General features: G+C 65.1%; 51 protein-coding genes and 1 tRNA gene. 30 read left to right on the top strand and 22 right to left on the bottom strand.

The annotated features are described in order from the left end of the window. Positions 1-52: 52 nt before the first annotated feature. Together JQ627_RS15625 and JQ627_RS15620 are read left to right on the top strand one after the other, a co-directional pair. Positions 53-898 carry a hypothetical protein gene (locus tag JQ627_RS15625; protein WP_212485052.1) on the top strand — a complete coding sequence of 282 codons (846 nt, stop codon included), beginning with the start codon at positions 53-55 and terminating at the stop codon, positions 896-898. Between the two features lie 198 nt (positions 899-1,096). Beyond that, the gene (locus JQ627_RS15620) at positions 1,097-1,693 is read left to right on the top strand and encodes a glutathione S-transferase family protein (protein ID WP_212485051.1); all 597 of its coding nucleotides are present in this window, start codon (positions 1,097-1,099) and stop codon (positions 1,691-1,693) included. A gap of 72 nt (positions 1,694-1,765) precedes the next feature. Here the strand turns inward: JQ627_RS15620 and fabI are convergent, their stop codons facing one another. The 3 genes from fabI to fabA all read right to left on the bottom strand — a co-directional run bounded on the left by fabI (position 1,766) and on the right by fabA (position 4,487). Then, on the bottom strand, positions 1,766-2,563 hold the full coding sequence (gene fabI, locus JQ627_RS15615) for an enoyl-ACP reductase FabI (RefSeq protein ID WP_212485050.1): 798 nt from the start codon (positions 2,561-2,563) through the stop codon (positions 1,766-1,768). A 138-nt stretch (positions 2,564-2,701) separates the two neighbouring features. Further along, the gene (fabB, locus tag JQ627_RS15610; RefSeq protein WP_212485049.1) at positions 2,702-3,925 is read right to left on the bottom strand and encodes a beta-ketoacyl-ACP synthase I; all 1,224 of its coding nucleotides are present in this window, start codon (positions 3,923-3,925) and stop codon (positions 2,702-2,704) included. 40 nt (positions 3,926-3,965) lie between these two features. Continuing rightward, positions 3,966-4,487 (bottom strand): 3-hydroxyacyl-[acyl-carrier-protein] dehydratase FabA, encoded by a 522-nt coding sequence (gene fabA, locus JQ627_RS15605; RefSeq protein ID WP_212485048.1) that lies wholly within the window; start codon positions 4,485-4,487, stop codon positions 3,966-3,968. Positions 4,488-4,834: 347 nt separating this feature from the next. On the opposite strand from fabA, the gene irrA reads away from it, so the two are divergent. Next, complete coding sequence (irrA, locus tag JQ627_RS15600; RefSeq protein WP_014490952.1) at positions 4,835-5,326, top strand: iron response transcriptional regulator IrrA; 492 nt, start codon at positions 4,835-4,837, stop codon at positions 5,324-5,326. A gap of 183 nt (positions 5,327-5,509) precedes the next feature. On the opposite strand, the gene JQ627_RS15595 is transcribed toward irrA, so the two are convergent. Beyond that, complete coding sequence (locus JQ627_RS15595; RefSeq protein ID WP_071908916.1) at positions 5,510-6,040, bottom strand: SH3 domain-containing protein; 531 nt, start codon at positions 6,038-6,040, stop codon at positions 5,510-5,512. Positions 6,041-6,352: 312 nt separating this feature from the next. Here JQ627_RS15595 and JQ627_RS15590 point away from each other — a divergent pair, with 312 nt between their 5' ends. Further along, a complete protein-coding gene (locus JQ627_RS15590; protein WP_028149823.1) occupies positions 6,353-7,354 on the top strand; it encodes a D-glycerate dehydrogenase in 1,002 nt (333 codons plus the stop codon). A gap of 3 nt (positions 7,355-7,357) precedes the next feature. On the opposite strand, the gene JQ627_RS15585 is transcribed toward JQ627_RS15590, so the two are convergent. Then, positions 7,358-8,269, bottom strand: a complete 912-nt coding sequence (locus JQ627_RS15585; protein ID WP_212485047.1) for a LysR family transcriptional regulator — start codon at positions 8,267-8,269, stop codon at positions 7,358-7,360. Positions 8,270-8,388: 119 nt separating this feature from the next. Here JQ627_RS15585 and JQ627_RS15580 point away from each other — a divergent pair, with 119 nt between their 5' ends. Continuing rightward, the gene (locus tag JQ627_RS15580; protein WP_212485046.1) at positions 8,389-9,396 is read left to right on the top strand and encodes an aldo/keto reductase; all 1,008 of its coding nucleotides are present in this window, start codon (positions 8,389-8,391) and stop codon (positions 9,394-9,396) included. Positions 9,397-9,405: 9 nt separating this feature from the next. On the opposite strand, the gene JQ627_RS15575 is transcribed toward JQ627_RS15580, so the two are convergent. After that, positions 9,406-10,209: a molybdopterin-synthase adenylyltransferase MoeB gene (locus JQ627_RS15575; RefSeq protein ID WP_014490947.1), complete on the bottom strand. Its 804-nt coding sequence runs from the start codon at positions 10,207-10,209 to the stop codon at positions 9,406-9,408. Positions 10,210-10,335: 126 nt separating this feature from the next. On the opposite strand from JQ627_RS15575, the gene JQ627_RS15570 reads away from it, so the two are divergent. Next, positions 10,336-11,694 (top strand): serine protease, encoded by a 1,359-nt coding sequence (locus JQ627_RS15570; protein ID WP_212485045.1) that lies wholly within the window; start codon positions 10,336-10,338, stop codon positions 11,692-11,694. A 117-nt stretch (positions 11,695-11,811) separates the two neighbouring features. Continuing rightward, positions 11,812-13,293, top strand: coding sequence for an aldehyde dehydrogenase (locus JQ627_RS15565; RefSeq protein ID WP_212485044.1), 1,482 nt, complete (start codon positions 11,812-11,814; stop codon positions 13,291-13,293). A gap of 66 nt (positions 13,294-13,359) precedes the next feature. Here the strand turns inward: JQ627_RS15565 and ggt are convergent, their stop codons facing one another. Further along, positions 13,360-15,039: a gamma-glutamyltransferase gene (gene ggt / locus JQ627_RS15560; RefSeq protein ID WP_212485043.1), complete on the bottom strand. Its 1,680-nt coding sequence runs from the start codon at positions 15,037-15,039 to the stop codon at positions 13,360-13,362. 244 nt (positions 15,040-15,283) lie between these two features. Between ggt and JQ627_RS15555 the strand changes: the two genes are divergently transcribed. Beyond that, complete coding sequence (locus JQ627_RS15555) at positions 15,284-16,027, top strand: ParA family protein (RefSeq protein ID WP_212485042.1); 744 nt, start codon at positions 15,284-15,286, stop codon at positions 16,025-16,027. Positions 16,028-16,299: 272 nt separating this feature from the next. Here JQ627_RS15555 and mutM read toward each other — a convergent pair whose 3' ends face one another. Then, on the bottom strand, positions 16,300-17,181 hold the full coding sequence (gene mutM, locus JQ627_RS15550; RefSeq protein ID WP_212485041.1) for a bifunctional DNA-formamidopyrimidine glycosylase/DNA-(apurinic or apyrimidinic site) lyase: 882 nt from the start codon (positions 17,179-17,181) through the stop codon (positions 16,300-16,302). An 81-nt stretch (positions 17,182-17,262) separates the two neighbouring features. Here mutM and ubiE point away from each other — a divergent pair, with 81 nt between their 5' ends. The 11 genes from ubiE (at position 17,263) to trxA (ending at position 34,386) form a co-directional block, all read left to right on the top strand. Continuing rightward, positions 17,263-18,024, top strand: a complete 762-nt coding sequence (gene ubiE / locus JQ627_RS15545; protein ID WP_212485040.1) for a bifunctional demethylmenaquinone methyltransferase/2-methoxy-6-polyprenyl-1,4-benzoquinol methylase UbiE — start codon at positions 17,263-17,265, stop codon at positions 18,022-18,024. Further along, positions 18,021-19,595 (top strand): 2-polyprenylphenol 6-hydroxylase, encoded by a 1,575-nt coding sequence (gene ubiB, locus JQ627_RS15540; protein ID WP_212485038.1) that lies wholly within the window; start codon positions 18,021-18,023, stop codon positions 19,593-19,595. Before ubiE ends, ubiB begins: the two co-directional genes overlap by 4 nt. 56 nt (positions 19,596-19,651) lie before the next feature. Beyond that, complete coding sequence (gene coaBC, locus JQ627_RS15535) at positions 19,652-21,103, top strand: bifunctional phosphopantothenoylcysteine decarboxylase/phosphopantothenate--cysteine ligase CoaBC (protein ID WP_212485037.1); 1,452 nt, start codon at positions 19,652-19,654, stop codon at positions 21,101-21,103. After that, entirely contained in the window at positions 21,100-21,558 is a 459-nt protein-coding gene (dut, locus tag JQ627_RS15530) for a dUTP diphosphatase (RefSeq protein ID WP_212485036.1), read from the top strand. Before coaBC ends, dut begins: the two co-directional genes overlap by 4 nt. 189 nt (positions 21,559-21,747) lie before the next feature. Beyond that, entirely contained in the window at positions 21,748-24,252 is a 2,505-nt protein-coding gene (locus JQ627_RS15525; RefSeq protein WP_212485035.1) for a PAS domain-containing sensor histidine kinase, read from the top strand. Next, positions 24,249-25,805 (top strand): tRNA (adenosine(37)-N6)-threonylcarbamoyltransferase complex ATPase subunit type 1 TsaE, encoded by a 1,557-nt coding sequence (tsaE, locus tag JQ627_RS15520; RefSeq protein ID WP_212485034.1) that lies wholly within the window; start codon positions 24,249-24,251, stop codon positions 25,803-25,805. Before JQ627_RS15525 ends, tsaE begins: the two co-directional genes overlap by 4 nt. A gap of 89 nt (positions 25,806-25,894) precedes the next feature. After that, positions 25,895-26,212 carry a PilZ domain-containing protein gene (locus JQ627_RS15515; protein ID WP_212485033.1) on the top strand — a complete coding sequence of 106 codons (318 nt, stop codon included), beginning with the start codon at positions 25,895-25,897 and terminating at the stop codon, positions 26,210-26,212. A gap of 155 nt (positions 26,213-26,367) precedes the next feature. Continuing rightward, on the top strand, positions 26,368-27,090 hold the full coding sequence (locus tag JQ627_RS15510) for a nucleotidyltransferase family protein (protein WP_212485032.1): 723 nt from the start codon (positions 26,368-26,370) through the stop codon (positions 27,088-27,090). A gap of 258 nt (positions 27,091-27,348) precedes the next feature. Further along, positions 27,349-30,495 carry a double-strand break repair protein AddB gene (gene addB, locus JQ627_RS15505; RefSeq protein ID WP_212485031.1) on the top strand — a complete coding sequence of 1,049 codons (3,147 nt, stop codon included), beginning with the start codon at positions 27,349-27,351 and terminating at the stop codon, positions 30,493-30,495. Next, positions 30,489-33,998, top strand: coding sequence for a double-strand break repair helicase AddA (addA, locus tag JQ627_RS15500; RefSeq protein ID WP_212485030.1), 3,510 nt, complete (start codon positions 30,489-30,491; stop codon positions 33,996-33,998). Before addB ends, addA begins: the two co-directional genes overlap by 7 nt. 67 nt (positions 33,999-34,065) lie before the next feature. Next, positions 34,066-34,386, top strand: a complete 321-nt coding sequence (gene trxA / locus JQ627_RS15495) for a thioredoxin (RefSeq protein ID WP_008540017.1) — start codon at positions 34,066-34,068, stop codon at positions 34,384-34,386. 67 nt (positions 34,387-34,453) lie between these two features. Here the strand turns inward: trxA and JQ627_RS15490 are convergent, their stop codons facing one another. The 12 genes from JQ627_RS15490 to aroA all read right to left on the bottom strand — a co-directional run bounded on the left by JQ627_RS15490 (position 34,454) and on the right by aroA (position 46,686). Next, positions 34,454-35,194, bottom strand: coding sequence for a metallophosphoesterase (locus tag JQ627_RS15490; RefSeq protein WP_212485114.1), 741 nt, complete (start codon positions 35,192-35,194; stop codon positions 34,454-34,456). 37 nt (positions 35,195-35,231) lie between these two features. Continuing rightward, positions 35,232-36,575, bottom strand: coding sequence for a folylpolyglutamate synthase/dihydrofolate synthase family protein (locus JQ627_RS15485; protein ID WP_212485029.1), 1,344 nt, complete (start codon positions 36,573-36,575; stop codon positions 35,232-35,234). Then, positions 36,572-37,513, bottom strand: a complete 942-nt coding sequence (gene accD / locus JQ627_RS15480; protein ID WP_212485028.1) for an acetyl-CoA carboxylase, carboxyltransferase subunit beta — start codon at positions 37,511-37,513, stop codon at positions 36,572-36,574. The genes JQ627_RS15485 and accD overlap by 4 nt, the downstream gene beginning before the upstream one ends. Positions 37,514-37,624: 111 nt before the next feature. Continuing rightward, the gene (trpA, locus tag JQ627_RS15475) at positions 37,625-38,461 is read right to left on the bottom strand and encodes a tryptophan synthase subunit alpha (protein ID WP_212485027.1); all 837 of its coding nucleotides are present in this window, start codon (positions 38,459-38,461) and stop codon (positions 37,625-37,627) included. After that, positions 38,458-39,675, bottom strand: a complete 1,218-nt coding sequence (gene trpB / locus JQ627_RS15470) for a tryptophan synthase subunit beta (protein ID WP_212485026.1) — start codon at positions 39,673-39,675, stop codon at positions 38,458-38,460. Before trpB ends, trpA begins: the two co-directional genes overlap by 4 nt. Further along, positions 39,672-40,343 (bottom strand): phosphoribosylanthranilate isomerase, encoded by a 672-nt coding sequence (locus JQ627_RS15465; RefSeq protein WP_212485025.1) that lies wholly within the window; start codon positions 40,341-40,343, stop codon positions 39,672-39,674. Before JQ627_RS15465 ends, trpB begins: the two co-directional genes overlap by 4 nt. A 66-nt stretch (positions 40,344-40,409) precedes the next feature. Then, positions 40,410-40,802, bottom strand: coding sequence for a lipopolysaccharide assembly protein LapA domain-containing protein (locus JQ627_RS15460; RefSeq protein ID WP_212485023.1), 393 nt, complete (start codon positions 40,800-40,802; stop codon positions 40,410-40,412). A 71-nt stretch (positions 40,803-40,873) separates the two neighbouring features. Then, complete coding sequence (locus tag JQ627_RS15455) at positions 40,874-41,179, bottom strand: integration host factor subunit beta (RefSeq protein ID WP_007598410.1); 306 nt, start codon at positions 41,177-41,179, stop codon at positions 40,874-40,876. 171 nt (positions 41,180-41,350) lie between these two features. Continuing rightward, positions 41,351-42,331, bottom strand: coding sequence for a signal peptide peptidase SppA (gene sppA, locus JQ627_RS15450; RefSeq protein ID WP_212485021.1), 981 nt, complete (start codon positions 42,329-42,331; stop codon positions 41,351-41,353). Positions 42,332-42,677: 346 nt separating this feature from the next. Beyond that, the gene (rpsA, locus tag JQ627_RS15445) at positions 42,678-44,387 is read right to left on the bottom strand and encodes a 30S ribosomal protein S1 (RefSeq protein WP_212485019.1); all 1,710 of its coding nucleotides are present in this window, start codon (positions 44,385-44,387) and stop codon (positions 42,678-42,680) included. Between the two features lie 266 nt (positions 44,388-44,653). Continuing rightward, on the bottom strand, positions 44,654-45,292 hold the full coding sequence (cmk, locus tag JQ627_RS15440; protein WP_212485018.1) for a (d)CMP kinase: 639 nt from the start codon (positions 45,290-45,292) through the stop codon (positions 44,654-44,656). After that, complete coding sequence (gene aroA / locus JQ627_RS15435; protein WP_409363808.1) at positions 45,289-46,686, bottom strand: 3-phosphoshikimate 1-carboxyvinyltransferase; 1,398 nt, start codon at positions 46,684-46,686, stop codon at positions 45,289-45,291. Before aroA ends, cmk begins: the two co-directional genes overlap by 4 nt. A gap of 110 nt (positions 46,687-46,796) precedes the next feature. Here aroA and JQ627_RS15430 point away from each other — a divergent pair, with 110 nt between their 5' ends. From JQ627_RS15430 to JQ627_RS39630, 3 genes are all read left to right on the top strand, one after another. Next, on the top strand, positions 46,797-47,204 hold the full coding sequence (locus tag JQ627_RS15430) for a TIGR02300 family protein (protein ID WP_212485016.1): 408 nt from the start codon (positions 46,797-46,799) through the stop codon (positions 47,202-47,204). A gap of 96 nt (positions 47,205-47,300) precedes the next feature. Next, positions 47,301-47,376 (top strand) — tRNA-Ala (locus JQ627_RS15425). Between the two features lie 140 nt (positions 47,377-47,516). Continuing rightward, entirely contained in the window at positions 47,517-47,753 is a 237-nt protein-coding gene (locus tag JQ627_RS39630) for a GIY-YIG nuclease family protein (protein WP_212485012.1), read from the top strand. Positions 47,754-47,757: 4 nt separating this feature from the next. Here JQ627_RS39630 and JQ627_RS15415 read toward each other — a convergent pair whose 3' ends face one another. Continuing rightward, complete coding sequence (locus tag JQ627_RS15415) at positions 47,758-48,216, bottom strand: MarR family winged helix-turn-helix transcriptional regulator (protein WP_212485011.1); 459 nt, start codon at positions 48,214-48,216, stop codon at positions 47,758-47,760. 154 nt (positions 48,217-48,370) lie between these two features. On the opposite strand from JQ627_RS15415, the gene JQ627_RS15410 reads away from it, so the two are divergent. The 8 genes from JQ627_RS15410 (at position 48,371) to JQ627_RS15375 (ending at position 55,652) form a co-directional block, all read left to right on the top strand. Then, positions 48,371-48,796, top strand: a complete 426-nt coding sequence (locus JQ627_RS15410) for an organic hydroperoxide resistance protein (protein ID WP_014490914.1) — start codon at positions 48,371-48,373, stop codon at positions 48,794-48,796. 176 nt (positions 48,797-48,972) lie between these two features. Further along, complete coding sequence (locus JQ627_RS15405; RefSeq protein WP_212485010.1) at positions 48,973-50,175, top strand: CaiB/BaiF CoA-transferase family protein; 1,203 nt, start codon at positions 48,973-48,975, stop codon at positions 50,173-50,175. Positions 50,176-50,394: 219 nt separating this feature from the next. After that, entirely contained in the window at positions 50,395-51,711 is a 1,317-nt protein-coding gene (gene ugpB, locus JQ627_RS15400; protein WP_212485009.1) for a sn-glycerol-3-phosphate ABC transporter substrate-binding protein UgpB, read from the top strand. A 48-nt stretch (positions 51,712-51,759) separates the two neighbouring features. Further along, complete coding sequence (ugpA, locus tag JQ627_RS15395) at positions 51,760-52,641, top strand: sn-glycerol-3-phosphate ABC transporter permease UgpA (protein ID WP_212485008.1); 882 nt, start codon at positions 51,760-51,762, stop codon at positions 52,639-52,641. Further along, positions 52,641-53,489 (top strand): sn-glycerol-3-phosphate ABC transporter permease UgpE, encoded by an 849-nt coding sequence (gene ugpE, locus JQ627_RS15390; RefSeq protein ID WP_014490910.1) that lies wholly within the window; start codon positions 52,641-52,643, stop codon positions 53,487-53,489. The genes ugpA and ugpE overlap by 1 nt, the downstream gene beginning before the upstream one ends. A 6-nt stretch (positions 53,490-53,495) precedes the next feature. After that, positions 53,496-54,581, top strand: a complete 1,086-nt coding sequence (locus JQ627_RS15385) for a sn-glycerol-3-phosphate import ATP-binding protein UgpC (protein WP_212485006.1) — start codon at positions 53,496-53,498, stop codon at positions 54,579-54,581. Between the two features lie 321 nt (positions 54,582-54,902). After that, positions 54,903-55,328 carry an Hsp20 family protein gene (locus JQ627_RS15380; RefSeq protein ID WP_014438749.1) on the top strand — a complete coding sequence of 142 codons (426 nt, stop codon included), beginning with the start codon at positions 54,903-54,905 and terminating at the stop codon, positions 55,326-55,328. Positions 55,329-55,379: 51 nt separating this feature from the next. Next, positions 55,380-55,652 (top strand): DUF1150 domain-containing protein, encoded by a 273-nt coding sequence (locus JQ627_RS15375; RefSeq protein ID WP_007598581.1) that lies wholly within the window; start codon positions 55,380-55,382, stop codon positions 55,650-55,652. 246 nt (positions 55,653-55,898) lie between these two features. Here the strand turns inward: JQ627_RS15375 and JQ627_RS15370 are convergent, their stop codons facing one another. Further along, the gene (locus JQ627_RS15370) at positions 55,899-56,750 is read right to left on the bottom strand and encodes a DUF1194 domain-containing protein (protein WP_212485005.1); all 852 of its coding nucleotides are present in this window, start codon (positions 56,748-56,750) and stop codon (positions 55,899-55,901) included. Positions 56,751-56,818: the final 68 nt, after the last annotated feature.

The raw sequence follows: 56,818 nt of genomic DNA, 5'->3' as shown, positions 1-56,818 counted from the left end.
CCACCCTAGTGTGGCGCGGCCGATATCCTCCTGCCGTCGATCCCCGGAATCCATGTTTCGATTTGCTGCCTCGGTGCTCGTCCTGCTGTCCGTTCTGGCCCCAGCAGCGGCGCAAACGCCTCCCGCAACAACCCCGCCCGCCGCTCAGACCACTCAGCAGGCAAAACCGGTTGCCAGGAAAGCAGCGCCGAAACCACAGGCTCCAGCCAAGCCTGCGGAGCCCGCAAGCACCGGGCCTTGCGGCATCGGCGTGATTGCGGCGACGCAGGACCTCTTCGTCGTCCAGAAGATCGGGCTGACCGTGTTCGGCAACGATTATGCGGAAGTACCGGTATCCTGGGGCCTCGACGACCTCACCTTTGCGCGGGTGCGCGCGGCTGCCGGAACGATTCCGGTGCGACGGATTCCCTACGCCAAGGGCGCCTTCGATTCCTATTACCATCCGAAGGGCGGCCTGTTTCGCAATCGGCGCGATGAGCTCTCGAACCTGGTCCGTCAGGTCGCGGGCAATGCCGGCTGCGAGCGCTATGTCGTCGTCATGCGCAATGAAGGACAGCTAGACGGGACCAATCAGACGCTCAGCGGCGTCGGCATCTTCAGCCGGGGTGTCGGTCTCATCTCCTACGCGTATGTCTTCGTCTATGTCGGCGTGATCGTCGTCGACGGCCAGACATTCGAGATCAGGAAGGGGCCTGCTGTCACATTCGAAGGCGTCATGAAGCATCTGGCCGACAATTTCGTCGACAACGAATTCCTGCGGAAGGTGGACAAATCCATGTTCCCGGAAACGGCGGCGGACGCCGCCAACAGCACCGCCTTGCGCGACACCACCCGCGAATTTCTGACAAAGCGACTGGACAAGATTCTGCCGGCTTATTTCGCACGTGAAGCGAGGTGAACAGCTGCGACGACCCGCATATCCGGCGATGCTCTGATTGAAGGCGTTCGCCGTCAACCCGCAGACGGATTTCGCATTGACCAAGATGTCGGCTACCGAGAGCCGCATCTCTCCCAGACGTAGTGCGTTGCGAATTCGGAGCAGACACGCAATGAATGGGCTCTCGCCGCGCCTCCCGCCGATAGAAGGTTCCGCACCATGATCAAGCTCTATTGGTCGCCCCGCTCGCGCTCGTTTTCGACGCTCTGGCTGATGGAGGAGAGCGGCCTTCCCTATGAGCGCGTGCTGACCGACATTTCGACCGGCGCGCAGAAGGCGCCGGATTATTTGAAGGTCAATCCGATGGGCAAGGTCCCGGCGCTCGCCGACGGCGAGGCCGCGCTCGGCGAAGCCGCGGCGATCTGCGCCTACATCGCCGATCGCTATCCCGAGACGAAGCTGGCGCCCGCCATGACCGACCCGCGCCGCGCGCGCTATCTGCAATGGCTGTTCTTCTCGCCGGGCTGCATCGAGCCCGCCATCATCCAGATCTTCACCAAGATCGAGGTGCCGACCTCGACCGCGGCCTGGGGCAGCGCGACGCAGGTCTTCGACGTGCTGGAAGCTGCGCTCGCGAAGGGACCGTGGATCCTGGGCGACGAATTTTCGGCCGCCGACATCACGATCGGCTCAGGACTGAATTTCGCAGTGCGACTGTTCAAGATGGTGCCGTCGCGTCCGGCCTTCGATGCCTATATCGCACGCTGCATGGCGCGGCCGGCGTTCCAGCGCGCCGAGAAGATCGCGGCGGGTTAGAGCAACTCGGTCGCTGTCATCGTGCGCTCTTGCGCACTAGGCGGGGCATGACAACGTTGCCGGTGAACGTATCTATTCCGGCTTCAGATCGTCCGGCCTCGGCATCAGGACGATGTTGTAGCCGGAATCGACATAGTGGATCTCGCCGGTCACGCCGCCGGAGAGGTCCGACAACAGATACAGCGCGGAGCCGCCGAGCTCGTCGAGCGTGACGCCGCGGCGGAGCGGCGAGTGCTTCTGCATGTAGGCGAACATCGCGCGCGCCTCGCCGATGCCGGAGCCGGCGAGCGTGCGGATGGGGCCCGCGGAGATCGCGTTGACGCGAATGCCGCGAGGGCCGAAATCGGAGGCAAGGTAGCGCACGGAAGCTTCCAGAGCCGCCTTGGCCACGCCCATCACGTTATAGTTCGGCATCGCGCGCTCCGAGGCGCCGAACGTCAGCGTGATCATGCTGCCGCCCTCCGTCATCAGCTCGGCAGCGCGTTTTGCTATTTCCGTGAAGGAGAAGCAGGAGATCACCATGGTGCGCGAAAAATTCTCGCGGCTGGTGTCGGCGTAGCGGCCCTTGAGCTCGTTCTTGTCGGCAAAGCCGATTGCGTGGATGACGAAATCGAGCTTGCCCCATTTTTCGCGGAGCACATCGAAGGTCGCATCGACGCTGGCGATGTCCTCGACGTCGCAGGGCAGAACCAGATCCACACCAAGCGATTCCGCCAGCGGCTTGACGCGCTTGCCCAGGGCCTCGCCCTGGAAGGTGAAGGCAAGCTCGGCGCCATGGGCATGCAGCGTCTTCGCCATGCCCCAGGCGATCGAATGATCATTGGCGATGCCCATGATCAGACCGCGCTTGCCTTTCATCAGTCCTTCCATCTCGCAATTACTCTCCGCTCTCCATCATGCCCGGCTTGTCCCGGGCATCCACGTTCTTTCGCAACTGGTGGCAAAGACGTGGATGGCCGGGACGAGCCCGGCCATGACGAAAAAACTACCAGTGCGTCCGCAATGACGTCACACATCCAGCCGGCTGAACACCAGCGTGGCGTTGGTGCCGCCGAAGCCAAAGGAGTTCGACAGCACGGTGCCGATCTTGGCGTTGTCGATGCGCTTGCGCACGATCGGCATGTCGGCGAACACGGGATCGAGCTCCTGGATGTGCGCGCTCTCGCAGATGAAGCCGTTGTTCATCATCAGCAGCGAATAGATCGCTTCCTGCACGCCGGTCGCACCGAGCGAGTGACCGGTCAGCGCCTTGGTCGCCGAGATCGGCGGGCACTTTTCACCGGCGCCGAACACGCGGCGGAGCGCATCGATTTCCGGCGGATCGCCGGCCGGGGTCGAGGTCGCGTGCGGATTGATGTAGTCGACCTTGGTCTTCACGGTGGACATCGCCATGCGCATGCAGCGCTCGGCGCCCTCACCCGACGGCGCGACCATGTCGTAGCCGTCCGACGTCGCGCCGTAGCCGACGATCTCGCCGTAAATGCGCGCACCGCGCGCCTTGGCATGTTCGAGCTCTTCCAGCACCAGCACGCCGGCGCCGCCGGCGATGACGAAGCCGTCGCGGTTGACGTCGTAGGGACGCGAGGCGGTGGCGGGCGTATCATTGTACTTTGACGACATCGCACCCATGGCGTCGAACAGCACCGAGAGCGACCAGTCCAGTTCCTCGCAGCCGCCGGCGAAGATGACGTCCTGCTTGCCGATCTGGATCGTCTCATAGGCGTTGCCGACGCAGTGGTTCGACGTCGCGCAGGCCGAAGAGATCGAATAATTCACGCCCTTGATCTTGAACCAGGTCGCGAGCGTCGCGGAGGCCGTGGACGACATCGCCTTCGGCACTGCAAACGGTCCGACGCGCTTCGGTCCCTTGGTACGGGTGATGTCGGCAGATTCGACGATGGTGCGGGCGGACGGGCCGCCGGAGCCCATGATGATGCCGGTGCGGACGTTGGAGACTTCTTCGGGCGACAGACCGGAGTCCTGGATCGCCTGCTCCATCGCGATGTGATTCCAGCCCGCGCCCTGGCCGAGGAAGCGCATTGCACGCCGGTCGACAACCGTCGCAGGATCGATCGTCGGCGCACCTTGCACCTGCGAACGGAAGCCGAGTTCGGCATATTTCTCAGCCCGCGAAATGCCCGACTTCGCCTCGTGGAGGCTCGCAAGCACTTCCTGGGTGTTGTTTCCGATCGACGAGACAATGCCCATCCCGGTGACCACAACCCGCCTCATGTCAGCCTCGCCTAAATCGTTGTCTTCCTGGATGATGCGCTCAGCCCAGGCTCGTTCCCTGCTTGAACAAGCCGACCTTCAGGTCCTTCGCGCGATAGATAATCTGGTCATCGACCGAAAGCCATCCGTCGGCGATGCCGAGCACCAGCTTTGAACGCATCACACGCTTGATGTCGATGTTGTACACAACCTTGCGGGCCTCAGGCAGCACCTGACCGCTGAACTTCAGCTCGTTCAGGCCAAGCGCGCGGCCACGACCTTCACCGCCGCTCCAGCCCAGGAAAAAGCCGACCATTTGCCACAGCGCATCGAGACCGAGGCAGCCGGGCATAACGGGATCGTTCTTGAAGTGGCAGCCGTAGAACCAGAGGTCGGGCTTCACGTCGAGCTCGGCGCGCACCACGCCCTTGCCGAACTCGCCACCATTGTCGTTGATTTCCGTGATACGGTCGAACATCAGCATCGGCGGCAGCGGCAGCTGGGCATTGCCCGGACCGAACATCTCGCCGCGGGCACATGCCAGCAGATCTTCGTATTCGTAACCATTGCGCCTGTTCAGCATGCGGAAGCCTCTGTTCTAACCCCGATTGAGCGGCGTTTCTGGCAAAAATGGGTCCCGTTTCGTTCGGAAAGCAGCGCCAATTGCCGTCGTCAGGCGACTGCCACGAGCCCCGATGGACTGCGGGACGGGCCTCAACGCCCGGCTGCGCCATATCGGCCAAGCGGAACCGCGCGCTCTCTAACACAGGCACTTCGGGTGGCAAAGCGATCTCATGAAGGTAAAATGACCGCGTGCTCGCCCGGTTCCACTTCGGATTAGAACCTCTCTAGTTGCGAGAAACTTGCATCTGCATCTATCTGTCCATATATTGCAGAGTGATAGTGTCCACGTGTGCCCGAAATCTGGAAATGAGCGAGAATACCGCGCCCCATCACGACGACGACGTCCATTCCGCGGCCCTCCTGTCCGGCCGCCAGCCGGCCTTGACCGGCTGCCCGTGGCACGACGTCAACGAAATGCTCCAGTCCGCGGGGCTTCGTCCGACGCGCCAGCGTATGGCGCTCGGCTGGCTCCTGTTCGGCAAGGGTGCTCGCCACCTCACGGCTGAAATGCTCTACGAGGAGGCGACGCTGGCCAAGGTGCCGGTGTCGCTCGCGACCGTCTACAACACGCTGAACCAGTTGACCGATGCCGGCCTGCTGCGCCAGGTCAGTGTCGACGGCACCAAGACCTATTTCGACACCAACGTCACCACCCACCACCATTATTACCTCGAGAACAGCCACGAGCTGGTCGACATCGAGGACCCGCATCTGGCGCTGTCCAAGATGCCGGAGGTACCGGAGGGTTACGAGATCGCGCGCATCGACATGGTCGTGCGCCTGCGCAAGAAGCGCTGAGATCGATCTAAGACTGCTGAATTCGTCGTCATGGCCGGGCTTGTCCCGGCCATCCACGTTTTTGGACCAGGCCAGAAACGCGTGGATGCCCGGGTCATAGGCACGCGGAACCGACGCCGGCCTTCGGACGGCTACGCCCGGGCACGATGCTGGAGCGGCAGCTCGCCCTTTCTGCCTACGGTATCAGTTGACCTGCTCGTCCGAGTAGACGCCCCAGAGGCGCTCCTGCTGGATCCAGCCGTCAAAGCCGTTGCCGGTGACGCGGCACCAGTTTGCAGTGCACTTCTTGACCTGCGTGACGACGCCGGCCTGGAGTTTGGCCGCAACTGCACTGTCGAGATCGGCGCGGTCGTAGATCGGCGCCAGGTCGTCCTTGTGTTTCATGGTGACGACCGCAGTGCGGCGGCCCGACAGCAGTGAATGATAGACCCAGCCCTCGGCGCCTTCGGAATCGCGCACCCGGCGCCAGTTCTCGAACTCGGCAGTGATTTCAACCGGCAGACCGGCGCGGGTGTAGACCCAGGCGACGTCATTGTCCTTGGTCGGGCCGGCGCGGACGTTCACATGATCCGATTTGAGGCTGACATAGCGTGGCACCGGCAGGCCGCTCGCGGTCTGGGGGGTGCTGTCCTTCGCCGAATGCCCGGGGCTGACCGAGGCGCTCAACCAGGTGCAAACGAGCGCCATCACCGAACAAAAACGCCCCAACGCCATCAACCCGTCTCCTGTCGAGGACCCCGCCGAGCCGCGCCCTCACCCCAAATTCCAAACCTGCCGCGCAAGCCCCTTCCCCGTGTTCCCGAAGCCTTAACCCGTGGTTCTTGTCTTGGCCCGGCCTTCTGCTAGAGAGGACGGACATCTGAACAACCAGTTTGCCCCGATTTTCCGGCCGGAAATGTCGGGAGAGCTTGAAGGAAACGCCGGGGACGACACGGCAAAGGCAGTGTCGAACAACCGGGTTAATGAGGCCTCAACGGCCGGCCTTTGGCGACAGAGGCGGCCTGCAACGCCTCATGAGGGCAGGACATGTCGGTGAAGAAAAAGCCCCTCGTCGTGGTGACGCGCAAACTGCCGGACTCGATCGAGACCCGGATGCGCGAGCTGTTCGACGCGCGGATCAATCTCGAGGACACACCGATGTCGGCCGAGCAGATCGCGGAAGCCGCGCGCACCGCCGACGTGCTGGTTCCAACCGTCACCGACCACATCACCGCCGACATCGTTAACCAGCCCGACTGCAAGCTCCGCCTGATCGCGAATTTCGGCAACGGCGTCGACAATATCGACGTCGAGGCCGCGCATGCCCGTGGCATCACCGTCACCAACACGCCAAAAGTTCTGACCGAAGACACCGCCGACATGACCATGGCGCTGATCCTGGCCGTGCCGCGCCGGATGATCGAAGGCGCCTCGATCCTGACAGAAGGAAAGCCCTGGCCCGGCTGGTCGCCGACCTGGATGCTCGGCCACCGTATCGGGGGAAAGCGTCTCGGCATCATCGGCATGGGCCGCATCGGCCAGGCGGTCGCGCGCCGCGCCCGCGCCTTCGGCCTCCAGATCCACTACCACAATCGCCGCCCCGTCGCGCCGAAGATCGCCGAAGAGCTTGGCGCGACCTATTGGGAAAGCCTCGACCAGATGCTGGCCCGGATGGACATCATCTCGGTGAACTGCCCGCACACGCCGGCGACCTATCACCTGCTGTCGGCGCGGCGGCTGAAGCTGATCCGCAAGGACGCCTACATCGTCAACACCGCGCGCGGCGAGGTGACCGACGAGGACACGTTGATCAAGCTGATCGAAGGCGGCGAGATCGGCGGCGCCGGCCTCGACGTCTACGAGCACGAGCCCGCGGTCAATCCGAAGCTGGTGCGGCTCGCCAAGGCCGGCAAGGTGACGCTGCTGCCGCATATGGGCTCGGCCACGATCGAGGGCCGCGTCGAGATGGGCGAGAAGGTGATCATCAACATCCGCACCTTCCTCGACGCGCACAAGCCGCCGGATCGCGTGCTGCCGAGCATGCTCTGAGGTTTATTTGCCGCGCGTTTCGCGCTTGCGCCAATCCGCGGCGAAATCGATGAAAGCGCGTAGCGCGGGCGGCGTCTGGCGCCGGCTCGGATAGTACAGGAACGGGCCGGGAAATGGCTCGCACCAGTCTTCCATCAGGCTGACCAGCGCGCCGGATTTCAGGGCATCGCCGACATAGCCATCGAGCGTTGCCCAGATACCGGCGCCGTCGAGCGCAGCGCGCATGGCAAGGCCCATATTGGTCGAGATCAGCTTTGCCGGCGGATCCACCTTCACGAGCTGGCCAGCCTTCTCGAACTCCAGATCGTGCATGACGCCGCTCGAGTAACGCGCGCGGATGCAGTCATGGTCGAGCAGATCCTTCGGATGCTTCGGCTTGCCGCGACGCGCGATGTAAGCCGGCGACGCGACGACGACATAACTCTGGGGGCCGCTCAGCGGGATCGCGACCATGTCCTGCGCGAGGTGCTCGCCATAGCGCACGCCGGCATCGTAGCCCCCACTCACGATATCGACGAAACCGCTTTCGGAAACGATGTCGAGATCGACCTGCGGATGGGCCTGAAGAAACGGCCCGACCATCGGCGCCAGCACGAGGTCCACCGCCGGCGGCGGCGCGTTGATGCGCAGGCGGCCCGAGGCCACCTCGCGCAGGCCCCGGACCTGATCCAGGGCATCGCCGACATCGCGCAGCGCCGGGGCCACGCGCGACAACAGCAGCTCACCCGCCTCGGTCAGGGCGACGCTGCGGGTGGTGCGGTTCATCAGGCGGACGCCGAGGCGCTCCTCCAGGTCCCGGAGTCGCTGGCTAAGGCTCGACACGGACACACGAATTTCGACCGCCGCACGCCGGAAGTTGCGGGTGCGGGCGACCGCCACGAAGACGTCGAGATCACGCAGATCGGGCTCGGTCATTGTTCGCTATGGTGAACAAGCTATTCTTGATTGTCCAGCTTATCGGCCTAATCGGTCGGGCGCATATCTGGCCTCGTCACGCGGCTCCATCAGCCGCGCTTTTTTTGAGGAGAGCCATCATGGAACAGCGCAAACTCGGTTCAACCGGCCCCACCGTCTCCGTCCTCGGCCTCGGCTGCATGGGCATGTCCGAGGTCTACGGCCCCGCCGATCGCGGCGAGGCCATCGCCACGGTGCACGCGGCGCTCGATGCCGGCATCACGCTGCTCGATACCGGCGATTTCTACGCCATGGGCCACAACGAGATGCTGGTGCGGGAGGCGCTGAAGGATGCGCCGCGCGAAAAAGTGCAGATCAGCGTCAAGTTCGGCGCGCTGCGTGGTCCCGCCGGTGAGTTCGCCGGAATGGACACCAGGCCGGCTGCGACCAAAAACTTCCTCGCTTACTCGCTGCAGCGCCTCGGCACCGACTATATCGACGTCTACCGTCCGGCCCGGCTCGATCCCAACGTTCCCATCGAAGAGACGATTGGCGGCCTCGCCGATCTCGTGAAGGCGGGCTACGTCCGGCATATCGGCCTCTCCGAGGTCGGCTCCGACACCATCCGCCGCGCGCACGCCGTGCATCCGATCGCCGATCTCCAGATCGAATATTCGCTGATCGAGCGCGGCATCGAACGCGACATCCTCAAGACCTGCCGCGAGCTCGGTATTTCCATCACCGCCTATGGCGTGCTGGCGCGCGGCCTGATCAGCGGCCATTGGTCGAAGGACTCCGGCAAGACCGGCAAGGATTACCGGCTGATGACGCCGCGCTTCCAGGGCGCAAATCTCGACGCCAATCTCGCGCTGGTGGAATCCCTGCGGGCGATCGCGACAGAGATCGGCGCGACGCCGGCGCAGGTCGCGATCGCCTGGGTGGCGGCGCAAGGCAAGGAGATCGTGCCGCTGGTCGGTGCGCGCACCCGCAACCGTCTCACCGAGGCGCTCGGCGCGACCAAGGTGACGCTGACGCAAGCTTATCTCGCTGCGCTGGCCAAGGCATTTCCGCCCGACGTCGCTTCCGGCACGCGCTATGCCGCCGAGCAAATGGCGCATCTCGACAGCGAGAAGCCGGCCACGACGTAACGGCCGCGATCAGGTGCGATGGGCGCTGAGATCGGTGATCACGGGCCCGTCGCCATTGAGCGGATTGGCCGGATCGCGGGCGTAGCGCAGTGTCTCGAAGCGCATCGCGCGCGCATCGATCATCAGGAGGCGGCCGACGAGGCCGTCGCCGAAACCGACGATCTCGCGGATCGCCTCCAGCGCCATCATCGAGCCCATGACGCCCGCGAGCGCACCCATGACGCCAGCCTCCGCGCAGGCCGGCACGGTGCCGGGCGGCGGCGCCTCCGGAAACAGGCAGCGATAGGTCGGATTGAACACGCCCTGCTCGTTCTTCTCATGCGCGCGGATGGTGGTGAGCGAGCCGTCGAAGGTGCCGAGCGCCGCCGTGATCAGCGGCCGCTTCGCGAAGAAGCAAGCGTCCGAGACCAGATAACGCGTCGAGAAATTGTCGGAGCCGTCGAGCACGAGATCGTAGTCTCCGATCATGCTCAGCGCATTGTCGGCGTTGAGCCAGGTGGCATGGCCGACGAAGCGGACATGCGGATTGAGCGCGGAGATCCGCTCGGCCGCACTCTCGACCTTGTGCCGTCCGATATCGGGCGTCGTATGGATCACCTGGCGCTGGAGGTTCGACAGCGAGACCACGTCGTCATCGACCACGCCGAGCGTGCCGATGCCGGCGGCCGCCAGATACATCAGCGCGGGCGCGCCGAGCCCGCCGGCGCCGACCACCAGCACGGAGGCCCGCTTCAGCGCAGCCTGGCCCGGCCCGCCGACATCGCGCAGCACGATATGCCGGGCATAGCGTTCGAGTTCGTCCGGGCTCAGCATCGTCGTCCTTCGTTCTCTCAAGCCCTCATGGTGAGGAGGCGCACCACCTGAACCACCCCAACATTGTTCGCGACCAACGAGATGTGCTTCAATGGCGGCACGTTCAATGGGCTCGCTGGATTTGTCATGAGATCGATGCTTGCGGCAACACTGATGTTGACGGCTGCCACAGGCGCGAGCGCCCAGATGACGACGCCAGAGGTCCCCGGCACCAAGCCGAAGCCGGTCCAGACCGTGCCGATCCGGCCTCCCGCAATGCAGACACCGTCGGCGACGGCTGATGCGATGGGGCAGGCGGAACGGCTGTCGCTCCAGTCCGACCTCGCCTGGGTCGGCCAATATAACGGCGCCATCACCGGCGACGTCAGCGCGCGCATGGTCGAGGCGATCAAGGAGTATCAAAAGGCCAAGGGAGCCAAGCCGACCGGCGTGCTCAATCCGCAGGAGCGCGCTGCGCTCGCCGAGACTGCGCGGCGGAAGCAGGAGAGCGTCGGCTGGAAGATCGTGATGGAGCCGACCAGCGGCGCCCGGCTCGGTATCCCCGGCAAATTGGTGCCGCAGCAGGCGACCGATGCGAACGGCTCGAAATGGACTTCGCCGACCGGCACGGTGCAGGTGCTGCTGAGCCGCCGCAAGGAGGCGAACCCGACCACGGCGAAACTCGCCGAGTTGGAGAAGGAGCCGTCCGGGCGCAAGGTCGACTACACGGTGGTGAAGCCCGACTTCTTCGTGCTGTCGGGATTGCAGGGCCTCAAGAAATTCTACGTGCGAGGCACCTTTAAAGGCGACGAAGTCCGCACCATGACGATCCTCTACGACCAGGCCACCGAGAACACGGTCGAGCCGGTCGTGATCGCGATGTCGAGCGCGTTCAATGCATTTCCGACGGGACCGCAGGCCGGACCGCCGCCGCGCAAGACCGTCGAGTACGGCACCGGCATCGTCGTCAGCGACGACGGTGCGATTGTCACGGACCGCCTCGTCACCGATAGCTGTCTCGCGATCACCATTGCCGGCTACGGCAGCGCCGACCGTCTCGCCGAGGACAAGGAGCACGATCTCGCGCTCCTGCACATCTATGGCGCGCGCGGCCTGAAGCCGCTCAGCCTCACCGGCGGCGCGGCGAAGACGAGCGTCGATGTCGTCGGCATCGCCGATCCGCAGAGCCAGGGCGGCGCTGCGGGCGTGTCGAGCCTCAAGGGCGCGCTGGCTCCGGTCACATCAAGCGATTCCGCGCTGTCGCCTCCACCGGCGGTCGGCTTCTCCGGCAGCCCGGCCATCGACAGCGACGGCAAGTTCGTCGGCGTCGCGCTGTTGAAGCCGGCGATGGTCGCGGGGCCCGCGACATCGGTGCCGGCGTCACAGGCGGTGATGGTGTCCGCAGAAACGGTGCGCGATTTCCTGAAAGCGAACGCCGTCACTGCGAATGGCACGTCGACGGATGCGAAGGCCGCTGTTGTGCGCGTGATCTGCGTGCGGAAGTAGGCGCGGCAAGCACGGAGCAGCCGCGACTTTGTGATTGGCTTCGCCGCAACGAAGCCACGGAAGCCGTGATAGCCTCCCTTCCAGCCGCAATCATAATGCGTCCGTCCGGAGGACTTCATGAAGACGTATCAGCTCTACATCAATGGTGCCTATGTCGATCCCGCCAATGGCGAGTGGTTCGATTCGGTCGATCCCTATCAGGGCAAGCCCTGGGCAAAGATTCCGCGCGGATCGGCTGCCGACGCCGACAAGGCCGTGAAAGCCGCCAACGAGGCGATGTGGCGCGGCCCGTGGGCGAAGATGACGGCATCCGCCCGCGGCAAGGTGATGCGCAAGCTCGGCGATCTCGTCGCCGCGAACGCCGAGCGTCTCGCCGAGATCGAGGTGCGCGACAACGGCAAGCTGATGGCGGAGATGCTCGGCCAGCTCCGCTACCATCCCGAATGGTGGTGGTACTATGGCGGGCTGGTCGACAAGCTCGAAGGCGGCCTCGTGCCGATCGACAAGGCCGACACCTTTGCTTACACGACGCACGAGCCGGTCGGCGTCGTCGCCGCACTCACCGCCTGGAACTCGCCGCTGCTCTTTGTCGCGTGGAAGTGCGCGGCGGCGCTCGCCGCGGGCTGCGCCGTGGTCGTCAAGCCGTCGGAATTCACTTCGGCGAGCACGCTCGAATTCGCCGCGCTGACGAAGGAGGCCGGCATTCCCGACGGCATCTTCAACGTCGTCACCGGCTTCGGCCCCGAGATCGGCAGCGAGCTGATCGCGCATCCCGGCGTGGCCAAAATCACCTTCACGGGTTCAGACACAACGGGCGCGCGGGTCTACGAGACCGCGGCGCGCAGCCTGAAGCGGGTCTCGCTCGAGCTCGGTGGCAAGTCGCCCAACATCGTGTTCGAGGATGCCGATCTCGCCACGGCCGCCGCCGGTGCCGTCTCCGGCATCTTCGCTGCCACAGGACAGACCTGCATTGCGGGATCGCGCCTGCTGGTGCAGCGCTCGATCAAGGACAAGTTCGTGGATCGCCTGCTCGACATCGCACGCTCCGCCAAGATCGGCAATCCGATGCAGGCCGACACCAACATCGGTCCCGTCACGACGCCGGCGCAGTACAAGAAGATCCTCGACTATATCGACATCGCCAAAGCGGAAGGCGCGCGCTGCCTGCTTGGCGGCAAGCCGGCCTCCGGCGAAGGCATCATCGGCGGCCAGTTCGTCGAGCCGACGATCTTCACCGACGTCGACAACACCATGCGGATCGCGCGCGAGGAGGTGTTCGGCCCGGTGCTCTCGATCATCGCCTTCGATACCGAGGAAGACGCCATCCGTATCGCCAATGACACGATCTACGGCCTCGCCGCCGGCATCTGGACTCGCGACCTCGCACGCGCTATCCGCGTGCCGAAACAGCTGCGCGCGGGCACCGTGTGGGTGAACACCTATCGCGCCATCAGCTACATGATGCCGTTCGGCGGCATGAAGCATTCCGGCGTCGGCCGCGAGAACGGCATCGACGCGGTACGCGAATATCAGGAGACCAAGAGCGTCTGGATCTCGACCGCCACGGGCGTGCCGGCTAATCCGTTCGTGATGCGCTAGGGAGGCGCGTTGCCACGGTCATCACCTCTCCCGCGAGCGGGAGAGGTGCGCACCGCCTGTGTGTCGCTAACTCAGCCTGAACCTGATCCCGGGCTTCGCAAGCCCGCCGGAGATCCCGACCGGCGTGCCGTCCGCGCGCCAGCAGGCAGCGCCGGTCATGGTGCCGTCGTCGTGGAAGGCGATGCCGTTCATGCCACCCGCCACGGTCGCGACGGGCTGGACCTTGTGACCGAGCCCCGCGAGCTTCGCGCGCACGGTCTCCGGCATCGTCTGCTCGACCTCGAGCGCGTTGCCTTCAGTCCAGACCCGCGGCGCCTCGACCGCTTCCTGCAGGCTCATGCCGTGGTCGATCAGATTGACTAGCGCCTGCATCGCGCTGGGGAAGATGCGTTTTCCGCCCGGTAGCCCGAGCGCATAGCGCAGCTTGCCGCCATTGAGCGCCATCATCGGCGACATCGAGGTGGTGACGCGCTTGCCCGGCGCCAGCGACAGCGCATGGCCGGGGCGCGGATCGAACAGGTTCATGTAATTGTTGGCGATGGCGCCCAGGCCCGGAATCATGATCTTGGCGCCGAACAGATTGTTGATGGTCTGCGTGGTCGCGACCACGTTGCCGAAGGCATCCGCCGCCGTCATGTGCGTGGTGTGCGCGCCTTCGAGCTGCGAGACGCCGGCGCCCCAGGCCTGCGCCCGCGCCGGATCGATGGCGCGGCGGCGTTGCTCGGCATAGGCCTTCGACGTCAGCCGCTCGACGGGCACGCCGACATAATCTGGATCGCCGCTGGCCGCGGCGCGATCGGCGAAGGCGATCTTCAGGACTTCGGCGAGATAGTGGATGGTCTCTGAGGTGCCGAAGCCGAGGCCACCGATGTCGTAGCCCTCCAGAATGTTCAGCATCTGCGCGATGTGCACGCCGGAGGCCGCGGGCGGCGGGGGGCCAAAGATGGTCCAGCCACGATAGTCGGCGCGGATCGGCTGCCGCTCGACGGTCTTGTAACTGGTGAGATCGTTGCGGCGGATGAAGCCGCCGGCCTTTTCCATGTAGTCGGCGAGGATGTCGCCGAGCGGACCCTCATAAAGCGCCTTCTCGCCGTGGTCGGCGATGTACCGCAAGGTCTCGGCATATTCGGCCTGCACCACGCGCTCGCCGACCTTGAGCGGCTCGCCATCAGGCAGATAGATCGCCGCGATCGGCTTGTCCTTGCGCATCTCGGCGGCGCTCTCGCTGATGCATTCGTGCAAGTACGGCGTCGCCGCATAGCCGCGCGCGGCGTGCTTGATCGCGGGCTGCATGACGTCGGCGAGCGACATGGTGCCGAACCGGCGCAGCGTCTCGCACCAGGCTTTCAGCGAGCCCGGCGTGGCGACCGCCTTCGCCCCGTTGAGGTTCTCGTTGCCGACGGTGTCGAACACGTCATGGGCCGAACCCGGCTTCGACGTGTAGGTGGTGTCGCGCACCGCCGCTGGCACGGTGCTCTGGCCGTCGATGAAGCGGTGGCTGCCGTCAGCCAGACGTATATGCGCCATACCACCGCCGATGATCCCGACCATCATCGGCTCGACCACGGTCAGCGTGAACAGGGTTGCTATCGCGGCGTCGATGGCGTTGCCGCCCGCGGCCAGCATCTCGGCGCCGGCGCTGGAGGCCAGCGGATGGTTGCTGACCACCATGCCGCGGCTCGAGACCGCCGGCATCTTCTGGCAGTCAAAGATCGTCGCCGTCCGGTCGCGCCAGTTTCCACCCATGCCGCCTGCCCCTTTTATTCACGGCGGCAAGCACATCATACGCGCGATGACAGGTCCAGTATTGGTACGGATTAGCTGGCATTCCCGATTCTGCCATCATCGTCAGCGTTGATTCGGACATCCGCGGTCCCCTTTGGATCGGGCAGGGCACGTCCTGAGCGAGAAGAGCTCAGCATCGAGAAGCGATGCACGTTCGCGTGGCGTTACCCCAAAGACCCAGGCACTCCAAAGGATTCCACTTTCCATGCACACGATCGTACTGGCCACCCAAAAGGGCGGCAGTGGCAAGAGCACGCTCGCCATCGGCCTCGCGCTGGCAGCCAGGCAGGCCGGCTTCACCGTCCGCCTGATCGAAACCGACCCGCAGGGCACCCTGTCCAACTGGCAACGCCGCCGCAACAATGACGATCCCGTCGTCGAACCGATCTATCACGCCGCCGATATCGAGCCGCGCCTGAAGATGCTGGCCGACAGCGGCCTCCAGCTCGCGATCGTCGACACCGCGGCCGGCCTCAGCGCCGCAACCACCGCCGCGATCCGCCATTCCGACCTCTGCCTGATCCCGGCCCGCCCGAGCGTCGCCGACATCGAGGCGACCATCTCGACGCTCAGCGTCGCGCGCGCCTGGAAGCGGCCCTACAGCTTCGTGCTGAACCAGACGCCGATCCGCGGCCAGCGCATCGACAACGCCGCCAACACCCTCGCCGAGGAAGCAGCCCTCGATCTCGCTGAGGTGCTCGCACGCCCGCTGATCGTGATGCGCAACGATCATCAGGACGCGCTCTTGAGCGGCCTTGCCGTCAGCGAGCTCGCCCCGGACGGCAAGTCGGCGGACGAGATCTGCGGCCTCTGGCGCTGGATCGAGACCCGGCTCGAGCTCGAAGCCACCACCAATGTGCTGATCGACCAGGTCATCTCGGCCGCCGACGGGATGCTGCACATCGCCGCCGCGCTTTCGGCGGATGAGACCACGGCACTGGCGTCCTGAGCGGGGCGATCGCTCAGGCGTCAGACGGGGTCTTCACCTATCCGGTTGAAGAGCCCAAGCGACGAAGCAATCCGGCCACCAGCCCGGCCGGATTGCTTCGTTTCGCGTTTTTTAGGCGAGCAACCATCGTCCTCGACATTGCGAGCGCAGCGAAGCAATCCAGGGTCTTTACGCGGAGGGATTCTGGATTGCTTCGCTGCGCTCGCAATGACGGCGTGGTCGCGTCGTCGCCCTCGCCGAGACTCACGGCCTATCGGCGGCAGGCCCGATCTTCACTTCTGACATTTCGGGCACCAGAAGGTGGAGCGCCCGTTCTGGGTGAAGCGCTTGATCGTGCCGCCGCAGCGCGGTGTCTTGCAGATCTCGCCCTCGCGGTCGTAGACCTTGAACGAGTGCTGAAAATAGCCGAGCTCGCCCGAGGTCTGGCGATGGTCGCGCAGGCTGGAGCCGCCGGCCTTGATGGCGTCGTTCAGCACGGTGTGAATCGCACCGACCAGCCTCTTCGCATGGTCCGTCGGCTCGCCCTTCCTGGTCGCGAGCGTGGCGGCGATCCGGCGTGGCGACAGATGCGAGCGATGCAAGGCTTCGCAGACATAGATGTTGCCGAGCCCCGCGACCACGCGCTGATCGAGCAGCGCGGCCTTCAGGCTCGTGGTCTTGCCTTCGCAGGACCGCGCCAGCATGGCGTCGTCGAATTCGTTGCCGAGCGGCTCGGGGCCGAGCCCGCGGAGCAGCGGCTCCTCGTCGAGCGCGCTGCGCGCGATCACTTTCATGTAACCGAAACGGCGCGGGTCGTTGAACACGATGTCGGCGCCCGAGGACATCCGAAACAGTACGTGGTCGTGCGTGGAATCCTTTCCGCGCGGGTAGTGAAACTCGCCAGGCTGAGCGTCGTTGTCCGGCTTGATGACGCGGAACGAGCCCGACATGCCCAGATGCATCAGGAGCACGTCGCCGGAGGCGAGATCGGCCATGAGATATTTTGCACGGCGGCCGAGCCCCGTGACGACCTGTCCCTTCAGCCGGGCCACGAAGTCCGGCTGGAAGGGGAAGCGCAAATCGGGCCGGCGGGCCTCCGCGACCAGGATTTTCGCACCCTCCATGACGGGCTGAAGGCCGCGGCGGACGGTCTCGACTTCGGGCAATTCGGGCATGGTCAGGCATTCACCTTATGAGGGCGGTGTGATAGCGCCATTGCGGCGGGCAGGCTATGGTCCGCCCTGTGGAGTAGAGTAATGGATCGGCCGGGCGAAACCACGCATTTTGGCTTCAGGGACGTCCCCCTGGGGGACAAGCAGACGCTGGTGAACGATGTGTTTCACAGCGTGGCTTCGCGCTATGACCTGATGAACGACCTGATGTCCGGTGGCCTGCACCGGGTCTGGAAGGACATCATGATCAACGCGCTCAACCCGCCGCGGGGCGACCGGCCGTTCGCGCTGCTCGACGTCGCCGGCGGCACCGGCGACATCTCGTTCCGCGCTGCCAAGGCGGCAGGTCCCGGCTTCCATGCCACGGTCTGCGACATCAACACCGAGATGCTGGCCGTGGGCCGCGAGCGTGCCGCGAAGCGGCATCTCGAGACCCAGGTCGATTTCGTCGAGGGCAATGCCGAAGCGCTCGCCTTCGCCGACCGCAGCTTTGACGCATATACGATCGCTTTCGGCATTCGCAATGTGCCGCGGATAGACCTGGCGCTGCGCGAGGCCTATCGCGTGCTGAGGCCCGGCAGCCGCTTCCTGTGCCTGGAATTCTCCACCGTCGAGATGCCCGGGCTCGACCGGATCTATGATTTGTTCTCGTTCAAGGTGATCCCGCCGCTCGGCCGCATGGTCACGGGCGACGCCGAGTCCTACCAGTATCTCGTCGAATCGATCCGCAAGTTTCCAAAACCCAACGCCTTTGCCGACATGATCCGCGACGCCGGCTTCGCCCGCGTCAGCTGGCAGACATTGTCCGGCGGCATCGTCGCACTGCATTCGGGCTGGCGTTTGTGATCTCTGCCTTCACCCACATTGCGCGCCTGATCCGCGCCGCGCTCGTCTTTGCGCGCGAAGGCGTCTTCGGCTCGGTCGATCCGAGCCTGGTGCCGCCGCCCGGACAGCTCGCGCTGAAGCTTGCGCGCATCATCGAGCGGCGCGGCCCGAAGCATGGACCGCGGATATCGCGCGCGCTGACCCGGATGGGTCCAGCCTACCTCAAGCTCGGACAATTTTTGGCAACGCGCCCCGACGTCGTCGGCGTCGCCATCGCGCGCGACCTCGAAAGCCTCCAGGACCGCCTGCCACCGTTCTCGCAGGCCGAAGCGGAAGCCGCGATCGCGACCTCGCTGGAGCGGCCGCTCAAGGACGTGTTCGCGAGCCTCGGCCCGCCGGTCGCGGCCGCCTCGATCGCGCAAGTCCATCGCGGCGAGGTATCGCGCGACGGAATCCGCAAGCCCGTTGCGGTCAAGGTGCTGCGGCCCAACGTTTCCGCGCGCTTCCGCCGCGACCTCTCCGACTTCTTCTTCGTCGCGCACAAGGCCGAGGCCTATTCGGCCGAAGCGCGGCGCCTGCGCCTGATCGAGGTCATCAACACCATGTCGCGCTCGGTCGCGATGGAGATGGACCTGCGGCTCGAGGCTGCGGCGATGTCGGAGATGGCGGAGAACACGCGCGACGATCCTGATTTTCGCGTGCCGGCCGTCGACTGGGACCGCACCACGCACAACGTGCTGACGATGGAGTGGATCGACGGCATCGCGCTGAACGATCACAAACGCCTGGCAGAGACGCAGGTCGACTTGCCCGATCTCGGCCGGAAGGTAATCCAGAGCTTTCTGCGCCACGCGCTGCGCGACGGCTTTTTCCACGCCGACATGCATCCGGGCAATTTATTCCTGGATGACACCGGCCGTCTCGTCGCGGTCGATTTCGGCATCATGGGCCGGCTCGGGATGAAGGAGCGGCGCTTCCTTGCAGAGATTCTGCTCGGCTTCATCACGCGCGATTATCGCCGCGTCGCCGAAGTGCATTTCGAGGCGGGCTATGTGCCGGCGCATCACTCGGTCGAGAATTTCGCGCAAGCCATCCGCGCCATCGGCGAGCCGATCCACAACCGCACGGCCGAAGAGATCTCGATGGCGCGGCTGCTGACGCTGCTGCTCGAGGTCACCGGCCTGTTCGACATGACCACGCGGCCCGAGCTGATCCTGTTGCAGAAGACCATGGTGGTGGTCGAGGGCGTGGCGCGCGGCTTCGATCCCAGGCTCGACATCTGGAAGGTCGCCGATCCCGTGGTGCGCGAATGGATCGAGCGCAATCTCGGTCCGATCGGCCGGGTGCAGGGTGCGCTTGCCGGCGGCGGCGACCTCGCCCGCGTGCTGATGCGCCTGCCGGACATTGCGCAACGCTCGGTCGCGGTGCTCGAGCAGCTCGAGACCATGACGCGGGAGGGCATCGGGCTGTCGCCGGAGAGCATCGCCGCGATGGGGCGCAGCGAAGGCCGCAAGAACCGCTGGCGCACCGTGGCGCTCTGGATCATCGCCGCTACCTTCATCGGGATCCTGATCGCCGTCCGGAATTTGTGATTGCACTGCAATCACACAAATGATAGCATCGCTATCATTCCGTGCTGGAGGGCGTCATGGCAAGCCTGACCATCCGCAAGCTCGACGACGGCGTCAAAACCTATCTTCGATTACGCTCGGCCAAGAACCGCAGGTCGGTCGAGGAAGAGGTCCGGGTCATCCTGCGGGAGTTGATCGAGGGCCGTCAGGAGCCGCTGACGCCGTTTGCGGTGCCGCCGGCCCAATCCACCGCCCCCACGCCCCAACGGAGCGGCGCCCTCCCCGAGGCCAGCGTCACCCTGATCATCAGCGGCGGGATTGCGGCCTACAAGTCGCTCGACCTGATCCGCCGGCTGAAAGAGCGTCGTATCGAGGTCCGCTGCGTCCTGACCAAGGCGGCGCAGCAATTCGTCACGCCGCTGGCCGTGAGCGCGCTGTCGCATGAGCGCGTCTACACGGACCTGTTCGACCCCCAGAGCGAGTTCGACGCCGGGCACATTCGCCTGGCGCGCGACTGCGACCTGATCGTCGTCGCGCCCGCGACCGCCGACCTCTTGGCGAAGATGGCCAATGGCCATGCCGACGATCTCGCCAGCGCCATCCTGCTCGCGACCAACCGCAAGGTGCTGCTGGCGCCGGCGATGAATCCGCTGATGTGGAACAATGCGGCGACGCGGCGCAACATCGCGCAGCTTCAGCGCGACGGCGTGGTGCTGATCGGCCCGAATTCCGGCGAGATGGCCGAGGCGGGCGAAGCCGGAATCGGCCGCATGTCCGAGGCGATCGAGATCGCCACCGCCGCCGAGCGGCTGCTGCGGCCGCCGGTGCCGCGCCCGCTCGCCGGCAAGCGCGTGCTGATCACCGCAGGTCCCACGCACGAGCCAATCGATCCGGTGCGCTATATCGCGAACCGCTCCTCCGGCAAGCAGGGCTTTGCCATCGCCGCCGCCGCGCAAGCCGCGGGCGCCGACGTGATCCTGGTCAGCGGCCCGGTCGATCTCAGCGATCCCCAGGGCGTGACCGTGAAGCGCGTGGAGTCGGCGCGGCAGATGCTGGACCAGGTGCAGGCGGCGCTTCCGGTCGACATCGCGATCTTCGCTGCCGCGGTCGCCGACTGGCGGGTTGCCAGTGAGGGCGAGCAGAAGCTGAAGAAGACCTCGGCCGGCATGCCACCGCTTCAGCTGATCGAGAATCCCGACATCCTCGCGACGATCTCGAAGCTGACGGACAGGCGCCCGCCACTGGTGATCGGCTTTGCCGCCGAGACCGAGCACCTCATCGACAACGCCAAGTCCAAGCTGGCCCGCAAGGGCTGCGACTGGATCGTCGCCAACGATGTCTCGCCCGCCACCGGCGTGATGGGCGGCGACCGCAACACCGTGCATCTGATCAGTCGCAAGAATGGTGAGGAGGGCGGCGAGATCGCTGTTGATTCCTGGCCGGTGATGACCAAGGAACAGGTCGCCATCGAGCTGGTCGCGCATGTCGTCAAGAGCGTGACCGACAAATCCCGGGAGCCGGCATCTTGAGCACGAAAGTCACGGTCGAACTGCAACGCCTGCCGCATGCCGATGGCCTGCCGCAGCCAGCCTACCAGACCAATGATGCCGCCGGTCTCGACCTGATGGCCGCGATGCCCGACAGCGAGCCGATGACGCTCGCCCCCGGCCAATATGCGCTGGTGCCGACGGGCCTTGCGATCGCGCTGCCGCCTGGCCACGAGGCGCAGGTGCGGCCGCGCTCGGGACTTGCCGCCAAGCACGGCGTGACCGTGCTGAACTCGCCCGGCACGATCGACGCGGACTATCGCGGCGAGATCAAGGTGATCCTGATCAATCACGGCGCGGCGCCCTTCGTGGTCAAGCGCGGCGAGCGCATCGCGCAGATGGTGATTGCGCCGGTGGTCCAGGCCGCGCTGGTTCCCGTGGCGACATTGTCCGCGACCGATCGCGGCGCCGGCGGCTTCGGCTCGACCGGCCGCTAACGCACGGCAGTTCCAGCCGAATCACCGAAGAATTACGTGAATTGGAACCGCGCGCCCGGCATTTTTGTGGGACCGCCTTTGCGTTCACGATCTGGACTCTTACCGGTTGAGTCGCGGTGGGGGTATTGTCGTTTGATTCGCGCGCGACGGGGGTCGCCGCGCGCAAATCTGTGCGATCTTGGGGCAACTATGTCAGGCGTGATCGTGTCGATGCGTCGGACGCTGCTGTCGTGCACATCGTTGGCGCGCAACGGCTTGTTGGGAGGCGCTCTTGCGGCGCTGCTGCCGGCTGCGCCGGCCGAGGCTGCCGATCTCGTCGACACACTTTCCATATTGTTGGACTTCAACCGGCAGGAGCTCGCGGTGCTGGCCACTGCGCTCGCGCTGCTCGGCTTCTCGGTCGTGGCGGCGATCCTGTTGATGCGCACGCGGGTGCGCACGGCGAACAACGAGGCGCGGCTGCGCGCGCGAATCGGGGAACTGCAGCTCCAGTCCGATCGCTTCGGCGCACTGCTGTTTGCCGAGCCGCAGATCCTGATCTCCTGGCCGGCCGGCGACAACCGCGCGCAGATTTCCGGCGACCTCTCCATGGTGCTGCCGCGCGATTCCTCCCCCCAGCGCATCCTCGCGTTCGGAACATGGTTGCCGCCGGAACCGGCGCTCCAGATGGATCACGCAGTCGATGCGCTGCGCGACCGCGGCGACGGGTTCCAGCTGACCCTGACCACCGCTTACGGCCATACGCTGGAGGCGATCGGCCGCGCCATCGGCGGCCAGGCCATTGTCAGGATTCGTGAACTGTCCGGACTCCGGCGCGATCTGGCCGAGACCAATCTGCGTTACAAGGCGCTCTCCGACGAGACCGAGATGCTGCGCGGCTTTGCCGCCGCCGCACCTTGGCCGATCTGGGCCAAGGCCGAGAACGGCGCGCTGACCTACGCCAATCCGGCCTATGTGCGCGCGACCGAGGCGAACAGCGCCACCGACGCCCAGCAGCGCAAGCTCGAGCTGCTCGACAGCGCCGACCGGACCGCGATGGAGCGGAGCCTGAAGGACGCGGCCAACTTCACCTCGCGGCTGCCGATCGTGATCGGTGGCGAGCGGCGCATCTACGACGTCCGCGCGGTCAATGTCGGCAGCGGCAATGTCGGCGTCGCCATCGATGCCAGCGAGGCGGATGCGCTGAGCTCGGCGCTGGTGCGGATGGCGGAGGCGCATCGTCGCACGCTGGACCAGCTCTCCTCTGGCGTTGCCGTGTTCGACGGCCACCGCCGGCTCGCCTTCTACAACGATTCCTACCGTCGGCTGTGGGACCTCGACCGCACCTTCCTCGACACCGATCCTGATGATTCCAGCGTGCTCGACCAGCTCCGCGCCGCGCGCAAATTGCCGGAGCAGCCGGACTTCCGCGCCTGGAAGGCCAAGCTGCACGAAGCCTATCGCGCGGTCGAGACCGCCAAGGACACCTGGTATCTGCCCGACGGCCGCGCGCTCTCCGTCGTCACCACGCCGAATCCGGAAGGCGGCGTCACCTATCTGTTCGACGACGTCACCGAAAGCCTCGAGCTCGCCCGCCGCTTCGACGGCATGATCCGCGTCCAGCGCGAGACGCTGGACAGCCTCGCCGAGGGCGTCGCGGTGTTCGGCAGCAACGGCAAGGCGCAGCTGTTCAACCCGGCCTTCGTCCGGATGTGGAAGCTGTCGAGCGACGCCATGCGCGACGAGCCGCACATCCAGACGGTCGAAGGCTGGTGCCATCAGCTGTTCGACGACCCCGTGGTCTGGCGGCAGATCCGCGAGGCCGTCACCTCGATCGAGAGCCGCGCCGACGTGCCGCTGAAGCTCGAACGCAAGGACGGCAGCGTGCTCGACGGCATGATCCGTCCGCTGCATGACGGCGCGACCATGCTGACGTTCCAGGACATCACCGACACCGAGAATGTCGAGCGTGCGCTGCGCGAGCGTAACGAGGCGCTGGAGGCCGCCGACCAGATGAAGGTGGATTTCGTCCACCACGTCTCCTACGAGCTGCGCTCGCCGCTCACCACCATCATCGGCTTCGCGCATTTCCTCAGCGATCCCTCGACCGGGCCGCTGACGCCGAAACAGGCCGAATATCTCGACTACGTCACCAAATCCACCAACGCCCTGCTGGCGCTGACCAACAACATCCTGGATCTCGCCACGATCGACGCCGGCGCCATGAAGCTGGAACTCGGCCCGGTCGACGTCAGCAAGACCATCGAGCTCGCCGCCGAGGGCATCCAGGACCGGCTCGCCACCGACCGCATCCGCCTCAAGGTCGAGATCGCGCCCGATATCGGCAGCTTCATCGGCGACGAGAAGCGCGTGGTGCAGGTGCTCTATAACCTCCTCGCCAACGCCGTCGGGTTTTCTCCACAGGATTCCACCGTCGGCATCAGCGCACGCCGCACCGAACGCAGCGTGGTCTTCACTGTGACAGATTCCGGGCCTGGAATACCCGCCGACATGAAGGACAAGGTGTTCAACTGGTTCGAAAGCCGCTCGCAGGGGTCGCGTCACCGCGGCGCCGGGCTCGGCTTGTCGCTGGTGCGCTCCTTCGTCGAGCTGCATGGCGGCAAGGTGCGGGTGGATTCGATCGTGGGCAGGGGCACGGTCGTGATCTGCGACTTCCCGACCGACCAGGCGGCGCATCGCGACGCCGCCGAATGACAGAACCAACCAAACTATCCGTTGCGCTTCACAACGAGACTGCCACTGCGCAATTGATGGCCGATCTCGCGCTGCTGGTCGGCCCTGGTGACGTCATCACCCTCACAGGCGATCTCGGCGCCGGCAAGACCGCAGCCGCCCGGGCCATGATCCGCTACCTCGCCGACGACGAGGCGCTGGAAGTGCCGAGCCCGACCTTCACGCTGGTGCAGGGCTACGAGCTGCCGCCATTCCCTGTGATGCATGCCGACCTCTACCGCGTCGAGGATGAGAGCGAGCTCGAGGAGATCGGGCTGTCGCCGCTTCCCGATGCCACGCTTGTCCTGATCGAATGGCCGGAGCGTGCGCCCTCGGCGATGCCGCAAGACCGCATCGACATCGCGCTGGCGCACCGGCCGGCGCTGGGCTCGAATGCGCGCGCCGCCGACATCACCGGATACGGCAAGAGCGCGGCGACCGTTGCGCGGCTGAAGGCGCTGCGCGAATTCCTCGACGCCTCAGGCTATATCGACGCGACGCGCAAGCGCATGGCCGGCGATGCCTCGACCCGCTCCTATGCACGACTTCGGCGTGACGACGAGATCGTCATCCTCATGAACTTTCCGCAGCGGCCTGACGGCGCTGCGATGTACAACGGAAAATCCTACAGCGCGGCGGTGCATCTCGCCGAGAACGTAAAGCCCTTCGTCGCCATCGACGAAGGCCTGCGCACGCAAGGCATCTCCGCGCCGGCGATCCATCATTCCGATCTCGACTACGGCTTCCTGATCACCGAAGATTTTGGCAGCGAAGGCGTGATCGAGGGCAATCCGCCGCGCCCGATTCCCGAGCGCTACGAGGCTGCAACCGACGTGCTGGCCGCGCTGCACAGCAAGATATTGCCGGAGACATTGCCGCTGGCGGATCAGACCTACGCGATTCCAGTCTTCGATACCGAGGCGCTGCTGATCGAGATCGGGTTGATGCCGGAATGGTATCTGCCCGATCGCAACGCGCCACTGAGCGACGAGAAGCGCGCGGAATTCTTCGCGATGTGGCGCGAGCTGCTGAAGAAGCCGCTGGCCGCACCAAAAACCTGGATCATCCGCGACTACCACTCGCCCAATCTGATCTGGCTTGCCGATCGAACTGGCATGGCGCGCGTCGGCGCGATCGACTTCCAGGACACCGTGCTCGGGCCGCACTCCTATGACGTGGTGTCGCTGCTGCAGGACGCGCGTATCGACGTCCCTGAGACCCTCGAGCTGACACTGCTGTCGCGCTACATCAAGACGCGGCGCGCGGACGACGCGAGCTTCGATGCGGCCGGCTTCGCCGAGCTCTATGCGATCATGTCGGCACAGCGGAACACACGCCTGCTCGGCACGTTCGCCCGGCTCAACCGCCGCGACGGTAAGCCGCATTATCTGCGCCACCAGCCGCGGATCTGGACCTATCTCCAGCGCTCGCTGGCACATCCCGCGCTGGCTCACCTGCGCGACTGGTATCTCGCCAACGTCCCGCCGCCCCAAGGGGCGTCCCAAGAGCGGTCCGAAGAGCAACCGCAAGGCTGATTCGCGGCCCGATTTACTGCCTGTTAGCCATCGCATCGGTATCATCGCCCGCAGGCAGCCGGACAAAGACGGGGCTGGAGCAGGGGCAGATGGCGGTCAAGACGGACCAGCGTGGCAACAACCGGGTTGTTTTCGAGCGCGGGATACCGGCCCAGATGATGGGAATCGACGGCACCTGGCGTCGCGACTGCATCATGGAAGACGTTTCCGAGAGCGGCGCCAAGCTGACCATCGACGGCTCGGTCGAGGGCCTGCATCTGAAGGAATTTTTTCTCCTGCTGTCGTCGACCGGACTTGCGTACCGGCGCTGCGAGTTGGCCTGGGTCAATGGCGACCAGATCGGCGTCAATTTTCTCAAGCTCGGCGACAAGAAGAAAAAGGCGCGTTCCACACCCGTCGGGGCGTGAGGGCAACACCCGTCGTACAACCGTCACGGCAGGTGGCTAAGGCGGTTAAGACGCGGTGCGGCTGATTGCGGTCCGTGCTAGGATTGCTGCGTACGCGAACTCCTGAAGTTCTCAAGTCCAAGATTCCGGGAAAGACGAGTCCGAGAAAGCGAACGATGTCCGTCAAACCGACCAAAGCCATGGTGCTCGCCGCAGGGTTCGGCCTGCGCATGCGTCCGTTGACGGAGAAGATGCCAAAGCCGCTGGTGCCCGTGGCTGGCCAGCCGCTGCTCGACCATGTGCTCGACAAGCTCGGCCAGGCGGGCGTCGCCGACGCGATCGTCAATGTGCACTATCTGCCCGACCAGATCATCAATCACACCGCCTCCCGCCAGCATCCGCGCGTGACCATCTCGGACGAGCGCGACCAGGTGCTCGGCACCGGCGGTGGCGTGGTCAAGGCGCTGCCGCTGCTCGGCGATGCGCCGTTCTTCCATGTCAATTCCGACACGCTGTGGATCGACGGCGTGCGCTCGAACCTGGCGCGGCTTGCCGAAAACTTCGACCCCGCGCGCATGGACATCCTGCTGCTGATGGCGCCGACCGCGACCAGCATCGGCTATAGCGGCCGCGGCGATTACGGCATGCTGCCCGACGGCGCCCTGCGCAAGCGCAAGGAAAAAGAGGTCGTTCCGTTCGTCTATGCCGGCGCGGCGATCCTGTCGCCCTCGATCTTCGAAGGCGCACCGCAGGGCGAGTTCTCGCTGACCAAGATGTTCGACCGTGCCAACGAGCAGGAGCGGCTGTTCGGCCTCCGCCTCGACGGCGTCTGGATGCATGTCGGCACGCCTGATGCCGTGCATGCGGCGGAAGAGGCGTTTCTGGAGAGCGTGGCGTAGGGCCAGCCTCGAAGACGGTGCCGTAGGGTGGGCAAAGCGACTTGTCCGCCGTAGCTCGAAGAGCGAAGGCGGAAGCGTGCCCACCACTCAAGCCAAAACTCGGATGCAAAGCATGGTGGGCACGGCGCTATCGCGCCTTTGCCCACCCTACGGCACCTGTTCTGGCCCGGCGAACAACGGGGAAAGCCCTCCCCTCTGCCCATGACCATTTGAGTCCGTCTCCCTATATTGGCGCCTGATTCCCGAATCAGGCAGCCCATGCGCGTTTTCAGCGTTCCCATCTCAGTTCCGTTCCTGCGCACGGTCGTCTCGCGCCTGCTCGACGGCCGGCTGGTCGACGGATTCGAGGCGCGCAAGGAACCGGCGCGGCTTGCGGATGCCACGCTGTACCTGCCGACAAGGCGTGCGATGCGCGTCGTGCGCGAGATCTTCCTCGACGAGATGAAGGCGGATGCGGTGGTGCTGCCGCGCATCGTCGCGCTCGGCGACATCGACGAGGACGAGCTCGCTTTCGCCGACGAGGGCGAGCAGTTCTCCGGCGCCGCGCCGCTCGACATTCCGCCACGGCTTGGCGAGCTCGAACGGCGGCTGACGCTGGCGCAGCTCGTCGCCGCCTGGGCCAAGGGCCCGGTGCTGTCCCCGCTGGTGGTCGGCGGCCCCGCTTCGACACTGGCGCTGGCTTCCGATCTCGCCCGCCTGATCGACGACATGGTCACGCGCGGCGTCGACTGGAGCGCGCTCGACGGCCTCGTTCCTGATATGCTCGACCGCTACTGGCAGCACTCGCTCGAATTCCTGCGCATCGCCCGCATCGCCTGGCCCGCTCATCTCGCCGAAATCAAACGGATCGAGCCTGCGGCACGGCGCGACCAGTTGATCGCAGCGGAGGCAAAACGGCTGACCGCGCATCCCCATGGTCCCGTGATCGCCGCCGGCTCCACCGGCTCGATGCCGGCCACCGCGAAATTCCTGCATGCGGTCGCATCGCTGCCGCATGGCGCCGTGGTGCTGCCGGGCCTCGACACCGATTTGGACGACGACGCCTGGCGGACCATTGGTGGCGTGCGCGACCCGCTCGGCAAGTTCGCGGAGCATCCGGCATCGAACCATCCGCAATACGCCATGCATGCGCTGCTGGAGCGTTTTGGCATCAAGCGCAGCGACGTCGAGATCCTCCAGCCGCCGACGGAGGGCGGTCGCGATCTTCTTGCATCCGAATCGATGCGGCCATCGGCCAAGACGGAAGTTTGGCACGACCGGCTGAAGCAGCCGGTTGTCGCCGCGAAGATCGCGGGTGGCATGAGGAACCTCGCGGTCGTCGAGGCTCCCAACCCTGAAATGGAGGCGCTCGCGATCGCCATTGCGATGCGCGAGGCGCGGCATCTCGACAAATCGGCGGCACTTGTGACGCCGGACCGCGCGCTGGCGCGGCGGGTGATGGCCGCGCTCACGCGATGGGATCTCGCGTTCGACGATTCCGGCGGCGATGTGCTGATGGAAACACCCGCCGGTGTCTTTGCGCGCCTCGCGGCAGAAGCGGCGACCAAGGGATTGGAGCCGCCGACGCTGTTGGCGATGCTCAAACATCCGCTGTGCCGGCTCGGCCGACTGCCCGGCGCATGGAAGGCGGCGATCGAGGGGCTGGAGCTCGCTGTCCTGCGCGGGACGCGCCCGCCCGCGGGCACGGGCGGCTTGTTGCGCGAATTCAACCGTTTCCGCGAGGAGCTGGCAAAGCTGTGGCGCGGCGAGGTCTCCGCGCTGCATAAGGCAGAGCCGCGCGCGCGACTGAAGGCGGAGGACCTCGATCGCATCCAGGCGCTGATCGATATTTTGCAGAAGGCGTTGGTGCCTATCGAGAATCTCGCGTCATCAAAGCCGTACGACTTCGCCGAGCTCGCGCACCGGCATCGCGAGATCATGATCGAGCTGTCGCGCGACGAGCAGGGCGTCCCGCTTGCCTTCGAGGAGCGCGAAGGCCTCGCACTGGCTAATGCCTTCGACGACCTCCTGCGCGGCGGCACCACCAGCGGATTGATGGTGCCGCTGCCCGACTACCCGGACGTTTTTCAGACCGCATTCGGCGATCGCGCCGTGCGGCGGCGGGACAGACCGGGCGCGCGGCTCCAGATCTACGGCCCGCTGGAATCACGCCTGATGCAGGCCGACCGCATCATCGTCGGCGGATTGATCGAGGGCGTCTGGCCGCCGGCGCCGCGCATCGATCCCTGGCTCAGCCGGCCGATGCGACACGAGCTCGGCCTCGATCTGCCAGAGCGCCGTATCGGCCTTTCCGCCCATGACTTTGCGCAGCTGCTCGGCGGAGATGAAGTGATCCTCACCCATTCCGCCAAGGCCGGCGGCGCACCGGCGGTGGCCTCGCGCTTCCTGCACCGTATCGAAGCGGTCGCTGGCGATGATCTCTGGAAAGCAGCGATTCGCGCCGGTGAAAAATACGTGCGGTTCGCGGGCGCGCTGGATCAACCCGCCGAGGTCAAACCGATCAAGCAGCCCGAACCACGCCCACCGCGCGCGACGCGGCCGACAAGTATGTCAGTCACCGCGATCGAGGACTGGCTGCGCGATCCCTATACGATCTACGCAAAGTTCATCTTGCGTCTCGCTGCGCTCGATCCCGTCGACATGCCGCTCTCGGCCGCGGACCGCGGCTCGGCGATCCATGATGCACTCGGCGAGTTCACCGAGGCCTATGCTGCACATCTCCCTCCCGATCCCGCCCGCGTGCTGCGCGCGATCGGCGAAAAGTATTTTGAGCCGCTGATGGAGCGGCCCGAGGCGCGCGCACTGTGGTGGCCGCGCTTCCAGCGCATCGCGCGCTGGTTCGGTGAATGGGAGACGGCGCGCCGCGATACGATCGAGACGATCACGGCGGAGACGCGCGGCGAGATCTCGATCAGGCTCGACAACGAGCGCAGCTTCGCTCTCTCCGCGCGCGCCGACCGCATCGAACGTCGCCAGGGCGGCAACTACGCCATCCTGGACTACAAGACCGGGCAGCCGCCGACCGGCAAGCAGGTCCGCATGGGGCTGTCGCCGCAGCTCACGCTTGAAGCTGCGATCCTCCGCGAGGGCGGCTTTCCCGGCATCGACGCGGGCGCATCCGTCAGCCAGCTCGTCTATGTGCGCCTCAGCGGCAACAATCCGCCGGGCGAAGAACGCATCCTCGAGCTCAAGTACAGGCAAGGCGACGAGCCGCAGCCGCCTGATACGGCTGCGGCCGAAGCACGGGCCAAGCTCGAAGCTCTGATCCGCGCCTTCGAGGACGAGAATCAGGCGTACACCTCGTTGAACCTGCCGATGTGGACCAACCGCTACGGCACCTATGACGACCTTGCCCGCATCAAGGAATGGTCCGCGGCCGGCGGTTTGGGGATCGAGGAATGGTGAAGCTGCCGCGCCCCATCCCCGACGAGGTGCGCGCACGGCAGGCGCGCGCGTCCGATCCGACCGCGTCGGCCTTCGTGTCGGCGAATGCCGGCTCGGGCAAGACCCATGTTCTGGTGCAGCGCGTGATCCGGCTGCTGCTGTCGGGCGTGCCGCCGGAAAAGATCCTCTGCATCACCTTCACCAAGGCCGCCGCCGCCAACATGGCCGAGCGCGTGTTCACCACGCTTGGCCATTGGGTGACGCTGGATGATACCGGGCTCGATGCAGCGATCCGCGCCGTCGGCATCCCACATCCAAGCGCAAAGCTGCGGCGCGACGCGCGAAAGCTGTTCGCCTGCGCGCTGGAGACGCCGGGCGGCTTGAAGGTGCAGACCATCCACGCGCTCTGCACGCGGCTGCTCCAGCAGTTCCCGTTCGAGGCCAATGTGCCGGCGCGCTTCGCCGTGATCGACGAGCGCGACCAGACCGACATGATGGAGCGCGCCAATCTGAAGGTGCTGCTCGAGGCCGCGCGCGATCCGGAGAGCGTCACCGGCCGCGCACTGCTCACCGCGATGGCGAGCGCCGCCGACGTCACCTTCAAGGAGGTCGTGCGCGAGGCCTGCCTGAGCCGCGATCATTTCATGGCCTGGACCGACGAGGCCGGCAACGCCGAAGCTGCCGCCGCGCAAATGGCGTCGGTGCTGGGCGTTGATGCGAGCGATCGCATCGAAGACCTCGAAACGGAGATTCTCGACGGTCCGTTCCTGTCGCGATCGCGCTGGGACGACATCGCCCTTGCGCTGGAGGACGGCAGCAAGTCCGACAACGACCAGGCCAGCCGGCTCCGCGAGGCAAAGGCCTTTTCAGGCGCCGCGCAGGTCGACGCCTATCTCTGCGTCTTCCTCACGGATGAAAAGCTGCCGCGCAAGTCGGTGCTGACCAAGAAGTTCTGCGATCACAATCCGTCCGTCGCCCGGCTGTTCGAGAACGAGGTGCAGCGCCTCAGCGGATTGATCGAAAAGCGCCGCGCGGTCACTATGCGCGACCGCACCGCGGCCCTGCTGCACATCGCGACCGCGGCCGCGGCGAACTACCGCCGCGAGAAGCAGGAGCGCGGGCTGCTCGACTACGACGATTTGATCGACAAGACGCTGGCGATGCTGAACCGCGTCTCTTCGGGCTGGGTGCATTACAAGCTCGACCGAGGCGTCGATCACGTCCTGATCGACGAAGCCCAGGACACCAGCCCGCGGCAATGGGACATCGTCGCGCACATCATTTCCGAGTTCACCGCGGGCGAAGGCGCACGCGAAGGGCTGAACCGCACGGTCTTCGCCGTCGGCGACGAGAAGCAGTCGATCTTCTCGTTCCAGGGCGCCGACCCGCGCGAATTCGACGCGCGCAAGCGGGAGCTGCATCGCAAGTTCACCGCTGCCGGGCTGAAGTTCGATCCAGTCGCCTTCACCTATTCGTTCCGGTCCGGCGCGGAAATCCTGCATTCCGTCGACCATGTGTTTCGCGAACCGACGATCTACAAAAGCATCCATTCGATCGACATCGGCCACCCCCTGCACAATGCGCTCAGTGACGCCGGTCCGAGCGTCGTCGAACTCTGGGACCTCGCGGTGGCCGACGACAGGCAGGAGATCGAGGGCTGGCGCGCGCCGTTCGACGGCGTTGCGGCCACCAGCCCCGAGGTCAAGCTCGCCCGCCGCATCCAGACCGAGATCAAGCGGCTGGTCGAGAGCGGCACGCTGACCGGGCACGAAGGTGAGCGCCGGCCGCTGCGTTACGGCGACATGCTGATCCTGGTGCGCCGGCGCGGCAATGCGTTCGACGCCGTGATCCAGGCGTTGAAGCACGCCAATGTTCCGGTCGCCGGCGCCGACCGGCTGAAGCTGACCGAGCACATCGCGATCATCGATCTGATGAATCTTGCGGACGCGCTGCTGCTGCCGCAGGACGATCTCGCGCTCGCGGTTGCGCTGAAGAGCCCTCTGTTCGGGCTCGATGACGACGACCTGTTTCAGCTCGCCTGGGGCCGCAAGGGCTCGCTGCGCCGCGCGCTTGCCGAACATGCCGCCACAAGCGAGACGTTCGCCACGGCACTGCGGCGGCTTGAAGTCTGCGAGGCGCGGTCGCGCGACGAGACTCCGTTCGCCTTCTACGCCTGGCTGCTCGGCGGCGACGGCGGACGCGCGCGCATCCTGCGCCGGCTCGGCCATGAGGCCAACGACGCGCTCGACGAATTCCTGGAGCTGGCGCTGAACTACGAGCGCAAGGCGCCGGCGTCGCTGCAGGGCTTCATGGCCTGGCTGCGTTCGGCCGACACCGAGGTGAAGCGCGACATGGAGATCTCGCGCGACGAGGTGCGGGTCATGACCGTGCACGGCGCCAAGGGCCTCGAGGCCTCGGTCGTGTTCATGGTCGACACCACGACGTCGCCCGCAGACTCGCAGCGGGTCCGGCTGATCCACGTGCCCCGCGGCAATGGCGGCGAAGTCGTGGTCTGGGCCGGGCGCAAGGCCGATGATCCCAAGCCCGTCGCCGACGCACGCAAGGCCATGATCGAGGAAACCGAGGACGAGTATCGCCGCCTGCTCTATGTCGCGATGACGCGCGCGGCCGATCGGCTGATCGTTGGCGGCTGCATGCCCGGCAACATGAAGACGGTCCGCAAGCTGAGCTGGTACGACCTGATCGACACCGGGCTCACCGGCTCGGGCCTGGACAAGCAGGTGATCGAGACGCCGCTCGGCAAGGTGACCCGATTCGCCCGGCCGGAGGATGTCGCGGCGCTGGGCACGCCTGCGATGCCGGTGGACCCCAGGGTCGCATTGCCGGACTGGCTGCGGACGCCGTTACCACGCGAGACCGTCGATGACGATCCCGTGCGCCCTTCCGGCCAGTCGAGCGAGGAAGGCCGCAGCGTGCGGACCGGCGAATCGGTACAGTCGCGCGCATTGGCGCTGCAACGGGGCACGCTGGTGCACCGGCTGCTGCAATCGCTCCCGGACCTCGCCGCGGAACGCCGCCGCGAGGCCGCGCTCGGTTTCATGGCGCGCAACGCGTCGGACTGGACGGAGCCCGACCGGGCCGCGTTGGCCGACAAGGTGCTCGCCCTGATCTCCGAACCGCGCTTTGCGCCGGTCTTTGCCGCCGGCAGCCGGGCGGAGGTCGCGATCGTCGGCAGGCTGGAGCGGCCGGGCCGCACCCCGGCGCTGGTGTCGGGGCAGATCGACCGGCTGGTCGTCCGTCCGGACGAGGTTTTGATCGTCGATTTCAAGACCAACCAGGCGGCGCCCAAGAGCGCCGCGGAGGCGCCCGCCGCCTACGTCCGGCAGCTCGCGCTGTACCGGGCGGTGCTGGGGAGGCTTTATCCTCAAAAGCCAATCCGCGCCGTCCTGCTCTGGACCGAGGCCCTTGAATATATGGAGATTTCGGCCCCCGCGCTGGACGCGGCGCTGGCATCCCTTCATCTCGGTGCGAGCGTCCTTGACCCGGCAAGGGGCCGTTCATAGGTTGACGCCATGATCCCAAGCGCGATTCCCATGCGCGCCGATTCTTTCAACCGAGTGAGGTACTCCAATGGCCGTTAGCAAGGTTTCCGACGCCGATTTCGAAGCCGAAGTGCTCAAGGCGAACGGCCCCGTGGTCGTCGATTTCTGGGCCGAATGGTGCGGCCCCTGCCGCATGATCGCACCCGCGCTCGACGAGATCGCCGGCGCGATGGGCGACAAGGTCAAGATCGTGAAGCTCAATGTCGACGAGAGCCCGAAGACCGCGTCGAAGTATGGCGTGATGTCGATCCCGACGCTCATGATCTTCAAGGGCGGCGAGATGGCCTCCCGCCAGGTCGGCGCCGCGCCGAAGGCAAAGCTTCAGCAGTGGATCACCTCCGCGGTCTGATCCGCAGTCGCGTGTAACCGAGAATTCTTCAACGGCCGGCGTCACGCCGGCCGTTTTGTTTTGACAGCTACTTGATCCAACCCGTCGCGAGCGCGTTCGCCAGCTCCGGCTGGCCATTGCGGCGCGCGAGCGCGGCCATCGCCTCGTGATCGTAGGCGATTAGGCGGAACGTCACCTGCCAGGCACCGTCAACGAGTTCGAGGATGGCATAGCGCGCGTGCGGCGTGCCGGCTTCGACGACATGCGGGAATGGATGCACATCGCGATAGCCGGGGCTGCCGACGCTGCCGGGGTTGACGATCATCCGGCCGTCGCGAAGCCGCACCGCACGGGCGAGATGGGTGTGGGCGCAGAGAATCAGCGACTGCGTGATGCCCTGCGCGAACTGCTCGATGCGGTCGAGCGGCGATAGGGCCACCGTACCATCAGGGTGCACGGTATCGAGCCAATAGACTTCGTCGTTGTCGGGCGTCGCGTGGCAGAGGAACACCTGGTCGCAAAACACGCGCGTCATCGGCTGCGCGCGCAGCCAGTCGAGCTGCGCGGCGTTGAGCGCTTCGTGCGCAGGACGGTCCCACGAGCCCATCTCTTCCGGCGGGCGGTCGAGCAGATAGCGGTCGTGATTGCCGAGCACGTGCACGGCATCGAGCGTCATCAGGGCCTCGATGGTCCGTCGGGCATCGAGCGGCCCGCTCAGCATGTCGCCGAGATTGACGATGTCGGCGATGCCCTGAGCGCGGATATCGGCGAGCACCGCCTCCAGCGCGAGATAATTTCCGTGGACGTCGGCAATCGCGGCAAAACGCATTGGCATTCCCAATCTCGTATCGAAGACACGAGGCTTTCTATGCAGGAGGCGTGCCGTTGATGCCCAACACATGGCCGGCGAGGTACAGCGAGCCGGTGATCAGGATGCGCGGCGGCACTTCGTAAGCGAGCTTCGCCAGGGCGCGCAGCGCGGCCTCGATGCCGGGCGCGGTCTCGACGCGCATGCCGAGGCTGCGCGCGGCATCCGCGAGGCGGTCGACAGGCATCGCGGCTTCGGTGTCAGGGACCGGCACTGCGATGATGTGACGAGTCAAGCCGGCGAAATTGGCGAGAAAGGCTTTCGCATCCTTGTTGGCCATCATGCCGGCGATCACCACCAGCGGCCGCGACACCCGCTCCTCGAGATCGCCGAGCGCGGCCGCCGCAACGCGGCCGCCTTCGGCATTGTGGCCGCCGTCGAGCCAGATCTCCGAGCCCTGCGGTCCGAGCGCAAGCAGCTCGCCGGAGGTGATGCGCTGCATCCGCGCCGGCCATTCCGCGCCGACAATGCCCGCCTCGAAGGCGGCCTGATTGACTTTGAAGTTCGGAATCGCGCGCAGCGTCGCGATCGCAAGGCCCGCGTTGTCGAACTGGTGACGGCCGAACAGCCGCGGTGCCGTCAGGTCCATCAAGCCGCGCTCGTCGGAATAAACCAGACGCCCGTGCTCGACATTGACGTGCCAGCTTTCGTTCGCCGCAAACAACGGTGCGCGCATGCGCTTGGCCTGCGCCTCGATCACGGCCATCGCCTCGTCCATCTGCTCGGCACAGATCACGGGCACGCCGCGCTTGATGATGGCCGCCTTCTCGCCGGCGATCGACGTCAGCGTGTCCCCGAGGAAGTCCATGTGGTCCATGCTGACAGGCGTGATCACGCAGGCTGCTGGCGTATCGACCATGTTGGTCGAATCGAGCCGGCCGCCGAGGCCGACTTCGAGCAGCACGACATCGGCCGGGTTCTGCGCGAACAGGTGAAACGCCGCGGCGGTCTTCAGCTCGAACACGGTCGCGGCCTCGCCGGCATTGACCCGCTCGACCTCTTCAAGCGCCGCGCGCAATTCATCGTCGCCGACCAGCACGCCGCCACCGACGCGGCCGAGCCGGAAGCATTCGTTGATGCGGACAAGATAGGGCGAGGTGTAGGCGTGGACTCGCAAGCCTGCGGCTTCGAGCGTCGCGCGCAGATAGGCGAGAGTCGAACCCTTGCCGTTGGTGCCGGCGATGTGGATCACCGGCGCCAGCTTGCGTTCGGGATGACCGAGCCGCTCGAGCAGGCGATGCATCCGCTCAAGCCCGAGATCGATGCGCTTCTGATGCAGGGCCGACAGCCGCCCGATCAATTCACCGAGCGGCGGCTTTGTGCTGTCAGAGGAAGCGTTCACGCGTGGGGCGCAGCCGGCGCCGTCTCGGCGGCCGAGACGATCTGCGCCGGGCTGACCACCGGCTGCACCGACTTCGATGCGCTCTCCTGCGCTGGCGCCTTGGTCAGCAGGCGGCACAAGCGCGCCAGGGTCGGGCGCAACTCGTGGCGGTGCACGACCATGTCGACCATGCCGTGGTCCTTCAAATATTCGGCGCGCTGGAAACCCTCGGGCAGCTTCTCGCGGATGGTCTGCTCGATCACGCGGGCGCCGGCGAAGCCGATCAGCGCACCGGGCTCGGCGATCTGGACGTCGCCCAGCATCGCATAGGAGGCGGTGACACCGCCGGTGGTCGGGTTGGTCAGCACGACGATGTAGGGCTGCTTTGCTTCACGCAGCATCTGCACCGCAACGGTGGTGCGCGGCATCTGCATCAGCGACAGGATGCCTTCCTGCATGCGCGCGCCACCGCTCGCGGCGAACACGATGAAGGGGGCCTTCTTCTCGACCGCGAGCTCCAGCCCGCGCACGATGGCCTCGCCCGCGGCCATCCCGAGCGAGCCGCCCATGAAATCGAAATCCTGCACGGCAACAACGACGGCGGCGCCCTCGAGCTTGCCGTAGCCGACCTTGATCGCGTCGTTCAGATTGGTGCGCGCACGGGCATCCTTGATGCGGTCGACGTATTTCTTCTCGTCACGGAACTTGAGCGGATCGGGTGTGACGTCGGGCAGCGCGACGTCGTACCAGGTCTCGTTATCGAAGATCGACTTCAGACGCGCCACCGCGCCCATACGCATGTGGTAGTTCGAGCCGGGGATGACGAACTGGTTGGCCTCGACGTCCTTGTAGAACACGAGCTGTCCGGAATCCGGGCACTTGATCCAAAGATTCTCCGGCGTCTCCCGCCGCAGCATGTTGCGGATCTTCGGCCGGACCACATTGGTAAGCCAGTTCATGGTTTGCTCCGATGTGCGACCCCGCGCAGGAATCGCCTGAAGGGATATATGGCGGCCGGGCCCCTGCCCGGCAAGCCGCCGTGTCGCCCGCCCGAGAAGCGGAATTATGGCCTATTCGGCCGCAACTTTCGCGCCCTTGACACCCTGGGCCAGGGCCGCCGTCAATTCGGCAACGGCGTTAACGGTTTTGGCGGTTGCCCGCCCTTCCGCATCGAGGCTGTTCTTGAGCGCATCGACCAGCGCGGTGCCGACCACCGAGCCATCGGCCTTCTCGGCAATGCCGCGCGCCGCTTCCGGCGTCCGGATGCCAAAGCCGACGCAGATCGGCAGCTTGGTATGGCGCTTGATGCGTGCGACAGCTTCACCGACGGCATTCGCGTCCGCCGCCGCTGCACCGGTGATGCCGGCGATAGAGACGTAATAGACAAAGCCTGATGTGTTCGCGAGCACCGCGGGCAGGCGCTTGTCGTCGGTGGTCGGGGTCGCGAGGCGAATGAAGTTCAGGCCCGCCTTCAGCGCGGGAATGCAGAGCTCGTCGTCTTCCTCCGGCGGCAGATCGACGATGATCAGGCCGTCAACGCCGGCCGTCTTGGCATCGGCCAAAAACTTGTCGACGCCGTAAATGTAGATCGGATTGTAATAGCCCATCAGCACCAGCGGCGTGACGTTGTCGTCCTTGCGGAAGTCGCGCACGAGACCGAGCGTCTTCTTCAAGGTCATGCCGTTCTTGAGCGCGCGCAGACCTGCGGCCTGAATCGAGGGACCATCCGCCATCGGATCGGTGAAGGGAATGCCGAGTTCGATGACGTCGGCGCCTGCCTTGGGCAGCGCCTTGACGATATCGAGCGACGTGGCGAGATCTGGATCGCCGGCCATCACATAGGTGACGAAGGCCGAGCGGCCCGCCTTCTTCAGCTCGGCGAAACGGGTGTCGATACGCGTGGTCACTTGCTCTTGCCCCTCAGGATGTCGCCGACCTGCGGGACGTCCTTGTCGCCGCGGCCGGAGAGATTGACGACCATCAGGTGATCCCGAGGCCGCTTCGGCGCGAGCTCCATCACCTTGGCGATGGCATGCGCGGGCTCGAGCGCGGGGATGATGCCTTCCAGCCGCGACAGCAACTGGAATGCTGCGAGCGCCTCGTCATCGGTCGCGGAGAGATAGTTGACGCGGCCGATCTCGTGCAGCCAGGAATGCTCGGGACCGATGCCGGGATAGTCGAGGCCGGCGGAGATCGAATGCGCGTCCTGGATCTGGCCGTCGGCATCCATCAAGAGATAAGTGCGGTTGCCGTGCAGCACGCCGGGACGGCCGCCCGCGATCGAGGCCGCATGCAGTTGCGTGAGGCCATGGCCGGCGGCTTCGACGCCGAAGATTTCGACGGAGGGATCGTCGAGGAAGGGATGGAACAAGCCCATCGCGTTCGAGCCGCCGCCGATGCAGGCGACCAGCGAATCCGGCAGGCGGCCTTCGACCTCCTGCATCTGCGTCCTGGTCTCGTTGCCGATGATCGACTGGAAGTCGCGCACCAGCGTCGGATAGGGATGCGGGCCCGCCACCGTGCCGATGCAATAGAACGTGTTGTGCACGTTGGTGACCCAGTCGCGCAGCGCCTCATTCATGGCGTCCTTCAGCGTGCGCGTGCCCGACTGCACCGGGACGACCGTCGCGCCCAGCATCTCCATGCGGATGACGTTGGGCTGCTGCCGCTCGACGTCGACGGCGCCCATATAGACCACGCATTCGAGGCCGAAGCGCGCGCACAGCGTCGCGGTGGCGACACCGTGCTGGCCGGCGCCGGTCTCGGCGATGATGCGCTTCTTGCCCATGCGCCGCGCCAGCATGATCTGGCCGAGCACGTTGTTGACCTTGTGCGAACCGGTGTGGTTGAGCTCTTCGCGCTTGAGATAGATCTTGGCGCCGCCGAGATGCTCGGTCAGGCGCTCGGCGAAATAGAGCGGCGAGGGCCGGCCGACATAGTGCGTGAGATAGCCGTTCATCTCGGTCTGGAAGGTCGGATCGGCCTTGGCCGCGGTGTAGGCCTTCTCAAGATCGAGGATCAGCGGCATCAGGGTTTCGGCAACGAAGCGTCCGCCGAAGATGCCGAAATGGCCGCGATCGTCGGGACCGCTGCGGTAGGAATTGGGTTTGGCGACGTTCATCGAACACTCAACTCTTGGCTGGATTCTTGGCTGGCGCGCGCGGCGCGAATGAAGGCCTTGATCATCTCGGGATCCTTGACGCCGGGAGCGCTCTCGATACCCGAGGATACGTCGACGCCACCGGCGCCGGTGACGCGGAGGGCCTCGGCGACATTGTCGGCGTGAAGCCCGCCCGAGACCATGTAGGGCAGTTTCAGATCGAGATTTTCCAGCAGGTGCCAGTCGAACGGCGCGCCGAGCCCACCGGGACGGGTCGCGTCCTTCGGTGCGCGCGCGTCGAACAGGATGCGGTCGGCGACAGCGGCGTAACCGGGCAGCACGGCGAGATCGGCCGTAACTGCGACCGGCACCGCCTTCATCACCGGGCGGCCGTATTTCTGCTTGATGTCGCGCAGGCGCGCGACGCTCTCCTTGCCATGGAGCTGGAAAATGTCCGGCGACAGCGCGTCCATGATGTTGTCGAGCGTGGCGTCATCGGCATCGACCGTGAGCGCGACCTTGAGCGCGCGCCGCTTCACCTGGCGGCCGAGGTCGCGCCCGGCTTCCAGCGCCAGATGCCGGGGCGACGGCGGAAAGAACACGAACCCCACCATGTCGGCGCCGGCGTCGAGCGCTACTTCAAGCGTCTCGCGCGTGGACAGGCCGCAGATTTTGACGAGCAGGGACATGGTCTCAAAGCAGGTAAAGGCCGCAAGCCCGCGGCCGGAAAACAAGGTTTTCGGTTGCGGCCGCTTCTACAACGTCGCGCGCAGCTTGTCTCGCCCGATGGGCCCGTAAAGGCCGACCCCGGAGGGGACGGGGAGGCGCTGGGCCTCGGGCTTCGCGGCGGCCGCCTGGGCCCGCAGATCGGCCAATTCACCCCTCGCAGCCCGTGCATCGGCATCATTCCGGCGCGCCGCGCGCCGCCAGTGCCGCTGGCCGAACCAGACCGCGCAGCCGCCCACGAGGACCCCGAGGGCAGCCACCAGGATGAGGAGCAGGAACAGCGGCAACGTCACCGACAATGACGGGTCGTTGGTAATGAAGGGATCGAAAGAGACCGTGACGAAATGCCGGTTGGCGACGGCGAAGGTCACCAGGATCAGGCCCAGCGGAATCACGATCAGCGCGGTCAGGAACTTTCGCATCTCGCTTCGCTCGCCATGAATCAAGCTTCCGGCCGCATCTCTCGCGACCGCGGGAAACCCTGACGCCGGCCTCAGTCAGGCGCGCCTGGATCCGGATGGTCGCGATTCAGCCGTTCGCGCATTTCCTTGCCGGTCTTGAAGAACGGAACGCTCTTCTGATCAACGGGCACATGAGCGCCGGTGCGCGGATTGCGCCCTGCGCGCGCAGGGCGATGCTTGACCGAGAAGGCACCGAAGCCGCGCAACTCGACGCGATCACCGCGCGCGAGAGCCGCTACGATCTCTTCGAGAATCGCATTCACAATGTTCTCGACATCCCGCTGGTACAGATGCGGGTTGTGCTCGGCGATACGCTGAACAAGTTCGGATTTGATCATCGAGAGATAGGACCCGGAAGCGTGCGGATGACCATTTCCGTGAAAATACCGTGATCTGTCAAGACGCTAAATGAAGGTTGAGCGTCGTGAAAATGCGTGACAAATGCCGAAAAAGCGGGCTGTCCCACCACCCGCCAGACGGGAAAAGCCTCTAAAACTCGCTCGGTTCCATCAATTTGACGCAGCCGGCTGCCACAGAGCCAGCATTCCATCCATTCCGAGCCGATCGACGGCCTGCGCGACGCCGGTTTGCCCGATCTGATGCGCAATCGAGCCTAAACCAAGCGCTTCCAGCGTGACGACAGCAGCCGTCTTGAGGAACGGCAGATCGCCAAAGCGGGGCTGGAGCTTGTAATCGCGCACGGTGAGGCCCTTCTTGACGCCCTTCTGCTCGACCAGCCAGGTCACGGCGGTCTTCTCGTCGCCGAGCTGATCGATCAGCTTGAGATCGATCGCCTGGCGTCCAGTGAAGACGCGGCCATCGGCGACTTTTTCGAGCTGCGTGTCATCCAGGCCACGCCGCTCCTTCACCAATCCCTTGAACCAGGCATAGGAATCCTTCACCAGCGCATCGAGCGCGGCGCGTGCCTCGGGGCTGGTCGGCTCAAAACCGTTCGGCGCGGCCTTCAGCGGCGAGGATTTCACCTCCTCGACCTTCACACCGACGGTCTTCAGCAGCTCCGTGACGTTGGGAAACTGAAACAGCACGCCGATCGAGCCGACCAGCGAGCTCTGCTGGGCGATGATGTGGTCGCTCGCGATCGCGGTGATGTAACCGCCGGAGGCGGCGAGGCCTTCGACCACGACGACGAGCGGCTTCTTCGCCTTCAGCCGTACAAGCGAGTCATAAAGCTGCTCGGAGCCGGCCGTGGTGCCGCCCGGCGAGTTGATGTGAATGATGACGGCGGCGGCCTGCGAGTTCTCCAGTCGCTCCAGCGCCTGGGTGCGATCGGAGTCGCTGCGGATCAGGCCGTCGATCTGGACCCGCGCGATCGAGCCGGCGGATGCGAACGTGCCGCGCGCGCCGGGTGTCGCGATCAGCGCGAAGCCCGCAATCGCCGCGATCGCGATCAGCGCAGCCATCACGCGCCAGAACGTCAGCTTGCGACGAATCCTGCGGCGATCGACGATGATGTCCGAATCGAGTGACATCGGAATATCTCCAAATCAAAGACTGGGCGCGTTGTGCCGTCACAGCGTGACCATTGGCTTATCTGGATACATCAATTGCGGCGTAATTTGAAGAAAACAAGGCTGTGAGAGGGTGAGAGCCAGGGACGTCGCCGCGCACTCGCTGTCGTCCCGGACAAGCGGAGCGCAGATCCGGGACCCATGACCACAGGGCGTGGTTTGACGAAGACTCGGAGTTGCGAGCTTCGCGCAACAACTTCTCCCTGGGGTTATGGGTCCCCGCGTTCGCGGGGACGACAGCGGAGCAAGCAACAAAAAAGCCCCGGCTCGCGCCGGGGCTTTGATGGTTGCGAAACCAGCGTTCCGCTTACTTGTTGTCGCCGCGGTTCTTGAGCGCGGTGCCGAGGATGTCGCCGAGCGTCGCTCCCGAATCGGAGGAGCCGTACTGCGCGATGGCTTCCTTCTCTTCGGCGACTTCGAGCGCCTTGATCGACACCTGGACCTTGCGGGCCTTCTTGTCGAACTGGATCACGCGGGCATCGACCTTCTCGCCGACGGCAAAGCGTTCGGCGCGCTGGTCGTTGCGGTCACGGGCGAGCTCCGAGCGCTTGATGAAGGTCGAGAAGTCGGTACCGGTGATCTTCACCTCGATGCCGCTCTCCTTCACTTCGAGCACTTCGCAGGTCACGACCGCGCCCTTCTTGACATCGCCCGGCTCGGCGAAGGGGTCGCCTTCGAGCTGCTTGATGCCGAGCGAGATACGCTCCTTCTCGACGTCCACATCGAGCACCACGGCCTTCACCACGTCGCCCTTCTTGTAGTTGTCGATCACCTGCTCGCCCGGAAGCTTCCAGTCGAGGTCGGAGAGGTGGACCATGCCGTCGACGTCGCCCTCGAGGCCCAGGAACAGACCGAACTCGGTCTTGTTCTTGACTTCGCCCTCGACCACCGAACCGGTCGGGTGACCTTCGACGAAGACCTCCCACGGGTTGCGCATGGTCTGCTTGAGGCCGAGCGAAATGCGGCGCTTGACGGAATCGACTTCCAGCACCTGCACTTCGACTTCCTGCGAGGTCGAAACGATCTTGCCGGGGTGCATGTTCTTCTTGGTCCACGACATCTCGGAGACGTGGATCAGGCCTTCGATGCCCGGCTCGAGCTCGACGAACGCACCGTAGTCGGTGATGTTGGTGACGCGGCCGGTGAAGCGGGCACCCAGCGGGTACTTGGCTTCGATGCCCTGCCACGGATCGTCCAGCAGCTGCTTCATGCCCAGCGAGATGCGGTGCGTCTCGTGGTTGATCTTGATGATCTTGACCTTCACGGTCTGGCCGATCGAGAGCACCTCGGTCGGGTGGTTGACGCGGCGCCACGCGATGTCGGTGACGTGCAGCAGACCGTCGATGCCGCCGAGATCAACGAACGCACCGTAGTCGGTGATGTTCTTGACCACGCCGTCGATGACCTGACCTTCTTCGAGGTTCTGCACCAGCTCCTGACGCTGCTCGGCGCGGGTCTCTTCCAGCACCGTGCGGCGGGAGACGACGATGTTGCCGCGGCGGCGGTCCATCTTGAGGATCTGGAACGGCTGCGAGTTGTTCATCAGCGGCGCAACGTCGCGGATCGGACGGATGTCGACCTGCGAGCGCGGCAGGAAGGCCACGGCACCGTCGAGGTCGACGGTGAAGCCGCCCTTGACCTGGTTGAAGATGACGCCGTTGACCTTCTCGTTGTTCTGGAAGGCCTTCTCGAGCTTGCCCCAGCTCTCCTCGCGGCGCGCCTTGTCGCGCGACAGCACGGCTTCGCCGAGGGCGTTCTCGATGCGATCGAGGAACACTTCCACCTCGTCGCCGACCTTGATCTCGCTGTCACGGCCGGGGCCGGAAAATTCGCGCAGGGCGACGCGGCCCTCGGTCTTCAGGCCGACGTCGATGACGGCCATGTCTTTTTCAATTGCAACCACCTTGCCCTTGACGACGGAGCTTTCCTGCAGGTTGCCACCCGCGAAGGACTCGTCGAGCATCGCGGCGAAATCGTCACGCGACGGGCTATAGGTATCAGCAGAAGTCGAAGCCATTTGTTCTCCAGTTGCGGATGTCGTGCCGGCCGTTGGGTTCAAGGGCGCATCGCACACGCAGTGTCGGAAGGTCCGCAAGACCTTCGAGCGACCGCTCGCTGCTCCGGCATGGAGGCGGAACAGCGGAAGCGGGCCGGCTGAGGCCCGCGCGTTCGATACGTGGAAATCTAGGTCCGGAGCCTGGATCGCGCCGGGCCCAAACAGGGGACCGGGGTTATCGACCTCAAAGAGCGGGAGCGGGCGCTTCCTCCAATGACGGCGGCGGCTTAACCCCGCGACCGGCCCGCTCGGACGGCCTCGATAATGTCGATGGCGGCCCGGACGCCGCCTTCTATATCCAGTTGGGAGTTATCTAGCAAGTAAGCATCCGGGGCCGGTTTCAAGGGCGCAATCGGCCGGTTCTTGTCGCGCTCGTCGCGCCGGATGATGTCGGCGAGCACTGCCGCCTCGTCCGCCTCCTCGCCCCTCGCCTTGGCCTCCATGGTCCGGCGGCGGGCGCGGACCTTGGGATCGGCGACCACGAAAATCTTCACGTCGGCATGGGGGCAGATCACGGTTCCAATGTCCCGGCCGTCGAGCACGGCGCCGGGCGGATCGGCGGCGAATTGCCGCTGGAAATTGAGCAGGACCTCGCGAACCCTGGGGATCGCCGAGACGATCGAGGCGCCCTCGCCGGCCTCCTGGGTCTTCAGGGCGGGATTGCCGAACTTTTCGGGATCAAGCTCCAGCGCAGCCTGCACCGCGGCCGACTCGTCCCGGAGATCGTGACCGGATTCCATCAGGGCATAGGCCACCGCGCGGTAGATCACGCCGGTATCGAGATGACGATAGCCGTAATGATGGGCGAGGCGCTTGCCGAGCGTCCCCTTGCCCGAGGCCGCGGGCCCGTCGATGGCGATGATCATGAAAAGTCGGCCCCAAGCGAACGCATCATCGGGATGAAGTCCGGAAAACTGGTGGCGATGAAGGCGGTGTCGTCGACCGTCACGGGCTGATCGGAGGCGCAGCCCATCACCAGCGCGGACATCGCGATGCGATGATCCATGTGCGTGGCGACTGTGCCGCCGCCCGGAACGTGGCCGCGCCCCTCGACGATCAGATCGTCGCCGGAGACCTCGACCTTCACGCCGTTGACGCGGAGCATATCCGCGGTGGCCTCAAGCCGATCGGATTCCTTGACGCGCAGCTCCTGGAGGCCGCGCATGATGGTCGTGCCCTCGGCGAAGGAAGCCGCCACCGCCAGCACGAGATATTCGTCGATCATCGAGGGGGCGCGCTCCGGCGGCACCTCGACACCGCGCAGTTTTGACGCGCGGACGCGCAGCTGCGCCATCGGCTCGCCGGCATCGCCGCGGACTTCGCTTTCCTCGATCGAGGCGCCCATTTCGCGCAGCGTGGTGAACAGGCCGGTGCGCAGCGGATTGGTCATGACGTCGGACAGGACGACATCCGAGCCTTCGACGATCAACGCCGCAACGATCGGGAACGCCGCCGAAGAGGGATCGGCGGGCACAACGACGGTGGCGCCGTGCAGCTCAGGCTGGCCCACGAGTGTGATGCGGCGGCCGTGCTGACCTTCCTGCACCGAGGTGATGTCGGCGCCAAAGTGCTTCAGCATCAACTCGGTATGGTCGCGGCTGGCCTCGCTCTCGATGACAGTGGTGGTACCAGGCGCGGCCAGGCCCGCCAGCAGCACGGCGGATTTGATCTGGGCCGAGGCGACCGGGGTCTTGTAGGTGATCGGCAGCGGATCGCGCGCGCCCTGGACGGTCAGCGGCAGACGGCCGCCCTCGCCGCCGGACACCACTTTGGCGCCCATCTTCTCGAGCGGGTCGAGGATCCGGCGCATGGGACGGCTGCGCAGCGAGGCATCGCCGTCGAAAACCGCCGAAATCGGGCAGCCGGCGACGGCGCCCATGACGAGCCGGCAGCCGGTGCCGGAGTTGCCGAAATCAAGCGCTGCCCTGGGCTCGGCAAAGCCGGCGACGCCCACGCCGCTCACCTTCCAGGCGAAATCGCCGGTGCGCTCGACCCTGGCGCCCAGCGCCTGCATGGATTTTGCGGTGTTGAGCACGTCCTCGCCCTCAAGGAGGCCCGAAACCTTGGTTTCGCCGACCGCGAGCGCGCCCAGGATGAGGGCGCGGTGGGAGATCGACTTGTCCCCGGGGACCCGTACTTTCCCGGTCAGGGGACCGCTCGCGCGCGACTGAAGCGGCGTTGGCTTGTCGGAATCAGTCAAGTTTGTGTCCTTGGATAGGCCCGAAACGTCCCTGCGGGGCTCGCGGGGCAGGTACCACATGGTCTGCCCGCCGTCACGGGCATGTCTTTCTCCCGTAATGCGCTATTGACAGCGGGCCGCCAACTAGCCAAGTGAAACACCGCTTTTCAGACATTCCCAGGATTCCTGCCGTGGCCAAGTCCGAACTCGGAACCAAACGTATTTGCCCGACCACGGGCAAGAAATTCTATGACCTCAACAAGAATCCGGTGATCTCGCCTTATACCGGCGAAGTCGTGCCGATCGCGCCCGTGGCGCCGGCTCGCGCGACCCGCGGCGCCGAAGCCCGCCACGCAGCAGCCGCCGACACCGCGCCGGAGCCGGCGGAGGTCGAGGAGGTCTCGCTCGAGGAGGCCGATGCCGAGGAGAACACCGGCAAGGTCAAGGCGGCGGTGCCCGAATCCGAGGACGATATCGAGGTCGACGAGACCATCGACGACGACGATGACGATGATTCGACCTTCATCGCCGACGAAGAAGAAGGCGATGAGGACGTGACCGACATCATTGGTGATGTCGGAGGTGATGAAGAGACTTGAGATCAGCCCTGATCTGTGAAAAAGGGTGCACCGCGCGAGTCACCAGGCTCGGCGGTCGGGAGTGATCCACCAGGATCCTCCCAACTGGAAGACTAAGGGGCCATAGCTCAGCTGGGAGAGCGCTTGCATGGCATGCAAGAGGTCGGCGGTTCGATCCCGCCTGGCTCCACCAGCCTTCGCTGGCTTCGCCAGCTTCGGCTCGGCAAGCCCTATCGTAGCGAAGGCTGCCGCGGCGTAGCCCGAAGGGCGAAGCCGGGCTTCAGCAGATCGAAAGCGGATGTAAGCTCTCCCTCGACAGCTGGGGAGCTTGCCGTGAAATACGTGTACATTCTCGAGAGCCTCGATTCCCTCCACTTCTATGTCGGGATCACTGACGACCTGCGCGCCCGAATGACAAAGCACAATGCTGGCGAGGTGCCTCACACCTCGAAATTCGGACCTTGGCGTCTCAAGACTTACGTTGCATTCAGCAACGAGAAGCAGGCCGTCGCGTTCGAGAAGTACCTGAAGTCAGCGTCCGGCCGCGCCTTCGCCAAAAAGCGCCTCTAGCCCCCTACTCCCCGATCACCGCATTCAACCGGTCCCTTAGCGCGACGATCTCGTCCTTCATCGCGACCAGTTCCGAGACCGAGCAGTCCGACGCCGCCAGGATCGATTGCGGCACGGCACGCGCCTTCTCTTTCAAGGCATGGCCCTGCGGGGTCAGCGCGATCAACACCTGACGCTCGTCCTCGCTCGAGCGCGTGCGCTTGACGAGATGGGCGGCCTCAAGCCGCTTCAAGAGCGGCGTCAGCGTGCCCGAGTCGAGGAACAGCCTTTCGCCGATATCCCGGACCGGCACGTCGTCGCGCTCCCACAGCACAAGCATCACCAGATATTGCGGATAGGTCAGGCCGAGCCGGTCGAGCAGCGGCTTGTAGACGCGGTTGAAGGCATGCGCGGCCGAATAGACCGCGAAGCAGATCTGGTTGTCGAGGCGTTGCGGATCGAGGGGCGATAATTTCCGGGGCATCGAGAATCTCACGCGGTTTCCTCCATTCTGGGACCGGGCGGCCGTACATTCAATTGCGAACAATTAAATGTGAGGCATGCAAATTTCAATTGCGCACAATCTAATTGTTTGCGATACAGGTTCCACCCCAACCCGAAGACCTGAGGAGACGAAAATGTCCGTGAACGTCCTCTACAAGACCAGCGCCAAAGCCACCGGCGGCCGCGACGGCCATGCTGCGACCCTCGACGGCGCGCTCGACGTCAAGCTCACCACGCCGAAGGAACTCGGCGGCGGAGGCGGCGCCGGCAACAATCCGGAGCAGCTGTTTGCGGCGGGCTATGCCGCCTGCTTCATCGGCGCGATGAAGTTCGTGGCCTCGCAGGGCGGTCCGAAGGTTCCGGCTGACGCCTCGGTCACGTCCACCGTCGGCATCGGCCCGCGCTCGGCCGGCGGCTTCGGTCTCGACATCGACCTCGCCGTCTCACTGCCCGGCCTTGCCCGTGCGGAAGCCGAGGCGCTGGTCGAGAAGGCCCACCAGGTGTGCCCGTACTCCAATGCCACGCGCGGCAATGTCGACGTTCGCCTGACGGTCGTCTGATCAAACGGCGGATTGGCTGGCCCGAGATCCCCCTCGGGCCGGCCGCTTCCCTCTGTTTTGCCACGCCGCGGGATTGCACGGCGGCACCGCATACGCCCCTACGCAGCAAGCCATTGCTGGCGCAAAAAAACCTCGCTAGGCCTGTGATCAAACGTCGACACAGGGGAAGCGAAGGCATGACTGAAGCCGTTTTGGGCGCAATGAGCGGACTGCGCGTCATCGATCTCACGCGCGTGCTCGGCGGTCCCTACTGCACCCAGATCCTCGCCGACCACGGCGCCGACGTGATCAAGGTCGAGCCGCCAGCCGGCGACGAGGTGCGCGACTGGGGCCCTCCCTTCCACGAGGAAGACGCGGCCTATTTCATCGGCATCAACCGCAACAAGCGCTCGATCGGCCTCGACCTTGCCTCCGAGGGCGGCCGTGTCGTGCTGCTCAAGATGCTCGAGACCGCCGACGTCCTGATCGAGAATTTCAAGCCGGGCACGCTGGAGAAATGGGGCATCGGCAACGAGGTGCTCAGCAAGAAATTCCCGCGCCTCGTGCATTGCCGGATCTGCGGCTTCGGCGCCGACGGCCCGCGCGGCGGCAATCCCGGCTATGATGCCATCATCCAGGCCATGACCGGCATGATCGCAGCGACCGGTTCGCCCGAGAGCGGACCGATGCGGATCGGCGTGCCGCTGGTCGACATCACCACCGGCCTCTATGCGGCGATCGGTATCCTGATGGCGCTGTCGGAGCGGCAGCGTTCGGGCAAGGGTCAGTTCCTCGAGACGACGCTGTACGAGACCGGCCTTGCCATCATGCATCCGCACACCGCGAATTATTTCATGCACGGCAAGCCGCCGTCGCTCACCGGCAACGAGCATCCCAATCTCGTGCCTTACGCGATCTTCCCGACCAGGACCGACAACATCTTCATCGGCGTCGGCAATGACGGCACCTTCCGCAAGCTCGCCAAGGAGATCGGCAAGCCCGAGCTCGGCACCGATCCGCGCTTTGCCCGCAACAAGGACCGCATCGCCAATCGCGAGGCGCTGCGGGCCGAGCTTGCCGCCGTGTTCAGCCAGCACGAGGCCGAGCCGCTGTGTAATCGCCTGCTCGCCGCAGGTCTGCCCGCAGGTCCGGTGCAGAAGATCGACCAGGCCTTGACCAACCCGCACACGATCGCCCGCGGCGATGTCATCGAGAAGGACTGGTACAAGGGCGTGGCCTCGCCGATTCGGCTCGACCGCAGCAAGCCGAGCCTGCGCCGCCTGCCGCCGAAATTCAGCCAGCACTCCCAGGAGGTGCTGGGCGAGTTCGGCTACTCCAAGGCCGAGATCGACGCGATGGTCGAAAAGGGCACCGTCTGCGGCCCCGAGCGCAAGCGCTAGGGGCCCTCACCTCCTCACACGTCCAATGCCGCACTGCGGCGCGGGCACGCATGTGCACCGCGAACGGAGGAGGCAGCGCGCTCGGCATTCGCCTATTTGACGACTTCCCATTTGGCCGCGCTTGCTGCTTTCGTTTCTCCCGCTTACACAGTCATGTGAACGTCATATGGCGCTGCTAGCGCAAGCGCTTCTTTTTGACGGCCAAGGGAGGTTTACTTGATGGCTCTTCGATACTTTGGGGCGGCTGCCGCAGTTGCAATCACGATCGGCATGGGGGCATCGCCGGCCTTGGCCGTGACCGAAATCCAGTGGTGGCACGCGATGACCGGCGCCAACAACGACGTGATCGTCAAGCTCGCGACCGACTTCAACGCCTCACAGACCGACTACAAGGTGATCCCGACCTACAAGGGCAACTATCCCGATACGATGAACGCCGGCATCGCCGCGTTCCGCGCCGGCAACGCCCCGCACATCATGCAGGTGTTCGAAGTCGGCACCGCGACCATGATGGCCGCGACCGGCGCTGTAAAACCCGTCTACAAGCTGATGGCCGATGCCGGCGAGAAGTTCGACCCCAAGATCTACCTGCCCGCCATCACCGGCTACTACTCGACCTCGAAGGGCGAGATGCTGTCATTCCCGTTCAACTCGTCGTCGACCGTGATGTGGGTCAACCTCGACGAACTCAAGAAGGCGAACGTCGAGATCCCCAAGACCTGGCCCGAAACGTTCGAGGCCGCCAAGAAGCTCCATGACAACGGTCATCCGACCTGCGGCTTCTCCGGCTCCTGGATCACCTGGGTCAATCTCGAGCAACTCTCGGCCTGGCACAATCTGCCGCTCGCGACCAAGGCCAACGGCCTCGACGGCTTCGACACCAAGCTCGAGTTCAACGGCCCGCTGCAGGTCAAGCATCTCGAGAAGCTGGTTGAGCTGCAGAAGGACAAGACCTACGACTACGCCGGCCGCACCAACACCGGCGAAGGCCGCTTCACCTCGGGTGAGTGCGCGATCTACCTGACCTCGTCTGCCTTCTTCGGTAACGTCAAGGCGCAGGCCAAGTTCGCCTTCAACGCCGTGCCGATGCCGTACTATCCGGACGTCAAGGGTGCGCCGCAGAACTCGATCATCGGCGGTGCTTCGCTCTGGGTCATGGGCGGCAAGTCGGCCGAGGAATACAAGGGCGTCGCGAAATTCCTGACCTTCCTTTCGGACACCGATCGCCAAGTCTACATCCACAAGGCCTCGGGTTATCTGCCGATCACCAAGGCGGCCTACGCCAAGGCGAAGGAAGAAGGCTTCTACAAGGATCAGCCCTACCTGGAGACCCCGCTGCTCGAACTGACCAACAAGGAGCCGACCGAGAATTCGCGCGGCTTGCGCCTCGGCAACATGGTTCAGCTCCGTGACGTCTGGTCGGAAGAGATCGAGCAGGCGCTGGCCGGCAAGAAGACCGCCAAGCAGGCGCTCGACGCCGCCGTCGAGCGCGGCAACACGATGCTGCGTCAGTTCGAAAAGACCGCCGTCAAGTGAGGCGATGAGCGGCAGGCCGCAAGCCGGCCTGCCGCTTCAACTGACATCATGCAAAAGCAAGCCATTTTCCAGTCAAAGCTACTGCCCTGCGCGCTGGTTGCGCCGCAGCTCGCGATCGTCCTGATATTCTTCTACTGGCCTGCCTTGCAGGCGGTGATCCAGTCCTTCCTGCTCCAGGATGCCTTCGGTCTCTCGAGCACCTTTGTCTGGCTCGATAATTACATCGAGCTGTTCAAGGACCCCGCCTATTTCGAGGCGATCGTCCGGACCTTCTTCTTCTCGTTCGCGATCGCCGTGTCGTCGCTGTCCTTCGCGCTGCTGCTCGCCGTGATGGCCGACAAGCCTCTGCGCGGCTCGATGCTCTACCGCACGCTGCTGATCTGGCCCTATGCAGTTGCGCCGCCCGTCGTCGGCGTGCTCTGGATCTTCATGCTGCATCCCTCGCTCGGCGTGCTGTCGCGCTATCTGCGCGGCCTGGGCGTCGACTGGAATCCGCTGCTCGACGGCAACCAGGCCGCCGCACTCATCATCCTCGCGGCCGCGTGGAAGCAGATCTCCTATAATTTCCTGTTCTTCCTCGCCGGCCTGCAAGCCATCCCGAAAAGCGTGTTCGAGGCCGCCGCGATCGACGGCGCCCGTCCGATGCGGCGGTTCTGGACCGTGACCTTCCCGCTGCTGTCGCCCACGATCTTCTTCCTGCTGGTCGTCAATATCGTCTACGCCTTCTTCGACACCTTCGGCATCATCGACACCATGACCCGCGGCGGTCCGGGAACGTCGACGGTCACGCTGGTCTACAAGGTCTATTCCGACGGTCTGCTCGGCGGCAATCTCGGCAGCTCCGCGGCGCAATCGGTGATCCTGATGGTCATGGTCATCGTGCTGACGGGAATCCAGTTCCGCTTCGTCGAACGCAAGGTGACCTACTGATGGTCGAGGACGAGGGCATCAGGCGCTACGTCGCCCATTTCATCCTCTGGGTCGGGATCGCGATCGTCGCGTTCCCCGTCTACATCGCGATCGTCGCCTCGACCCAGGACAACGCGCTGATCGCCAACGGTCAGATGTCGCTGCTGCCCGGCGGGCATTTCTTCGAGGTCTACTACCAGACCATCTTCGTCGGCACGAGCGGCTCGACCCGCGAGCCCGTCGGCAACATGATGCTGAACTCGCTGGTGATGGCGCTGGCGATCGCGATCGGCAAGATCGCGATCTCGATCATCTCGGCCTATGCGATCGTGTATTTCCGCTTTCCATTCCGGATGGCGATCTTCTGGATCATCTTCATCACGTTGATGCTGCCGGTCGAGGTCCGCATCTATCCGACCTACAAGATCGTCGCCGACCTGCACATGCTGGACAGCTATGCCGGCCTCGCGCTGCCGCTGATCGCATCGGCCACCGCGACGCTGCTGTTCCGCCAGTTCTTCATGACCGTGCCGGACGAGCTGCTTGAGGCGTCACGCATCGACGGCGCCGGGCCTCTGCGCTTCTTCTGGGATACGCTGCTGCCGCTGTCGCGCACCAACATGGCGGCGCTGTTCGTGATCCTCTTCATCCTCGGCTGGAATCAATATCTCTGGCCGCTGCTGATCACCACGCGCGACGATATGCAGACCATCCAGGTCGGCATCCGCAAGATGATCACCACCACCGACGCGCTGACCGAATGGCCGATCGTGATGGCGACGGCCGTGCTGGCGATGCTGCCGCCGGTGTTCGTCGTCGTCGCCATGCAGAAATTGTTCGTGCGCGGCCTGGTCGAGACCGAAAAGTGAGTTTTCATGGCTAACGTCACCCTGCGCAACGTCCGCAAGACCTATACGGGCGGCTTCGAGGCCATCAAGGGCGTCAATGTCGACGTCGCCGACGGTCAGTTCTGCGTGCTGGTCGGTCCCTCCGGCTGCGGCAAGTCCACGCTGCTGCGCATGGTCGCTGGGCTCGAGACCGTCACCGGCGGCGAGATCGACATCGGTGGCCGCGTCGTCAATCAGGTCGAGCCCGCCGATCGCGACATCGCGATGGTGTTCCAGAACTACGCGCTCTATCCGCATATGAGCGTCTACAACAACATGGCCTACGGCCTGCGCAACCGCGGCATGGCGGAAGCCGAGGTCAAGACCCGCGTCGAGGAAGCCGCGCGCGTGCTCGAACTCGCGCCGATGCTGGAGCGCAAGCCGCGCCAGCTCTCCGGCGGCCAGCGCCAGCGCGTCGCCATGGGCCGCGCCATCGTGCGCCAGCCGAAAGTGTTCCTGTTCGACGAGCCGCTGTCGAACCTCGACGCCAAGCTGCGCATCGCGATGCGGGTCGAGATCCGCAAATTGCAGCGCCGGCTCAACACGACGTCGATCTACGTCACCCACGACCAGCTCGAGGCGATGACGCTCGCTGACGTCCTGGTGGTGATGAACGGCGGCCAGGTCGAGCAGGTCGGCAATCCGCTGGCGATCTACGAGAAGCCGGCGACGACCTTCGTCGCCTCCTTCATCGGGGCACCGCCCATGAATCTGATGTCGACGCGCACCGACGAGATCAAATCGCAGCTCGGCGGCAGCGCGAGCGAGGCCGGCATCCTCGGCATTCGCCCGGAAGATTTTGCGATCACCGACCAGACCCCGGCCGGCGGCGTCGCGCTGCCGCTGATGGTCGAAGCCATCGAGCGCGTCGGCGCCGAAACCTTCGTCTACGGCTCGCGGGCCCAGGACGAGCAGCGGGTCGCTGCCACGCCCGGGGAGCTGCCGCCTGGCGAGGTCATCGTCCGCATTCCCGGAACCGAGGCCCCCGCCATCGGCGCGAGGATCCGTGTCGCCGCGGTACGGCCGAAACTGCACCTTTTCAGCGGCGACGGGCGGACGCGGATCGAGGCCTGACCGGTTCCGGGGAGCAGGCCCATCAAAAACGTGAAAAACAACCCCATGCACAGTAGCCGGGCGTTTGTTTTCATTGAGATAAATCGACCCGTGAACTCGTCATGCCCAGGCTTGTCCCGGGCATCCACGTTCTTGGCGCGACGAGTGAGCCGGAACAAGCCCGGCCATGACGATCAGCGCCATGGCGCGGCGACATGGCCCATCCACAGGCCCCCGGCTACGTCCTTGAACCCACACAGGGTTATGACCATATTGCTGACCAAGGGGCGCCGCTTCCGGGCCCTGAAATGCCAAAGTCGCTTCGAGAGGACTTTGTAAACTATGTCTCGTGTTCCCACGCTTTCCAGTCCGTTCCTTCTGGGTTTCGACGAGATCGAGCGCGTGCTCGACCGCGTCGTCAAAGGCGCCGACGGCTACCCTCCCTACAATATCGAGAGGTGCGACCGGTCGGACGGCCAGCCCGAGCGGCTGCGAATCACGCTGGCGGTCGCCGGATTCACCCGCGACCAACTCGATGTAACCATTGAGGAAAACCAGCTCGTCATTCGCGGACGTCAGCAGGACGACAAGACCCGGCAATACATCCATCGCGGCATCGCCGCGCGCCACTTCCAGCGCACCTTCGTGCTGGCGGAGGGGATGCTGGTGCTCGGTGCGGATCTGAAGAACGGGCTGCTGTCGGTCGATCTTGCCCGGCCTGAACCGGAGAGGATCGTTAAGACAATCGCTATCAATGAGCACGAATAATGGAACGAGTAGCGGACTCGACCGCTTAGTTTCGAGAGAGGAGTCGAGACCATGAGTGAAGGTCACGTTGCGTTCGAATACGAAGCCAAGAACGTCTCGCCCGAGACGCTGGCAACCCTCGGCGAAGGTCATATCGCCTATGTGAAGCAGATCCGCTCCGAGGATGTGCCGGGCCTGTTTCCCGAAGCGCCGAAAATCGCGCCGGGCCTCAAGCTCTTCGCGCTCCACGCCGCCGACGGCACGCCGATCATGCTGACCGACAGCCGCGAAGCCGCGATCGCCAACGCCTGGAGCAACGAGCTGCAAGCGGTGAGCGTGCACTGACGCACGCGCGCACAGCTGACGAATTCAGATGCGCGGGCATGCCTCAAGGCGGCCCGCGCATTTTTTATGGGCCATCTGGCGAAGCGTCGACGTTCCGGCCCAGCATCGGGCTCAACGCCGAAGCGGGTGCTCGGAGAAGAGAATCGAGGGGCGCTGCCAACTCTATGCGCCAGATCTTTGCAGGGCGGCAGGGCTGGTGGCGCGTGAGGCGATCGACCGACGTCGGTTCGCTTTGCTGACGGGCAACTAGCGCATGATCCGTCGCCGGCGCTCCCGCCATTTTTCTTCGCCGGCCAGACAGGACACCCGGGGCGCATTCTCGGCGGTTCGGACGATCCTCCCCTCCGGCGTGAGGCCCGCAACTTCGAGAACAAGCTTGGTCCGGATCGCTTCCTGGAATTTTTCGCGATCCTTGATTGTCATGATGAAGGCGCCCGGCCCTCCGATCACGCAGTCCTCGTAATAGAGATCGAGGTTCTCGATATCGGTCGTTGCAAAGGACGGCTCCTTCACCATGATCGGCAGGCCGTTGATGATGATGCCCTTCTCAACGGCAGCGTCGCGCGCGCCGGTTACGGGGTCTCCGTCGTTGTTCGGCCCATCGCCGGAAATATCGATGACGCGCCGCGACCCGCGATAGGGATTCTCTTCGAACCGCTGCACTGCGAAATTAATCGCGCCGGAGATCGAGGTACTCGAACCTCGGCGAATCGGAGCCTTCATGATCTCGGCCGCCACGGCGTCCGCCGATTCCGGACCGTCGATCATCCGCCAGGGAATGATGATCCTCTCGTCGCCCGACATCGACCACTCAAAATAGGTCAGAGCCACCTTGCTGGCCGGACGGGCGCTTAGCGCCTGAAGAAAATCTTTCGAGACGATGGCCCGTGCATAGCCCTCGCGCTGAATGGCGAGTTCGTCCATATCCATCGAATAGGAGACGTCGACGGCGATAACGAGCTCGACATTGACGGACAGTGCGCTGTGCCTGGCGTCGGCTATCCCTGATTTAGGGCTCGGCGCGGCAATGCTGGCAACGTCACCTCCGACGATTGCCCCCGCAACGAGCACCGCCCCGACCGAGACACACCAGCGCATGGCGGCCCTCCCGTCCGTTCAAAAGCATGGTGACACCCAAAACGCGCATCGAAAAGCGGAAACATGCC

Source organism: Bradyrhizobium liaoningense (assembly GCF_018130785.1).
GTDB classification, from domain to species: domain Bacteria; phylum Pseudomonadota; class Alphaproteobacteria; order Rhizobiales; family Xanthobacteraceae; genus Bradyrhizobium; species Bradyrhizobium liaoningense_A.
The sequence above is the reverse complement of the archived record's forward strand: the minus strand, read 5'-3'. Positions and strand labels throughout refer to the sequence as shown.

Bases quoted from the DNA above. Each gene is read 5' to 3' on its own strand.
- tsaE (WP_212485034.1), top strand. From the start codon at position 24,249: ATGACAGAACCAACCAAACTATCCGTTGCGCTTCACAACGAGACTGCC.
- JQ627_RS15410 (WP_014490914.1), top strand. From the start codon at position 48,371: ATGTCCGTGAACGTCCTCTACAAGACCAGCGCCAAAGCCACCGGCGGC.
- addB (WP_212485031.1), top strand. From the start codon at position 27,349: ATGCGCGTTTTCAGCGTTCCCATCTCAGTTCCGTTCCTGCGCACGGTC.
- ugpB (WP_212485009.1), top strand. From the start codon at position 50,395: ATGGCTCTTCGATACTTTGGGGCGGCTGCCGCAGTTGCAATCACGATC.
- addA (WP_212485030.1), top strand. From the start codon at position 30,489: ATGGTGAAGCTGCCGCGCCCCATCCCCGACGAGGTGCGCGCACGGCAG.
- JQ627_RS15575 (WP_014490947.1), bottom strand. From the start codon at position 10,209: ATGCTGAGCCCGGACGAACTCGAACGCTATGCCCGGCATATCGTGCTG.
- accD (WP_212485028.1), bottom strand. From the start codon at position 37,513: ATGAACTGGCTTACCAATGTGGTCCGGCCGAAGATCCGCAACATGCTG.
- ugpE (WP_014490910.1), top strand. From the start codon at position 52,641: ATGGTCGAGGACGAGGGCATCAGGCGCTACGTCGCCCATTTCATCCTC.
- ggt (WP_212485043.1), bottom strand. From the start codon at position 15,039: ATGGGTGGAAACTGGCGCGACCGGACGGCGACGATCTTTGACTGCCAG.
- JQ627_RS15465 (WP_212485025.1), bottom strand. From the start codon at position 40,343: ATGTCCCTGCTCGTCAAAATCTGCGGCCTGTCCACGCGCGAGACGCTT.
- aroA (WP_409363808.1), bottom strand. From the start codon at position 46,686: ATGTGGTACCTGCCCCGCGAGCCCCGCAGGGACGTTTCGGGCCTATCC.
- trpB (WP_212485026.1), bottom strand. From the start codon at position 39,675: ATGAACGTCGCCAAACCCAATTCCTACCGCAGCGGTCCCGACGATCGC.
- JQ627_RS15590 (WP_028149823.1), top strand. From the start codon at position 6,353: ATGTCGGTGAAGAAAAAGCCCCTCGTCGTGGTGACGCGCAAACTGCCG.
- JQ627_RS15625 (WP_212485052.1), top strand. From the start codon at position 53: ATGTTTCGATTTGCTGCCTCGGTGCTCGTCCTGCTGTCCGTTCTGGCC.
- trxA (WP_008540017.1), top strand. From the start codon at position 34,066: ATGGCCGTTAGCAAGGTTTCCGACGCCGATTTCGAAGCCGAAGTGCTC.
- JQ627_RS15570 (WP_212485045.1), top strand. From the start codon at position 10,336: ATGAGATCGATGCTTGCGGCAACACTGATGTTGACGGCTGCCACAGGC.
- JQ627_RS15370 (WP_212485005.1), bottom strand. From the start codon at position 56,750: ATGCGCTGGTGTGTCTCGGTCGGGGCGGTGCTCGTTGCGGGGGCAATC.
- fabI (WP_212485050.1), bottom strand. From the start codon at position 2,563: ATGGAAGGACTGATGAAAGGCAAGCGCGGTCTGATCATGGGCATCGCC.
- JQ627_RS15490 (WP_212485114.1), bottom strand. From the start codon at position 35,194: ATGCGTTTTGCCGCGATTGCCGACGTCCACGGAAATTATCTCGCGCTG.
- irrA (WP_014490952.1), top strand. From the start codon at position 4,835: ATGAGCGAGAATACCGCGCCCCATCACGACGACGACGTCCATTCCGCG.
- JQ627_RS15385 (WP_212485006.1), top strand. From the start codon at position 53,496: ATGGCTAACGTCACCCTGCGCAACGTCCGCAAGACCTATACGGGCGGC.
- fabB (WP_212485049.1), bottom strand. From the start codon at position 3,925: ATGAGGCGGGTTGTGGTCACCGGGATGGGCATTGTCTCGTCGATCGGA.
- JQ627_RS15565 (WP_212485044.1), top strand. From the start codon at position 11,812: ATGAAGACGTATCAGCTCTACATCAATGGTGCCTATGTCGATCCCGCC.
- ugpA (WP_212485008.1), top strand. From the start codon at position 51,760: ATGCAAAAGCAAGCCATTTTCCAGTCAAAGCTACTGCCCTGCGCGCTG.
- JQ627_RS15580 (WP_212485046.1), top strand. From the start codon at position 8,389: ATGGAACAGCGCAAACTCGGTTCAACCGGCCCCACCGTCTCCGTCCTC.
- JQ627_RS15405 (WP_212485010.1), top strand. From the start codon at position 48,973: ATGACTGAAGCCGTTTTGGGCGCAATGAGCGGACTGCGCGTCATCGAT.
- JQ627_RS15460 (WP_212485023.1), bottom strand. From the start codon at position 40,802: ATGCGAAAGTTCCTGACCGCGCTGATCGTGATTCCGCTGGGCCTGATC.
- JQ627_RS15620 (WP_212485051.1), top strand. From the start codon at position 1,097: ATGATCAAGCTCTATTGGTCGCCCCGCTCGCGCTCGTTTTCGACGCTC.
- mutM (WP_212485041.1), bottom strand. From the start codon at position 17,181: ATGCCCGAATTGCCCGAAGTCGAGACCGTCCGCCGCGGCCTTCAGCCC.
- JQ627_RS15555 (WP_212485042.1), top strand. From the start codon at position 15,284: ATGCACACGATCGTACTGGCCACCCAAAAGGGCGGCAGTGGCAAGAGC.
- JQ627_RS15455 (WP_007598410.1), bottom strand. From the start codon at position 41,179: ATGATCAAATCCGAACTTGTTCAGCGTATCGCCGAGCACAACCCGCAT.
- JQ627_RS15510 (WP_212485032.1), top strand. From the start codon at position 26,368: ATGTCCGTCAAACCGACCAAAGCCATGGTGCTCGCCGCAGGGTTCGGC.
- ubiE (WP_212485040.1), top strand. From the start codon at position 17,263: ATGGATCGGCCGGGCGAAACCACGCATTTTGGCTTCAGGGACGTCCCC.
- JQ627_RS15375 (WP_007598581.1), top strand. From the start codon at position 55,380: ATGAGTGAAGGTCACGTTGCGTTCGAATACGAAGCCAAGAACGTCTCG.
- fabA (WP_212485048.1), bottom strand. From the start codon at position 4,487: ATGCTGAACAGGCGCAATGGTTACGAATACGAAGATCTGCTGGCATGT.
- rpsA (WP_212485019.1), bottom strand. From the start codon at position 44,387: ATGGCTTCGACTTCTGCTGATACCTATAGCCCGTCGCGTGACGATTTC.
- coaBC (WP_212485037.1), top strand. From the start codon at position 19,652: ATGGCAAGCCTGACCATCCGCAAGCTCGACGACGGCGTCAAAACCTAT.
- JQ627_RS15515 (WP_212485033.1), top strand. From the start codon at position 25,895: ATGGCGGTCAAGACGGACCAGCGTGGCAACAACCGGGTTGTTTTCGAG.
- cmk (WP_212485018.1), bottom strand. From the start codon at position 45,292: ATGATCATCGCCATCGACGGGCCCGCGGCCTCGGGCAAGGGGACGCTC.
- JQ627_RS15525 (WP_212485035.1), top strand. From the start codon at position 21,748: ATGTCAGGCGTGATCGTGTCGATGCGTCGGACGCTGCTGTCGTGCACA.
- sppA (WP_212485021.1), bottom strand. From the start codon at position 42,331: ATGTCACTCGATTCGGACATCATCGTCGATCGCCGCAGGATTCGTCGC.
- JQ627_RS15380 (WP_014438749.1), top strand. From the start codon at position 54,903: ATGTCTCGTGTTCCCACGCTTTCCAGTCCGTTCCTTCTGGGTTTCGAC.
- JQ627_RS15595 (WP_071908916.1), bottom strand. From the start codon at position 6,040: ATGGCGTTGGGGCGTTTTTGTTCGGTGATGGCGCTCGTTTGCACCTGG.
- JQ627_RS15585 (WP_212485047.1), bottom strand. From the start codon at position 8,269: ATGACCGAGCCCGATCTGCGTGATCTCGACGTCTTCGTGGCGGTCGCC.
- JQ627_RS15415 (WP_212485011.1), bottom strand. From the start codon at position 48,216: ATGCCCCGGAAATTATCGCCCCTCGATCCGCAACGCCTCGACAACCAG.